Source organism: Dehalobacter sp. CP, from assembly GCF_047652685.1.
Lineage (GTDB): Bacteria > Bacillota > Desulfitobacteriia > Desulfitobacteriales > Syntrophobotulaceae > Dehalobacter.
Genome location: NZ_CP157399.1, coordinates 375,344 through 430,804, shown reverse-complemented (window position 1 = coordinate 430,804; position 55,461 = coordinate 375,344). Strand labels below are relative to the sequence as shown.

The window sequence follows — 55,461 nt, the reverse complement described above, 5'->3', positions numbered from 1 at the left end:
GACTGTCAAACGTCCTGTATTATTCCTTCCAGCCTTCTTGCGCAGGGGAGCGATAAGGGAACGTTCAGGCTCATTCCTGGTAATCTCATCGAAATTCAGTACAGTCATCTGTCTGCGTCCCGGAGATGTTGGTTTGTACGATCTAATTGGCATTTTTTTCTACCTCCTTTGCCTTAAAACTACAGACCTGCAAATCCTTCAATTTTGTCGCCGGCCTTCAGGGTTACGATAGCTTTCTTCCTTGTAGGTGTCATGCCCGAATAACGGCCCTGGCGTTTTTCTTTTCCTTTAACCTTCATGGTGCGAACGTCATCAACTTTAACTTTGAACATTTTCTCTACAGCTGATTTGATTTCAATCTTATTCGCTGCAGTGCTAACCCAGAAGGAGTATTTGTTTTCCTCTACCAATCCGACCGATTTTTCAGAAATGACCGGTCGAATCAATACGTCACGAGCATCACGCATTGCTCAGCACCTCCTCAGTCCTCATCACAGCCGCCTTGGTAAATACCACAAAATCATATTTTAAAAGATCTATAACATTTAAGGCATCCGCTCTTGAGGTAAGCACTCCCTGAATGTTGCGTGCAGAGACCAGAACGTTATTATCGTCATTGTTCTCGACAACGAGAAGCGCTTTTTTATCAATTTTCAGAGCTTCCAGAAGTTTAACCATTTCTTTAGTTTTTGGCTGCTCAAATCTGATTTGATCAACTACAATCAGATTGTTGTCAATCACTTTGCTGGAAAGTGCCGAGCACAGAGCCAGTCTCTTCACTTTCTTAGGAAGCTTTTTACTATAGTCTCTCGGTTTTGGTCCAAAGACGATGCCGCCGCCTCTCCAGAGCGGTGAACGGATTGTGCCGGCTCTGGCCCGACCTGTTCCTTTCTGTTTCCAAGGCTTGCGACCGCCGCCTCTAACTTCGCTCCGACCTAATGTAGAATGGGTGCCGACTCTGGCGTTGGCCAGCTGGGCTACAACAGCGGAATGCATAACATGAGTATTGGGCTTTATTCCAAATATCGTTTCATTTAATTCCATTTCTCCAACCGGAGATCCTTGCATATTTACAACCTGTACCTTAGGCATTGCTTTTTCCTCCTTTCTTACGGATTATTTCGCTTTAACCGATTTTTTCAGTATCAGCAGGCTTTTTTTAGCACCAGGTACGCATCCTCGAATAAGGATGTAGTTTTTATCAGTATCAACCCTTACAACTTCAAGGTTTTGAACCGTAACTCTTTCTCCGCCCATCCGTCCAGGTAAATTTCTTCCCTTGAAAACACGAGCCGGCCCTTTCGCGCCCATGGAACCTGTACGATGATGATATTTTGATCCATGACCCATGGGTCCGCGGCGGGATCCATGACGCTTATGCATACCAGCAAAGCCCTTACCCTTGGAAGTCCCAACTACATCAATTTTGTCCCCGACTGCAAAGACATCCGCTTTGATTTCCTGACCAACTTCATAGGAATCTGCTTCAGCAGTTCTGAATTCCTTGATAAAGCGCATGAATTTGACACCGGATTTCTTGAAATGACCTTTTTCAGGCTTGTTTGCCAGATTTTCTCTTTTTTCATCAAATCCAACCTGAATTGCGTTATAACCGTCTGAAGCTTCAGTTTTTTTCTGCAGGACATAACAAGGACCAGCCTGAACAACAGTTACCGGAATCACTTTTCCGTCTTCTGCAAAAATTTGGGTCATACCCACTTTTTTACCCAGAATTCCTCTAGACACGACGCCACCTCCTGTACACTTTGAAGTGCACCGTCTGAAACGGGGCACGAGAGTGTAATCAATTAATATATTATATGCGTTTAGCAACACTTACCCCCAAAGGTGTTCCACACCTCCGGGTGTTTCGTGTCACAAACATATCTATTTTACCACATATTCTAGAAAAACGCCAGACTTTAATTATAATTTAATTTCGATATCTACACCGGAAGGCAGATCCAGTCTCATCAGTGCATCCACTGTTTTCGAGGTAGGATCAATGATATCGATCAATCTCTTGTGCGTTCTCATTTCAAACTGTTCGCGAGAATCCTTGTTGACATGCGGAGAACGTAAAATAGTGTAAATACTCTTTTCTGTCGGAAGGGGTATTGGCCCATTAACGCTCGCACCGGTTCTTTTCGCGGTATCAACAATTCTTTCTGCCGACTGATCAAGCGTTTTGTGGTCAAAGGCCTTCAGCCGAATTCTAATCTTTTGGTTCATTTCTTTACCTCCTAAATAGTTCGCCTGTTATACAGGACTATTGGCGCAAAAATTCCCTGCCTTACGGCGGAGTCACCGAAGACAGCAACCTTTTGCGTAGAGAGCATCCTCGCTCCTTGGCATCCTTGGCACTCGACATCAGCTCATCCGTGAGCGTCAGGGAAGCTGCGCAGACAATCTCCGGCAGCTTCCCTTGATATCAACAGCTAATTATTCGACAACTTTGGCTACAACGCCGGATCCAACAGTACGTCCGCCTTCACGTATAGCGAAGCGGAGCCCCTCTTCCATAGCAATCGGGGTGATCAGTTCGCACTCGATGGATACGCGGTCACCAGGCATAATCATTTCTGTACCTTCTGGGAGTCTGATTACGCCGGTAACGTCAGTTGTTCTGAAGTAAAACTGAGGACGGTAATTATTAAAGAAAGGAGTATGACGTCCACCTTCTTCTTTACTCAGAATGTATACTTCACCGCTAAACTTCGTATGCGGTTTAATACTTCCTGGTTTAGCCAGAACCTGTCCGCGCTCAATGTCTTTACGCTCAACACCACGCAGCAGCGCGCCGATATTGTCGCCGGCCTGAGCCTGATCAAGCAGTTTACGGAACATTTCTACGCCTGTGCAAACACTCTTACGCGGTTTTTCAGAAAGACCAACGATTTCAATTTCATCGCCGACTTTAAGAATGCCACGCTCTACACGTCCGGTAGCAACCGTACCACGTCCTGTAATGGTGAAAACGTCTTCTACAGGCATCAAGAACGGTTTGTCGACAGCGCGCTCCGGCTGAGGAATATAGCTGTCAACAGCATCCATCAGATTCCAGATCTTTCCACACCATTCGCACTCTCTCTGGCCGCATCCGCACTCCAGAGCTTTGAGTCCGGAACCGGGAATAACAGGAATGTCATCACCAGGGAACTCATATTCACTTAACAGCTCACGAACTTCCATTTCAACCAGTTCGAGAAGTTCAGGATCATCAACCATATCAACCTTGTTCAGCCATACAACGATGTAAGGCACACCTACCTGACGGGCAAGTAGAATGTGTTCACGCGTCTGAGGCATCGGGCCGTCAGCAGCGGATACAACCAGGATGGCGCCGTCCATCTGAGCAGCACCGGTGATCATGTTTTTAACATAGTCGGCATGGCCTGGGCAGTCAACGTGCGCATAGTGACGGTTAGCCGTTTCATACTCAACGTGAGCAGTAGAAATCGTAATTCCGCGTTCACGCTCTTCAGGCGCTTTGTCGATCTGATCAAATGCAGTTGCTACAGCACCGCCGACCTTGGACAAAACGAATGTAATCGCAGCAGTCGTTGTTGTTTTACCATGGTCAACGTGGCCAATTGTGCCTACGTTAACGTGCGGTTTGGAACGGTCAAATTTTTGTTTACCCATTGAAGTTTCACTCCTTAAAAAAAATTTAAAATTGATATGATTTGCAGCTAATTTCTATATTAAGCCCCCTGCCTCTTGGCAATGATGCCTTCGGCAATATTCTTGGGCACTTCCTCATAGTGGTCAGTCTGCATGCTATATACACCCCTACCTTGGGTGCGGGAACGGAGTTCCGTTGAATAACCAAACATTTCCGAGAGAGGTACGAAACCGCGAATAATCTGGGCGCCCGAACGGGTTTCCATTCCTTCGATTCTTCCTCTTCTCGAGTTAAGGTCACCAATGACGTCTCCCATATATTCTTCAGGAACCGTTACTTCAACTCTCATCATAGGTTCAAGAATTGCCGGATCTGCCTTCATTGCCGCAGCTTTAAATGCCATAGAACCAGCTATTTTGAAAGCCATTTCCGAAGAGTCTACATCATGGTATGAGCCATCAACTACCGTAGCCTTAACATCCAAAACTGGATAACCCGCGAGAATTCCATTTTGTAATGCTTCCTCAATACCCGCTCCAATTGGACTGATGTATTCTTTAGGAATAGATCCTCCAACGATTTTGCTTTCGAAAACAAAACCTGAACCAGGTTCAAGAGGTTGGAATTCGACCCAGCAATGTCCATACTGTCCACGTCCGCCGGACTGTCTTACATATTTACCTTCAGCTTTGACAGTCTTACGGATCGTTTCTTTATAGGCAACCTGCGGACGACCGACATTACAATCGACTTTAAATTCTCTCATCAGTCTATCTACGATAATCTCCAGATGAAGTTCTCCCATCCCAGAAATAATTGTCTGTCCAGTCTCTTCGTCTGTGCGCATTTTGAAAGTAGGATCTTCTTCAGCGAGCTTCGCAAGCGAACCACCAAGTCTCTCCTGGTCAGCTTTCGTTTTCGGCTCAATCGAGATATGGATAACGGGTTCGGGGAATACCATCGCTTCAAGAATAATTGGATTTTTCTCATCACACAGGGAATCTCCGGTACTGACATCTTTAATTCCGACAGCTGCTGCAATATCTCCAGCGCGGACTTCATCAACATCCTCCCGGTGATTGGCGTGCATTCTCAGAATTCGGCCAATTCTTTCCTTCTTACCCTTCGTCGAGTTCGTGATATAAGAACCCGCGCTGAGCGTTCCGGAATAAACGCGGAAGAACGTCAATTTTCCGACATAAGGATCCGACATAATTTTAAATGCCAATGCTGAAAAAGGTGCGTTATCATCGGAATGACGCACGTCTTCCTCACCGGTATCCGGATCGACACCTTTAATAGCAGGCACATCGAGTGGTGACGGCATATAATCGACAACAGCGTCAAGCAAAGGTTGAACCCCTTTGTTCTTGAAAGATGATCCGCATAAAACCGGGATAAATTTCAATCCAATTGTACCTATGCGAATTGCGTTCTTAATTTCTTGTTCAGTAATATCTCCGCCCTCAAGATACTTTAACATCAATTCTTCATCGACATCGGAAACCGCTTCCAGTAATTTTTCACGGTACTCCATTGCCAGTGAAACCATGTCTTCAGGGATTTCGGATACATCACTTGCTGTCCCGAGGTCATCCGTGTACACTGTTGCTTTCATGGTAACCAAATCCACAATCCCGCTAAATTTGTCTTCAGTTCCAATCGGAAGCTGAATAGGAACAGGATTTGATCCCAGGCGGTCAACAATCATGGAAACTCCACGGAAAAAATCCGCACCGACTCTGTCCATCTTATTTATATAAGCGATACGAGGTACACCGTATTTGTCGGCCTGGCGCCAAACTGTTTCCGACTGAGGCTCAACACCGCCAACTGAACAGAACACCGCTACAGCGCCGTCCAGTACACGCAGAGAGCGCTCGACCTCAACGGTAAAATCAACGTGCCCGGGTGTGTCGATGATATTAACATTGTGCCCTTTCCATTGACAGGTGGTAGCTGCAGAAGTAATGGTAATCCCACGCTCCTGCTCCTGAACCATCCAATCCATCGTGGCAGCACCATCATGCACTTCACCGATTTTATGAACACGGCCAGTGTAAAATAAGATGCGCTCTGTGGTTGTGGTCTTTCCAGCATCAATATGCGCCATGATGCCGATATTCCGAGTTTTCTCCAAGGGAACTTGCCTTGCCACTTATTATCAGCCTTTCTATCCAGATAAATAAACTCTAAAGTACCCCCAAGCTAATCATTGTGATTACCAGCGATAATGGGCAAAAGCCTTGTTTGCTTCGGCCATTTTATGGGTATCTTCTTTTTTCTTATAAGAACCGCCAGTGTTGTTGGCAGCATCCATTAGCTCTCCGGCCAGTTTTTCCTGCATGGTTTTTTCTCCCCTTTTACGGGCATACTCAACCAGCCAGCGCAGGCCTAGGGTCAGACGACGATCCACACGTACTTCGATCGGCACCTGATAGTTGGCACCACCGACTCTGCGTGCTTTGACTTCTAATACAGGCATAACATTTTTTAATGCTGTCTCAAATACTTCGATCGGATCTTTACCGGTCTTATCTTGAATAATCTGAAAGGCATTATAGCAATTCGATTCAGCAACACCTTTTTTGCCGTCAAGCATAATCTGGTTGATAAATTTTGTGACGGTCTTATTCTTATAGATTGGATCCGGCAGGATCTCTCTTTTCGCAATATAACCTTTTCTGGGCAACTGTATTCCTCCTTTCTAAAAACACTGCAATAAAATAGAGTGCAACCAAAATATAACATATTTTAGGCTACGATACTTATACATTATTTTTTCTTAGGTCTCTTGGCCCCATACTTGGAACGAGCCTGACTACGGTTTTGAACACCGGTTGTATCCAATGCCCCACGAACGATATGATAACGTACGCCCGGAAGATCCTTAACACGGCCTCCACGAACCAGAACTACGGAGTGTTCCTGAAGGTTATGGCCGATTCCAGGAATATACGTGGTTATTTCAATGCCATTGGTCAGGCGGACACGGGCTACCTTTCTCAGAGCAGAATTCGGTTTTTTAGGTGTTGTGGTATACACTCTCGTACATACCCCTCTCTTTTGTGGAGAACCACCCGAAGGAAAATCCTTGCGTTTCAGCGAATTATGTCCCCATTGCAGAGCAGGAGCGGTCGATTTTGTAATAACCTTTTCTCTCCCTTTGCGGATAAGCTGATGAATTGTCGGCATAACTGCACCTCCTTCCTGTAATAATTATTCTACAAAAATCAGATGGTTTTTGGCAACCAAGAAAGCTGTTTATAGGAACCCTAGTCATTCAGAATGGCTGCGACTGCAGCACCCACTTTAATACCACAGGCTTTACCCAATTCAGTCATCGTAGGAACTTCCTTGATTTCAATTTGTCTGACAGCACACATCTCCAGGATCGGGCGAAGAAGCTTTTTATCTGCATCCTTGGCAAGATAAATACTGCCGACTTCGCCTTTCTCCAGCGCCCGGCTGGTTTGTTTAAGACCAACCACAACTCTTTGCGTTTTTTTTATAGATTCATCAAGCATTTTAAAATGCTCTCCTCCCCTATCCTAAAATCAGACTATATTATTTTAGCAGTCACCTATTACTGTGTCAAGAATACAATTAGCTTGGCTTCGCTGTTAAACTATTAAACTGCTTTGCTCGGGTTTGTTACCGTAATGGACGGCCGCTTTCGGTCATTGTGTCATCCTTGACACAAAATCCCGCGCTCCGCATCCATGCTCCGCTTGGTGCCGGCCATCCATTACGGTAACTTAATATGCAGCTTGCTTCTATGAAATCGTAGTGTTAAACTTCGGTTCTGGATCGAAGCGCACCGTCGTCTGTGATTTTCAGGGTCCGGTATTTTGACATCCCGGTACCGGCAGGGATTAGTTTTCCGATGATGACATTCTCTTTCAGGCCAATCAACGGATCGACTTTTCCTTTAATAGCAGCTTCCGTGAGTACTCTGGTTGTCTCCTGGAAGGATGCTGCCGAGAGGAAGGAATCGGTAGCGAGAGAAGCCTTGGTAATTCCGAGCAGAACCGGACGGCATTCAGCAGGTTCTCCGCCTTCCTGCAAGACTTTCGCGTTTTCCTCCTCAAACTCGAAGATATCGATCAGTCCGCCGGGTAGAAGGCTGGTGTCTCCGGCTTCTTCTATCTTAACTTTTCTGAGCATCTGCCGGACCATCACCTCGATATGCTTGTCATTGATATCAACGCCCTGCAGACGGTATACCCGCTGCACTTCTCCGAGCAGATAGACCTGTACACCGATGATTCCCTTGATCTTCAGCGTATCATGAGGATTAATGCTGCCTTCGGTCAATTCGTCACCAGGGGAGATGACCTGGCCATTCTTAACTTTGAGGCGGGAACCAAACGGTATGGTATAGATTCCTTGTTCCCCGGTTTCGCTCGTGACTTCCACTTCTCTGCGGCCTTTGACTTCTCTGATCGTAATTGTGCCACTGATTTCGGAGATAATCGCCTGGCCTTTGGGCTTGCGTGCTTCAAACAGTTCCTCTACCCTCGGCAGACCCTGAGTAATGTCGTCTCCAGCAACACCACCGGTGTGGAAAGTACGCATCGTAAGCTGAGTTCCAGGTTCACCGATAGATTGGGCAGCGATAATGCCGACTGCTTCGCCGATTTCAACCTGACGTCCGGTGGCAAGGTTTCTGCCGTAGCATTTCTTGCAAACGCCGTAACGGGTCTTACAGTTCAGCACGGACCTTATCTCAACTTTGTCATAAACATCAGCAATCGCTTTAGCTTGTTCTTCACTGATTTCGTAATCGGGAGAAGCCAGCAGTTCGCCTGTTTCAGGATGACGGATCTCTCTTACCAGGAAGCGTCCTACCAGACGTTCTTCCAGTTTTTCGATCATTTCACTGCCTTCCTTGATGTCTTCGACCATAATGCCTTTATCGGAGCCGCAATCATCCTCCCGGACAATGACATCCTGGGATACGTCGACGAGTCTGCGGGTCAGATACCCGGAGTCGGCAGTTCTGAGTGCGGTGTCAGCCAAACCTTTACGTGCACCGTGCGAAGAGATAAAGTACTCCAACACAGTCAGGCCTTCACGGAAGTTGGCTTTAATAGGCAGTTCAATCGTTCGGCCTGACGGGTCTGCCATCAGTCCGCGCATCCCTGCCAGCTGACGCAGCTGCTGAATATTACCACGCGCTCCGGAATTGGCCATCATATAAACCGGATTAAACTTATCCAGTGATTCCATCAAAGCTTTCGTTACGGAATCATTGGCTTTAGTCCAAATTTCGATAACAAGGATCTTGCGCTCTTCATCGGTAATGAGACCGCGTCGGTACTGCTGTTCGGTCTTGGCAACAGCAATATCCGCCTCGGCCAGAATCGTTCTCTTGACTTCGGGAACCTGGATATCGTCAATACCGACCGTGACTCCGGCTCGTGTCGAAAACTTAAAGCCTAGATTTTTTATTCCGTCCAGTAATAAGGCTGTCTTCTCGTAACCGCAAAAACGGTAAGTCTTGGCAACAATTTTATCTAAAGACTTCTTAGTGACCATTTCGTTTATATAACCGGCTTCTTCAGGAATAACGGTATTGAAAATGAGTCTTCCTGTCGTTGTCTCCAGAAGTTCTCCATCCTTACGCACCTTGATCAAGGCTTGAAGATGGACAGCTTTGGAATTGTACGCCAGAACCGCTTCATCCAGATCCTTGAAGATCTTGCCTTCACCAAGGGCTCCAGGTCTTTCCATTGTCAGATAGTAGCAGCCCAGAACCATATCTTTGGTTGGTGAAGCTACCGGGCGTCCGTCTTTCGGGTTCAGGATATTGTGCGCAGACAGCATCAGCAGCCGAGCTTCAGACTGGGCCTCAGCGGAAAGCGGCACGTGAACCGCCATCTGGTCCCCATCGAAGTCGGCATTGTAAGCCGTACAAACGAGCGGGTGAATCTGCAGAGCCTTACCTTCGACAAGGATAGGCTCAAAAGCCTGAATTCCAAGTCTGTGCAGCGTTGGAGCACGGTTCAGGAGCACTGGATGCTCAGCAATGACTTTTTCCAGGACATCCCATACTTCCGGTCTTACCCTTTCCACCATTCGCTTGGCACTTTTAATATTATGAGCATAACCCTCATTAACTAAGTTTTTCATCACGAAAGGCTTAAACAGCTCAATTGCCATCTCTTTCGGCAACCCGCACTGGGAAAGCTTCAGTGTCGGCCCTACAACGATAACAGAACGACCGGAATAGTCAACACGTTTTCCTAAAAGGTTCTGACGGAATCTTCCCTGCTTACCTTTTAGCATATCACTTAACGATTTTAGCGGCCTGTTGCCGGGTCCGGTAACCGGCCGTCCGCGACGGCCATTGTCAATCAGTGCGTCAACAGCTTCTTGAAGCATTCTTTTTTCGTTCCGGACAATAATATCCGGAGCGCCAAGGTCAAGAAGCTTTTTCAGCCTGTTATTTCTATTAATGACCCTGCGGTACAGATCATTCAGGTCGGAGGTTGCAAACCTTCCGCCGTCCAGCTGAACCATCGGCCGCAGTTCTGGTGGAATAACCGGGATCGCATCAAGAACCATCCATTCCGGACTGTTTCCGGACTGTTTAAATGCTTCGACAACCTCCAGACGTCTGATCGCCCTGATTTTTCGCTGACCGGACACTTCCTTAAGCTCGGTGCGAAGTTCTTCGTTCAGTTTATCTAGATCAATCTCGGCCAATAACGCCTTGATGGCCTCAGCACCCATCTCTGCCTTGAAGCCACTGCCGTATTTTTCCCTGGCCTCCCGGTATTCTGTCTCGGTAAGAAGCTGTTTTTTCATCAGGGAGGTATCCTTTGGATCAACAACGATATACGCGACAAAATATAGAACTTTTTCCAGGGAACGCGGTGACATGTCCAGCAGAAGCCCCATTCTGCTCGGAATCCCTTTGAAGTACCAGATATGGGAAACCGGCGCAGCCAGCTCAATATGTCCCATTCTCTCACGGCGGACTTTAGACCTCGTTACTTCAACACCGCATCGGTCACAAATAATGCCTTTATAACGGACTCTCTTATATTTACCGCAGTGGCACTCCCAGTCACGGGTAGGGCCAAATATTTTTTCACAGAAAAGACCTTCTCTTTCGGGCTTTAAGGTGCGGTAATTAATGGTCTCAGGTTTTTTTACTTCCCCATAGGACCATTTGCGGATCATCTCCGGAGAAGCCAACCCGATACGCATCCTCTCAAAATTATTCACATCAAGCACGGTATTCTCTCCTTTCGCCCATCAAGCTTTCTCGATCTAAACGCACACTTTACTTGTAATCCGGATCAAAATCGTCATCCATGTTGTCGCTGAAATCATTGTCCAGATCATTAACAAGATCATTACCAAGGTCAGACTCGGGAACACTCAGGACAGGGAAATCTTCAGTTTTGTCATTCAAATCGCCATCCAAATCTTCATCAAGAGTCTCATCTTCATTATCATAGCCAATGCCGCTTTCGTCATTGACATCAATCACGGAATACTGATCATCCATTCCCAGTTCATGGGCAGCTTCTGTGACATCATCATCCAAATCCTTAATTTCAATTTCCTGATCTTCTTCCGAAAGTACGGAAACATCAAGTCCAAGGCTCTGCAATTCCTTGATGAGTACCTTAAATGATTCTGGCACGCCCGGCTCAGGAATATTCTCACCTTTGACAATTGCTTCGTAGGTCTTGACCCTACCTACCACATCATCGGACTTAACGGTAAGTATCTCCTGCAGCGTAAACGATGCGCCATAAGCTTCAAGTGCCCAAACTTCCATCTCTCCGAAGCGTTGACCGCCGAACTGCGCTTTACCGCCGAGCGGCTGCTGGGTGACCAGCGAGTACGGACCTGTAGAACGGGCATGGATCTTGTCATCAACAAGATGGTGAAGTTTCAGCATATACATATAGCCAACAGTAACTTCATTATCAAAAGGCTCACCGGTACGGCCGTCATAAAGAACGGATTTTCCATGTCCGGGAAGTCCGGCCTTTCTCAAGGTATCAAAGACATCATCTTCTCTGGCTCCGTCAAAAACCGGTGTGGCAATATACATGCCCAGTGCTTTCGCCGCCCAACCAAGATGGGTTTCCAGAACCTGTCCGATATTCATACGAGATGGAACACCGAGCGGATTCAGAACGATTTCAATCGGCGTGCCGTCCGGCATAAAAGGCATATCCTCCTGGCGCATAATTCTGGAAATAACCCCTTTGTTTCCGTGTCTTCCAGCCATTTTATCGCCGACGGATATCTTACGTTTCTGGGCAATATAGACTCTTACGAGTTGGTTGACCCCAGGGGCCAGTTCATCGCCGTTCTCGCGCTTAAATACTTTAACATCAACAACTTTTCCGGCCTCGCCATGCGGAACACGTAAAGAAGTATCCCTGACTTCTCTGGCTTTCTCACCAAAGATTGCTCTTAGCAGGCGTTCTTCAGCCGTAAGCTCCGTTTCCCCTTTCGGAGTAACCTTGCCCACCAAGATATCTCCAGGGTGCACTTCGGCACCGATCCGGATAATACCACGTTCGTCAAGATCTTTCAAAACATCTTCTCCGACGTTTGGAATATCTCTGGTAATCTCTTCAGGCCCAAGTTTGGTATCCCGGGCATCTGCTTCGTATTCCTCAATATGAATGGACGTAAAATAATCTTCTTTCACCAGCTTCTCGCTGATCAGAATAGCATCCTCATAGTTGTATCCTTCCCAGGGCATAAACGCTACCAGAACGTTTCGCCCGAGGGCAAGTTCTCCGTTATCTGTTGACGGGCCGTCGGCAATTACCTGACCAGCATCGATTCTCTGGCCTTTGACAACAATCGGTTTCTGATTGATACAGGTTCCCTGGTTGCTGCGCGTGTATTTCAAAAGTCTATTCCGGGTTGTTGTGCCGTCATTGTTTTGAATGATGATCTCATCGGAAGTAACCCGTAAAGCAGTTCCTTCTTTTGGAGAAACCAGACAGACACCGGAATCAACAGCAGCCTTATACTCCATGCCGGTGCCAATATACGGCGCATCTGTTTTGAGTAGAGGCACAGCCTGACGCTGCATGTTGGAACCCATCAGAGCACGGTTAGCATCGTCATGCTCGAGGAATGGAATCAAGGCGGTCGCAATCGATACCATCTGCTTCGGCGAAACGTCCATATACTGAATGTTTACCGGCGGAACCAGGACGAAATCTTCGCCGTGGCGCGCTTCGATCTTTTCGCTTAAAAACTCCCCATTTTCACCAACAGCGGCATTGGCCTGGGCAATAATATATTTTTCCTCTTCATCAGCTGTTAAGTAATGGATCTCATCCGTCACTTTGCCATTTTCTACTTTGCGGTAAGGTGCCTCAATAAAGCCATACTCATTAATGCGTCCATATGTGCTTAGTGAACCAATCAAACCAATGTTCGGACCCTCAGGCGTTTCAATCGGGCACATCCGGCCATAGTGGGAATGATGCACGTCGCGCACTTCAAATCCGGCTCTCTCTCTGCTTAAACCACCAGGTCCCAGCGCGCTGAGACGGCGTTTATGCGTAAGCTCGGCCAGTGGATTGGTCTGGTCCATAAACTGTGATAACTGGCTGCTTCCAAAAAACTCTTTAATTGCGGCCACGACTGGACGTATATTGATCAGCACCTGAGGTGTAATCCCCTCAATGTCCTGAATCGTCATTCTCTCTCTTACCACTCTCTCCATACGGGAGAGACCAATTCTGAACTGATTCTGAAGAAGCTCGCCAACCGAACGCAAACGTCTGTTGCCAAGGTGATCAATATCATCAATATGTCCTTCACCATTAATTATTTTAAGCATCCGAGAAATCGATGCGATGATGTCCTCGGATGTTAAATGCCGTATGTTCTTGGGAATATCCAGACCCAGTTTGTTGTTCAGCTTATAACGGCCTACTTTTGCCAGATCATATCTTCTGGGATCAAAGAACAAGGATTCCAGAAGACTGCGGGCACTCTCCACCGTAGGCGGTTCTCCAGGACGAAGACGTTTATAAATCTCAACTAGCGCTTCTTCCGTTGATTCCGTATTGTCTCTTTCCAGCGTAATTTTAACGTTCTCATTGTCATCGAACGCTTCGAGGATCCGGCCATTGGTTGAATAGCCAAGGGCTCTGACCAGTACCGTAGCCGGTAGTTTACGGGTTCTGTCAACCCGGACAAAAATATTATCATTAATATCTGTCTCAAATTCCAGCCAGGCACCACGGTTCGGAATAATCGTTGCGCCGTAAAGCTTTTTACCGCTGGTGTCGATTGTTTCAGAATAATAAACGCCGGGCGATCTTACCAACTGACTGACAATAACACGTTCCGCACCATTAATAATGAAGGTGCCTTTATCGGTCATCAGGGGAAAGTCCCCCATGAACACTTCCTGCTCCTTAACCTCTCCTGTTTCCTTATTAATAAGGCGTACTTTGACTCTGAGAGGTGCTGCAAACGTAACGTCACGTTCTTTGCATTCCTCGACCTCATATTTTGGATCGCCGAGGCTGTAGTCTATGAATTCCAAAACCAGATTTCCGGTAAAATCCTGAATTGGGGAAATGTCGCGAAACATTTCGCGAAGCCCTTCCTTCAGAAACCACTCGTAGGAATTCTGTTGAATTTCGATTAAGTTGGGCATATCCAGAACTTCCCGAAGCCTCGCATAACTTGCCCGTTCTCTTGTTCCAACTTTGATAGGATTCACCATGCCGTTTCACCCTTCCAGTGTTTTTTCCTGATCGTTCCAACAGAAAACTAGATAATCAAGAAATAATTATAATTGTTTGCGAATACCTTAATACAAATATCCATTACTATCCAAACACCAAAAAGCAAAGAGCAGATAGGCATAAACAACCAAAAGCAAGGCTTTTTGGGAAAAAACCTCGCTTCAATGTTTATGGAGCTGCCTCACATGAGATGCAATACATCCACACTATTATCTCCCAACTTTATTGGTTTGTCTTAGCTTAAGATCACAGTGACAGTTATTAATCCTAACAAGTATACCGATATTTGTCAAGTATATTTTATTTACTAATCATCATTCCTGCAACATTTTTCTGGCATTATAGGTTAAATATCTATTATTATATATTATATTCCAAAAAGTTAAAGGCATTTAGATATTTTTTGCCTGTTTCTACTCAATATTCCATTAGCCTCGTTCAGAACACATTTGACATCCATGAGCACCCGGCGTCAAATAAAAACTGAACCGGCTTAAGCATGGCCGGTTCAGTCTGCGGTACATTTTTCGTTTCAGATTATTTTACGTCTACGCCGGCACCAGCTTCAACAAGTTTAGCTTTGATGGCTTCAGCTTCTTCTTTGGCAATTTTTTCTTTGACAGGTTTCGGTGCGCCGTCAACAAGATCTTTAGCTTCTTTTAAGCCCAGGCCAGTGATTTCACGAACAACTTTGATGACGTTGATCTTTGCAGCACCAGCGCTGGTCAGGATAACATCAAATTCTGTTTGCTCTTCAGCAACAGGAGCAGCAGCGCCAGCTGCCGGGGCAGCCATAACAGCTGCGGGAGCAGCAGCGCTTACACCAAACTCTTCTTCGAAAGCTTTAACGAGCTCAGCAAGCTCAAGAACGGTCATACCTTTTACGGCTTCTAAAATTTCAGCAGTTTTGGACATTAAAATATCCTCCTTAAAATAATTCACATATTTTTTATTTTTGTTTTGACTAGTCATTAGATCTGTTAACATCCGGTACCGTCCAAACCTTCGTGTCAGATGTTGGATAGTCCCAGAGTCTGCGCATGCATCGGGCCTCGGGCATCGAATCCCGTGCCTCGACTATGCCTGGGCTTCTTTAAGTTTACGAACTTCTTCCAAAGCATAACCAAATTTGCGGATAGGCCCTTGCAGAACATTGACCATTCCTTGAAGCGGGCCTTGCATTCCAGCAAGTACTTGGGAAAGAAGAACTTCTCTGGACGGAAGATTTGCGAGATCTTTTACTTTTTCAGCGTTAATGACCTTGCCGTCAAGAACCCCCGCCTTAATGGTCAGGCTCTTGTTTTTCTTGCTGAATTCACTGAGAATCTTCGCAGGAGCAACAGGATCTGCAGAAAAGGCTAAAGCAGTAGGACCTTCCAGAAATTCATCCAAACCGGTAATCCCGATTTCATCTGCAGCCCGGCGAACCATTGTATTTTTCAATACGCGGTATTCAATACCGGCCTGGCGCAGTTCTACTCTCAAATTGGTCACCTGCGATACCGTCAGACCTCTGTAGTCTGCCAGAATCACTCCGTTTGCACCTTCAAACTTCTGTTTGATATCTTCAACAACTTTTTGCTTCTCTTCAAAATTTGGCATACACACACCTCCTTCCGAACGCATACTGTCGTATGCGTTTCGTTGCCATCCATGGCTGTCAATAAACAAGCCTCTGCTGGGCGCAGAGGCAAGATTATTAATGTCTTTCATGTCTTCAAAAGACGACCTTGTCTCCACCTCGGCAGGATATTAAGCTTAATAAAGCGCCTGCTTTCTACAGCGGAAAATGTTATTAATTTTTTTCAGTCTAGTCGGTATATCTCAGCCCTTAAAAAGTCTTTAGACAATTTTCAAAGGATTGATTTTCACTCCTGGTCCCATGGTGGAAGATACCGTTACGCTACGGACATACTGTCCTTTGGCAGCTGCAGGTTTTGCTTTTGTGACAACTTCGGCAATGGTTTTGTAGTTGTCCATCAGCTTATCCTGATCAAAAGAAACCTTGCCGATCGGTACATGAATAATACCGGCTTTATCAGCCCTGTATTCCACTTTACCGGCTTTAATTTCTTTAACTGCTCTTTCGACATCGAACGATACAGTTCCGGTCTTCGGGTTCGGCATGAGGCCCTTAGGTCCCAAAAGCTTACCCAGCTTACCGACAGTACCCATCATATCCGGTGTCGCTACAGCAACGTCAAAACCAAACCAGCCCTGTTGGATTTTCTCAACCATTTCTTCAGCTCCGACAAAATCAGCGCCGGCAGCTTCGGCTTCTTTGGCTTTGTCTCCCTTGGCAAAAACAAGTACACTTAAAGTTTTGCCTGTTCCATGTGGAAGAACAACCGCTCCGCGGATTTGCTGATCAGCATGGCGGGTATCGATTCCCAATTTGAAAGCAACTTCAACTGTCTCATCAAATTTTGCTTTGGCATTGGTTTTTACAACACCAATTGCTTCGGCCGGCTCAAACACAGCCTGATTATCAAATGCTTTTAAAGCATCAAGGTATTTCTTACCTCTTTTTGGCATCTTTCTTTAACCTCCTTGTGGTCTTCGGGCCAAACCCTCCCACATTGTTCAACGGAATCAAACAATATCGATTCCCATACTGCGTGCAGTACCTTCGACCATACGCATTGCAGCTTCAATGCTTGCTGCATTTAAGTCTTTCATCTTTTGTTCAGCAATTTCCCTAACCTGATCTTTGGTCACTTTCGCAACCTTTTGCTTGTTCGGAACAGCGGAACCAGACGGAATGTTGGCTGCCTTCTTAAGCAATACGGATGCCGGCGGAGTCTTCAGAACAAAAGTAAAGGAACGGTCTTCATAAATCGTAATCTCTGCAGGAATGATCAGTCCAGCCTGATCCTTCGTTCTTTCATTGTATTCTTTGCAGAAGCCCATGATATTAACACCGTGCTGACCCAAAGCAGGACCAACTGGAGGTGCCGGATTTGCCTTACCTGCGGTGATTGCCAATTTTACCAGCCCAATAACTTTCTTTGCCATAATTACACCTCCTTGCTGTGGAATATCTATTTAGTCAAGCTTTTCCACTTGCCCAAACTCAAGTTCGACCGGCGTCTCTCTCCCAAACATGGAAACCGAGACTCTGACTTTTTGCTTTTCTTCGAGGACTTCTTTCACAACACCAATAAAGTCTTTGAACGGACCGGAAATGACCCGGACAGACTGCCCGACAACAACGTCAATCTTGGTGCGGATTTTCTCGAGTCCCATTTGGCGTAAAATAACAGCGACCTCATGATCCAGAAGCGGAATCGGTTTGCTGCCGCTTCCTACAAACCCGGTCACCCCAGGTGTATTGCGGACCACATACCAAGAGTCGTCAGTCATGTCCATCTCCACTAGAACGTAACCTGGAAACACCTTGCGTTTGGAGATTTTTTTCTTGCCGTTCTTTATTTCGATCTCGTCTTCCATAGGAACTAAAACGCGAAAAATTTTATCCTCCATATTCATGGATTCCACGCGTTTTTCCAGATTTGTTTTCACCTTGTTCTCATATCCGGAATAAGTGTGAATAACATACCAGTTCTTCGTCATTAACCGAAAGCCTCCTAAGAAAGATTCATCCAATTGTCAAATGAATTGTTAAATACCAAGCAGGTTGGTCATTGCGTACGTCAGACCACTGTCTACAATCCAAATCAACAAAGCAACAATTGCCACAGAAACAAGCACGACACCGGTATACGTCAGCAACGTCTGACGAGTCGGCCAATGTACTTTCTTCAGCTCAAGCCCAACCTCACGAAAAAAAGCAAACCGTTTTCCGGGGTTCTTAAACCTATTAAGAAAGCCGCCTTTTGCACCTGTGGTATCTGCTTTCTTTGCCACTGCCATATCTTCACATCCTTAACGGAATATTCTTCCGGTTCGTACTATTTTGTTTCCTTATGAACAGTATGAGCTTTGCAAGTTCTGCAATATTTTTTGATCTCTATACGATCTGGGTCATTTTTCTTATTCTTATTGGACTGATAATTTCTGTTTTTGCACTCAGTACAAGCCAATGTGATTGCAACACGCATTTGGAACACCCCCCCGGCAATGGCATTAAACTGCATATTTTACAAGTCGCACAGAATAATTTAACACAATAATAAAGTCTTTGTCAAGGAAGATTCCTTTGTATGCCGCAAATAAACTGTGAAATTCTCTTGCCAAAATAGGCAGAACGAATTAGGATTGTATTATTGTCGATATTTATTCATTATATCATAACTGTGCTTAGAAAATAAAAAAAGAATTAGAGGTCTGTCTTATGTCCAATCCAGATTATCCAAACATTTTTGATGCCCATGCCCATATTTTTCCGCAGAAAGTAGCTCCCAGGGCAGTCGATTCCATCTTGTCCTTCTACGACGAACTTATTCAAGATATGGAGCCTGGAAAAGGAACCGCCTCCGATCTGATCGCTTCCGGCGCAGGCGTCGGGATCAACCGCTTTTTGATTTCCTCGACCGCTACGAGAACAGAACAAGTCGAGTCAATCAACGATTTCATTGCCAGTGTTTGCACCGATTCGCGGTTCGTCGGCTTCGGCACCATGCATCCTGAATTTCCTAATCCTCAACTGGAAATCGAGCGGGTACTTTCACTCGGTTTAAAAGGTTTAAAGCTTCACCCGGATTTTCAGGAATATAACATTGACGATCCATCTTTATTTCCTATATACGAGGCAGCAGAAGGCAAATTGCCTATCCTTTTTCATGTCGGAGATACGCGCACGGATTACTCCAATCCGCACAGACTTGCCCACATTCTGAAAATGTTTCCCGATTTGGTGGTCATTGCAGCCCATCTGGGCGGCTGGAGTCTGTGGGATGATTTTGACCACAGCCTGTTTGAGCGAAATGTCTACATCGACACGTCCAGCTCTCTGATGTTAATAGAAAAAGAAACAGCTGTTGATATTATTCGCTCCCATGGCATTGATAAAGTACTGTTTGGCACGGATTACCCAATGTGGTCACCCGAAGCCGAACTTGAGCGTTTCCTATCACTTGGCCTGACGAAAGAGGAAAACCAGAAAATCCTCTGGGAAAACGGCAGAAAACTGTTTGGCCTGCAGCTGTAAACCCTACAATACTATGAAATCAAGCTGCATCTAGTCTTCTTCAGACACTCATTTCCGTCTCCAGATTCAGCAGCCGGGAGGATTCCTTCGCAAACCAGCGAATGCTGTAGGTGACAACAGACAATTCAATCAGCGCATGATAGTAAAAGCTTGTCGAGGGTGTATTCTCCTGCCATTCATTCAGAATAGCGTGCAGTTTGCTCCAGACACGCAATTCGGGAAACTGAGCTGCCTCTTCCCCCTTGACTTTTTTCTGAAGCTGCAGATTGTAGCTTGTCGCACTGAACATCACATTGTGCAGCATTTCAAAAACATGCTCAAATTCAGGACTAACCGCCGGATCATTGGCTTCCTCCCGGCGGGTTTTTCGTTCTGCGGCAAGAAAAAGCAAGTCCTGTGATCTTTGCCAGAGGCCCCGGCTGTAATTTAAATATTCCTTATATAATGGTTTACGGGCCTTGGGGTCTTTCTTGTTTTTACCGAACCACAAGACGTTCCACTCTTTGCGGTATAAATCATACAAATTCTCAGCTTCTTGAAACAAGCTGTTGAATTCCGCTTTATTTTTATGCATTTCTTCTTCCGAAGCCAGATTCAGGTACAGATACCGGTTCACTGCATCGACAAACATCCGGACAGCAAAATTATTTAGTTCAATCAATTTATCCTCAAGCACTTTTTGGTAACGCGGAGGTGCGATCGTCAAATTGATCACATTTGCAGTCACCATACCAATCAGGATAGCCAGTGACCGTGAAACCGCGTGGGACAAAAACTGCTCCTGCGGTGAAGCCAGGATAAAAATGGCCGAGATCACTGCAAGAACGATCTGATTCGGCACTTTGATCACTTTGGTGAAAATAATAATCAGGATAATCGTTGCAAGTGCCATACTCAGAAACTGCAGCGGTATGGCCAGTCCGATCGCCACAGCCACAATAATTGCAATGATGTTTACTATAATTTCTTCCAGCGCATTTCGAAAACTTCTGCCGAGAGATTGCTGCATACAGACCACTGCCGATGTCGCAGCAAACAAAGACGGCTCAATATCCAAAAGGATACAGATATAAACACTGACCGCCACAGCGAGACCTGTCTTTAACGTCCTGGCTCCGATATTCATTCCACAGCTCCTTAAGGTTTATTCTTTATGTTTATTGTCTTATGATAACACAACCCATCCCGAATAATAAACCCGCACTCCAAACACTTCTTTTTTCTCTGAAGCATACAGTATGAAAAAGGAAGTGTGTTTCTTGAAAATTCATGTTGTGAGCTCAGGACAGAGCATCTATTCGATTGCTCGCAAATACGGGGTCTCACCCCAGAAAATGATTGCAGATAATGAACTGACCAATCCAAACCAGCTAGTTGTCGGGCAGACGCTGGTCATTCTGGAAAGTAGTGGAACACATACGGTTGCCGCCGGTGAGTCTCTTTATCTGATTGCCCAAAAACACGGAGTAACTGTGAATGCTTTACTCGCCACCAATCCTCGGATAACAGATCCGAGCCGTATCTATGCCGGTCAGACTATTGCCATTCCGGCAGCGGCTGCCAGCTATGGAACGATAGAAGTGAACGGGTATGCCTTTCCGAATATTAACAGAGACATTCTCCGAAAAAGTCTTCGCCATCTTACATATCTTAGTATCTTCAGTTATCAGGTCAACGCGGATGGCACCCTGAATACGATTCCGGATGAACCGCTGATTCAGGCAGCGAGAGAAGCCCGGACAGCTCCACTAATGGTCATTACGAATATCCAGCAAGGTGGAAGCTTCAACAGTACGCTGGCCAGATCCATCCTGACAAATCAGACTGCTCAGAATACTTTAATCAGTCAGGTTATCAGAACGCTGAGAGAAAAAAACTATTACGGCCTCGATATTGATTTTGAATATATCTATCCATCCGACCGGGAAAACTATAACAACTTTCTCCGAAGGATCGTTAATACGCTCCGCCCTTTAGGCTATCCTGTGACGACAGCTCTCGCTCCTAAGCTGACTGCCGATCAAAAAGGTCTGCTATACGAAGCCCATGACTATCCTGTTCACGGGGCTCTGGCCAACCACGTCATCCTAATGACCTATGAATGGGGTTACACCTACAGCCCACCCAAAGCAGTCGCTCCTGTAAATGAAGTGCGCAAAGTATTGACCTATGCGGTGTCGGCTATTCCGAGACAAAAAATCTTTATGGGTATCCCCAATTATGGCTATGACTGGACCCTTCCATACGTTTCCGGTACTGCCGCCAGAACAGTCTCCAACAGCGGGGCGGTAGATCTGGCCAGAACTGAAAAGACAGCAATCCAGTATGATTCAACAGCGCAGTCTCCGTATTTCACCTACTACGACGATGCCGGCAAAAAGCACGAAGTATGGTTTGAAGATGCCCGAAGCATCTATGCCAAACTGACCCTGGCCAAAGAATTTCGGGTCGGGGGCATAAGCTACTGGACGATCGGAAGATATTTTCCCCAGAATTGGCTGGTTTTAAGGTCTTTATACAATATAAAAAAACTGCTTTAAAATTTTATGGTATAAGACTTGTTCACTCCTCAAACAATATACTTGCAACAATTTTTTTAAGTGCAGACCAAAGGAGGAACAGTATTTATGAAACACAATCCGGATGACCGCAGAGATAATGCCGACAGAATCCAAAAAAACATTAATCACACCATCCAGAATATGGAGCTTGCTGATGAAATGATTGCGAAAACTGATGATCCTAAAAGTAAGAAAGATCTGAAAGAAAAGAATGATCGAAGGCGTGATGCGCTAAACGGAATGAGGGTGGAAATCCGGGACGAAGCCTTGGATAAAAAAAGAGAGTATAAATGATGCAAACAAAGATAGCAGCCAGGTAACTAATAGCCTGGCTCAGGTTACTGACGAACCCCATGATAAAAAATCACGGGGTTCGTTTTTTTGCCACCAATAAAAAATCCTTATAATTAGAGATAGGTAGTCTTTGTCCCAAATCTCTAAATATAAGGAAATATCAAATGCAGGACAAGGATACTATGCAATTTACATTCCTGAAGACTCCAAACGCTGCCAATAGATATTGCTGATCTATTGCTTGCTGAACTTGTAAGCCTTATCGGGAGCAAAACTTCTATTGATGCGGTAAGACATTATTTGGGGGAATAGCTCCATAAAAAACTACTATTTCACAATCATATTATCAGTATCATGACCGGGGTTAACTTGATAAGTTTTGAACTTCACTGATTACAATCATGATGATGACAGCGGATATCAATAGGATAAATAATAAATCTCCCATACTTAATTTGCTTTTCATCCTTTGACCTCGATGTTTATTTCATTTGCAGAACCTACCTCTATTCCCGGAACCTTTTTTAGTTTTGCTTTCTCTAAAAATTTCATGATATATCTCCTGGAGCGTAATATGAGTTCATTGAGAATAAACCCCGGACAGAAGAATCTGCACCAGAATCTGCTGATAAAGAAGGAACTAAAAATAACGACTGGCAAGATAAGCCACTGGATACCGAACCCCTGCCGTCCAAACAAAGTAGCAAATGGCTCATACCCGGCAAAACTGGGTGACTTCGTCAGGAATGCCCCTATGAGTGCCAGGTAGATGAGGATATACCTTAATTTAGCCGCTTTGGCTTCGACTGCTTTATTGCCGCATTTGAATTTGCCGCCGCCTACTTTTGCCGTGATTTCCTGCAAAGCGCCAAACGGACAAAGCCAGAAACAGTAAACGTTCTTTCCTAATATAAAGGTAATAATAGGGATTCCAATTAAGAGGATATACCAAACGAGGTTCTCACGAATAGACGGAAAATTCCCCATGAAAAGTCCGGCAATATTGGCAAGCGAAATGGGTGTGTTGTATTGAAAACCAATGAAGACCAAACTGCCTATCAGGGCAATCCAACGTAGTTTTCTTTGTTTGAATGTAACGCCAATCACCATCAGGATAACCAACGCAATGACGGATATCTCCTTGGACCCGAACTTAAACGGTTCTTTCTCATCCTTCACATCCAGCCCAAACTGCTCTCTGGCTACTGCATGGCTTCCCTGGGAAATGGCCTTGGCAATCCCCCGGGAAGAAAAAGTAGCGCCCGATATTCGGTCGATATCTTTGTTAATGGACAAAGGGGCCGTGATGTCTTTGCCGATGAATTTCTCCAGGTATTTCTGGTCGATGACCTTATCAATAAAGGATGGCGTATCCTTATGCGCTGCAATGACCGCCCCGACAATTTTCCCTTTGAGGTCTATCCCGGTCACCATTTTAATCGGACCGCCATAAGCAACCGCTTGCTCGATTACGACATAGCCTATTTTTTCTTCCCTGCCGTTTTGATCTTTTGTTTGCCCTTCGTATATAACAGGGGAAGACGCAATCTTTTGAAAAGATTGCGCTTCCGGAAACACTTGATTCATAAACGGTATGATATCGTTATCTGTATGAGTCCAACTCAAACCTAACGTTAGGAAGAATATAACTGCTGCTGCAAACACAATGATTTTATTTGCTGTGTTTTTCATTCCTTACTCCTGTTAAAGGTCTGCCTTACCCTGATGTTATGCTGCTTCTACCTTATCAGCTTTCTTTTTTGAAGGCATCAAGGAGTCCAAGCGTACTATAAGGATAACTAAGACAAGAAGAATTGCTCCGAAGATTAACAGTCCCATGCCGGCAGCCTGCATCTCACCTTCAGCTATGCTGCTGAAGATCCAAGCCTGGGTAAATGCTCCCCAGAGTGCGGAGGTCACAATTAAAATCAAGCGTGTAACAGACATTTTTCCTGCAGCCTTGAACTTGATATATCCAAACCATATGGATGATGCCGTGAGTGCACCCAGAAGAATCCAGAAGATAGTCATATTATCTCTCCTCTTTTCATTACAATATTTTATTTTTCCCAGAAATTCTTTACTGCATCGGCCACTGTTACTTTTCCATATCCAAACAAATCATCAAAGAATCTTAAAATTGGCCGGGCTGGTGTCCTTGTCCCTAGTTTCGCCAAGTCATGGTGCCATTCATCCAGTTTGTTGTACGGGCATACTTTGATACAGATTCCACAGTCAGTTCCGGCAGCTGCCCATCCTTGTAAGCATTTTTCAGCATTGCACGCCCATTTTTTCACACCGCCATTTGTGGACTTCGTTGCAGCTTGAAAACTTGGTTCTTTATCATGGGATATCGCTTGCGGGGGACAAGCGTCAGCGCATTTCATACAGGTCGTGCAAAATTCCTTGACCCCAAAGGAAATTGGTTTATCGATAGCTAAAGGCAAATCGGTAAATATTTTGCATAACCGCACTCTCGGTCCAAATTCCGGAGTGATAAGAATTCCTATTCGGCTGAGTTCTCCCAGTCCGGCATGAATCGCCAAAGGAACACTTATAGCGGTATCATTGCCGCAAGGTAAGGTTTTATAACCTAAGTTCCTCAGAAAATGAGAAAGTTTATTTACTGTTACACTCATATTGGAATAAATATTGGTAGTTGCGGCACCTTCAAGCGCAGTCGGAGCAGCTTCCATACCTTGATAATCCATTTCCAGAGCCATAACAATAACATTTGTGGGTTTAAACGGAAGTTCATTGGGAACGCTATCCATTTTTTGCATATCAAAAACACGTGAAAATACCCATCGTTCGTCATATGGGGCTATTCCGACCAGACTTGCGCCATAGAATTTTGCAGCTCTTTTTACTGCTTTACTTGCGGCTTCAGGGCTCTCAAATTTATAAACGTCAGGATTCACTTTTCCACCAATTTGGCTTTCTTTCCAATCGTATAATCCCTGACTGGCAAAACCCGGTGCATGATAACCATTGACTCCATCTTCAATGGCCTTGGCGCCATTAAACATGGCTACTTCGATTCTGCTATAGCCCTCCCCGGTGGGCATCGGTCCACCATGTGCCTTCGCAAATGACTCTGCGACGGCCGGATCTCCCATCATAGCGCGAAAAATCACTTGATCTTTTTGATCATACCTTTTGAAATCTGCGTTCATTTCAACTGGAAAAGTATCTTGTTGTACCGCCTCCGCAGCATTGGCTATGCTGCCGTCATAACCTATTAAAGCTGCACCTGCTGCCCCAACCCCCATTCCTAATGAGGTCTTCAAAAAACCGCGCCTGCTAAGTTCTTTGGAGAAGGCCTTCTTCTCTTGGTTTTTTTCCTTTTTGTCATCATCTGGAATCATACTTTAACCCTCCTTAAATATTTGATCTGAAATTATCATAGAAAAAAAATAATATAATAAGAAGATTCCTATGTAACTGATGTGAACTATGCAACATTAATATAAAAAAAATACAAGGGCGTATTACCCCTGTACTTCAATCAACTTCTTAACTCCCAATATATTCATTACTCTTTTTATATTTGTTCGTTTTCTAAAGGGCATTTACATAAACTTAAACTAAGATAATATCTAAAAATGAATTAATTAAACCAGTTGGATCATCAAATCCTTTCTCAGAATCTAAATGTCCTCCATAACTAAGTTCAATAAGACCAACAATAAATGCAGATACCATTGCTGTTAATTGTTTCCGTGACATACGAATCGTGCATTTTTGTTCTTGAGCTTTTCCCACACATTTTTCCATGATTCCATATACTTCAGCAGCTGAATTGCATAGGTTGGGATGTTGCTTCTTATTCCATGGTTTGTGGAACATCAATTGATAATGCTCTTGATTCCTTATGCCATAATCATAAAAATTATAAAAAATTGCAAAAACAAGTTTTCTAGGATCGCTTATTTCTCCAATTAATTCGTAGAAATTACTTTTTAACGTCTCAAAATTTTCAGTCACAATGGCTGCAAGTAAATCATCCTTATTTTTAAAATGTCTATAAACTGCACTTCTAGATAATTTCGTTTCTTTTCCAAGGTCACGCATACTAACTGAATCAATACCATTCGTATTAACCATATGTCTTGTGACATTAATCAGCTTTTGTTTTGTCTCATTACTGCTTCCCATAATATCCTCTTCTATATGTATTTCTTATGATTTTACAGTATTATGTTGACACCGTCAACATTAAGAATTATACTTACGTTGCAGGATTAAGTTAGCATATGCTAATACCCAAGACAGGAATAGCTGATTCCGTATATGAGAATGCTAGATTAGCAGCCTATTGCCAAGCACACAGTTTTCTAGCGATTTTCCTCCTTTAATAAAATTTGTTTCTGACCACAGGAAGGTGTTACGTTAAGCCCAAAATACTCCAGTCCATATAAGAAGAAAAGATATTGGTCTAGTTCAATGCTAGATGGTTTTTGCGAACTTATATTGACATAACAGAAAAATCCTTTTGATAGGAGTATGATTTTTATGAAAGAATTTAGAATAGAAAATGTAACACAAATTCTTAAATTTGAGAATGCTTCCGAAAAATTATTAAATTTAGGAGAAAATTTTTTCTTAACCAAAAACAGCATACTGGTTTCTCCCGGTTATGTCCCCAATGGGCTTTATTATGTAAAAGATGGCCGGGTCAAAGCTAGTACATACTCTCCAAATGGCAATGAAAATATACGGGGCCTTCAAGAAAAGGGAAGTATCTTTTTGGAACATAACATACTTTTCAATATTCCTACTGATTGCTACTTTATGACCATAGAGGATTCCAATATACTTTTTATTAAGAAAGAAGACCTTTTGAATTTGTTGAAAGCTGACTTTGATGTAATGCTATTTATAACACAATCGATTACCTGTAAATTTATGGTGACTAATCATCTTTTAAATGAACTGCTAGTTTATGACTCAGAATGGAGAATATGTCGCCTCTTATTAACATTTGCCGATAGTTTTGGAATGGAAATCGAAAATAAAATAAAGCTGAATCTGAAAATAAGTCAGCAGTTCATTAGTGACATGCTGGGCGTCAATAGAGCAACGACCATCAGGGCGATCAAAAAATTAAAAGAAATGAATTTAATCGAGCAAACAAACGGCTATTATTTTATTAAAGATTTGCAACAGCTAAAAAAATATCAGACCGAATTGCGAGTTAAATAGTCATTGATTGTTATAATTTTTTGCGTCAACCAAAAAGAGGTTGTGCTGAAACTTAAATAGTTTCACACAGCTTCTTTGCTATTTTGAAATAATATTGACCATTTATGCCGCATTGCATTAACAGCAAAGCAGAAGAATAAAAAAAGGGGCATATTATGTGCTATGCAATGTAATCCCCATTCCAGTTTGACCTGAGATGCACATCAGCTTGATGACTTTTTACGTCGCGTTTCAATCAGTACTAAAGCCACCAACAAAAGTAGTATTCAATTAGAGAAGAATCCCGCTGTTTGGTCGTGACAACGGGATTCTTCACAATAGGATTTTTGTTTACAGTTCCGGAATATCCTTTGCCCACATCTCATCCCGCGCCCGCTGAATCAGAAACTCATAGACTTTATCCTTATAGGCAACGAAGGTGTCCGGGTCGCTTTGTTTGATCTTATCGAGCTGGAACCACAATTCTTTGATCACCCGGTCCAGTTCCCCGTAGAGAAAGGCGATATTGTTGGCGCGTACCTTGGTCGACGCACTGCTTAAGTTCTTGCGCAGGGAGTTCAGGGATTTATAAGCGGTTGTTTTTTTGATGGAGGTTACCTCGTTCTGCAGGTTTTCGGCTTTTCGTTCTAGCCGGCTCTTGGCCGTAAACAATTCCTGGGCGTTTTTATCTAATACGGCGTTCGCTTGGGCCAGCCGGGCGGACTTTTCCTTTTCCTCCTCTAGGGCTTGCTGCAGGACCGCTTTTTCCTGTTCGGCCTGTTCCTTCTTCCGCCGGGCCTGATTCCAGTCGTCAATCGCCTTTTGCAGCTCGCGGGTAGACGTTCTCGCGACATCCGTGTCCGTGATGAAAGCGGCTCTTTCCTTTTCCGGTACGCCTAAGAGGATGTAGGCCTGTGAAAAGCTCAGTTCGGGTATTTCCTGGTCCGGTTCGCCGTCGGTGAAGATAGAAAGCTGTTTGACGCCGTACTCCTGGTAGAGGCGCATCATTTTTTCGGCCGTATCCTGGGAGTAGCTGACCTCCTCTTTCAGCCAACGGCCCCATTCCCCATACTTGACCTGTTTCTTGATCTCCGTCAGCCGCCGCCCGATATCGATGGCGCTGCTGAGCACGATCCGATGGGTCTGTCTTTTGATCAGGTTAATTTCCGACGCGATTAACTGCGGCGTCCGTACGGTCATCGTCTCGTTCATGTCAATCACTTCGTTCATAAGCTCTTCCCGTTCCTCGCTTCCCTGTGTGTTTTTTGGCCCAATAGGATGTCCCAGTTTCCGATACTGTCGCGGAATCTGGAACAAGCACCGGCCTAAATCATTGGGTATTATTACAATATATGCCGGAAGGACAGGACCTGCACATCGGATTGCAAAAGGACAGGATTGTAACGATTTATTCAGACAAGGCATAAGCTATTATTGCGGAGGATCGTAAAGATAAGCAGAAACCCGGCCGGTTCAGGATGGAATCGTGTGCTGGGCTTCTGCTTTTTGGGACTCCGGATATTTTTAGGGACAACCTGTAACCCCCGGGACAAAATATTCATAAAGTAGTTAATGAGGACAGGCGAGACAAGTCCGCCTGTCAAAGAGAAAGGAGGTGCACAGCCATGCCTGTCACCATGATCCCGTTAAGTTCGGTTCTGGCCGGACGCTATCAGATCGGTACGACGCCGGCCGGCGGTCCGATCCTCAGGAAAAAAGGACTGAATTATGTTAAGCCTGACGCCACGGAGCAAGCCCTTTATGATGTTATTTCAGCCTTATACAGTTTGAGCCAACATGAACTGCAGGATATCCTGTTGCAGAAGAATTACCGGCTTGAGTTCGAAGAGGGATAAGGTTTCTGCCGGTTTGGGCGGGAAAGGAGGTGATCATATGGCAAATACCAGATATGTTCGTCTGACGTTTGCCACCACAGGTGGCAAAACTTTCGGCATTAACGTGCCGGATCCGATCGAAGGCCTGACGAAGGCTCAGTGCGAAGCCGTCATGGATACGGTTATCGAGCGGAATATTTTCCTCACTTCCAGTGGGGAGTTACAATTAATGCGGGACGTTAAGGTCTACGACAACAACGTGGAGGATCTCTATGATCCTCCCGAAGGATAAGCGTGCCTAGCGCTCTGGAGAGGCTGTGCTGAAACTTAAATAGTTTTACACAGCTTCTTTTAGAGTGAAGTTTGCTTAAATGTGAAATTTATCACGAATAATTAAATATTTCATGAAATGTATTTTTGATATTTTCAACTAAAAGATTAATGCGGTTATCACCTTTTCTATAGCAGAGATATATGTCTTGAAAAGCGTTTTTTATTAAGATATGCTTGCGGATTTCTCTGTAATTTGTAAAGTACGCTATATTAATTGAATCACAAAAAACTAAATAGGGCGTGGAAAAAAATATTTTATCAAGCATCTCCATTTTATATTTGTGCACATAGTTAATATTTACTTTTTCGTTGTCGCATACATTTTCAATGAACTCACTTGTCCAGGTATTTTTTATTGCACCGATAAATTCATATTTTAGCAATTCATTCAAACTAATTTCATTTTCTTGAGCAATTACATTATTAGGCAGAACAGATACATATAAATAATTTCTGAAAAGATTGATAAAATCTATATTTTTTGTTTCCAAGTTAAACTTATTAAGAGAGAAATTATCGGTAAAAATCACGTCTGATTTTTTATTTAACAACAAATTAAGCGCTCCCATAGGTGTATTTGGATTTTTTTCTATTGATATATTTGGATATTGCCGACTGAAATTGACTATAAGCAAATCAAGTTCATTTTTATTAAACCCGGAGATCTTAATAGGTATATCAACATTTTTACTTATAAAAAAATGCTCGTTGATCTTTTGATATTCGTTTAAAATGATATCAATTGATTCTAGAAATATTCTTCCATTTAAATTTAATTCTATATTTCTTCCTTTTCTTGTAAATAATTCACAATTCAAATATTTTTCAAATTTCTTTAGTAATTTGCTCAATACAGGTTGTGAAATATAGAGTTCTTCTGCAGCTTCAGTCATATTCTGATGTTTTGCCAGTATACTAAATTGTTTCATTTGCAAAAAATTCATAAAGTGTGCCTCCATTCTAGGTTCTATGTCCAGCTATGCAATGTTAAAAATCTGTTCAACATTGACAGGTTTATAGCGTAATGGTTATAGATTATGGACTGAATAAATATTGGAAATACTACGTAGGATTCTCTATATTTATACTAAGTGACACATCATAATTATTTGAGGAGTGAGAAAATAATGAAAGGCTTTACCGGGGATGAACAAGTCAAGGCTTTGCGAACTATTGCTCTCGAAGAACACTATATTACACCCGCAATCATGAAGGCTACCGGAAGTACAGACCCGCTCTTAAAAATTATTGCAGCTACAAACAGCAAACTAATCGAGCAATTACTGGATCTGGGTGAAGGAAGAATCGCAGATATGGATGCTTCAGGCACTGACGTGCAGGTGCTTTCAGTCACTAGTCCAGGCGTGGAGCAACTCGACGCGTCTGAGGCGGTGGAGCTTGCCCGCGACTCTAACGATTATCTTGCAAATGCCGTACGTCGCTACCCAGACCGTTTTATAGGATTAGCTACTTTACCTACAATAGTTCCAGACACGGCTGCCGATGAATTAGAGCGTATGGTAAGTGAACATGGCTTCAAGGGAGCGATAATCAACGGACATACTCGAGGGCGCTATTTGGATGACGAGTATTTCTGGCCAATTCTGGAACGAGCCGCCAAACTCCAGATTCCTATCTACATCCATCCGGCCGAGCCACCGAAACCGGTGATCGAGGCATCCTATTTAGGCAACTATCCGCCAGCGACTGCAGCCATTCTGGCAAGAGGAGGTTGGGGATGGCATATTGAGACCGGCCTCCATGTTCTGCGCGTCATTTTAAGCGGAGCATTCGACCGGTTCCCCGAATTGCAGATTATCATCGGCCACTTAGGTGAAGGCCTTCCATTTATGAAGGGCAGATTAGATTTCACTTTGCCGCCAAAAATTACAAAATTAGATCGCACAGTCGGTTCCTACCTCTGTGAGAATGTCTATTACAACTTCGCTAACTTCCTCTTTATACCAACATTTTTGGACTTGTTCTTACAAGTTGGTGCTGAGCGAATCATGTATTCAGTAGACTATCCCTATAGTTCGGGGATGGAAGCGCGTTCATTCCTTGAGCAACTCCCGGTGAGCCCCGACGACAAAAAGCGGATTGCACATGGTAACGCAGAACGCCTATTTCGTCTCTAAGTAGCCTTGTGTTTATGTACCCGTGGACGAGAGTTCCACGGGTTTTTTAGTTGATTCAGGCGATACTCTTTTGCAAAATGCCTTGTAAACTATCTGACGACTCTCTTTTGCAGAATGCTTTGCAGACTATCCGACGATTGCTGAATTTCTTTCATTGATTTAAAGATTGTATCGACCGTCCGGGTTTGCTCTTCGATCGAACCCAGGATTTCCTCGGTAGAAGCCGCATGTTCTTCGGAGACGCAGGCGATGTTTTCCGTTTCCTTTTTAATTAGATCAAATACGTTTTTAAAATTACCCGTCATCGAATACATATTATCTATATTCTCTTTGGTCTGATCGTAAGAATCTTCTATTTTCCTGAAGCTTCCCCCAACTTGTTCTACTATGGCTTCGCCGCTTTTTATGGCATTATGGCCGTCCTGGGCTTTAACAATAGCTGTTTTAGTTTTGTCTTGTATTTTGGCTATTACTTTGTTAATCATATCCACAGCACCGGCGCTTTGTTCCGCTAGTTTTCTGACCTCATCGGCTACAACGGCAAATCCCCTTCCGGATTCCCCCGCCCTTGCCGCTTCAATTGCAGCGTTTAATGATAATAGATTGGTTTGTTCGGCAATTCCTGTTATAGAAGATAAGGATTTATTCACTTCGCCCATACTGATCTCCAGATCGGACACCGTATTGCTAAATTCATCAATGGCTGAACGGATGATAATAATCTGCCCATCTAACTGTTTGATGTCGCTGCCGCATTCTGCCACAATCCGGAGAGAGTGTTGCGAGGAATCCGCCATATCACGGGACACATCGTAAGCTTCGTTTAATGTTTTATCAGCGTCAACGATCATCTTATTAATGTAGTTTATGCTTTCCGTCTGGACTCCGACTCCTTTAACGATCTCTTCCACGGCCTTAGTAAGCGCAAAATTAGTCTCATTAGCTGCCTCCAGATGCGAATTGCTGGTAACTATATCATTATTTAGGACAGCCGTATTCCCTTCTATCGTAACGAAGGATTTGTCAAGTTCATTATATAAACTGGTAATCGACTTTTCTTTGGCAGTAACCGATTCAAGCAGTTCCTGCCCCCATTTGGCTAGGAAAAAAAGAACTGCAATAACAATTTCAATCGGAAAAATTATATTAACAAAATCAATTAAAGGTAATAAAGGTTTAACAGCATATACTCCGAATATCAAGAGATTAACACCAATACCATACACGGCAATTGCTTCTTTTTTCATATATAATGCAAGCACGCAGGGAAAAATAACAAGATTAATTATTTCTCTAAGTTTTTCCGCATCGACAGTACATAAACCTATTAGCAATGCTGAAACTATCCCGACTGTTATATAACCAACCAGACGACTCGCTTTATTCCTGACAAATAAATATGTCACCACTAGATTTACTACAGAAAATACCGAACATCCGATTACTGTAACTTTGAGTTCCGCCCCAGATGCATATCCTTTAGCAAGTATCAGCACTACTAAAACCCATACTCCAATGACAACTATTTTATTTACTTTAGCAAGATAGGCCTTTAAAAACGTAGTTTCTTCCATAACCAATACTCCTCCTTTTAAGTTAACATTGATTATTAACCCATGCACATTCTGGTCGTTCCTTGCCGCAGTCCTGAATCATCCCATTTCATCAGTTAACTTTAAAGGAGCATATTCGATTAAAATGGTACAGGTAATCATATCAGATAAAGATTTGAGGTAGTATAGAATGAAACGGTTTATTGTTCATCCGATACTACCTGCACGTTATGTTATTTATTTGTTATCACAGTATATTTGTTTTTAAAGATGCATTGACTTTCTTGAAGCAGCGAGTTTTCCCTTTGTTCCCAACTCGGGTAAAAACATTGTTACAAGGCCAAAAATCACATAAATGATAGCAACAATCAGGATAAATTTAGTTCCATCTGTTCCTGCCAGCGGCGCAATCACGAACGCGGGTATGATAAAGCCGCCTATCATTTGGACGGTACTCATAATGCCGCCTGCACTCCCTGCATACGTAGGCCCGACTTCAGGAAGCATTATTGGCAGAGTCATAATCAGCGGAATAGTCGAACCTAGCAGAAGACCGGTTATTATGAGCATTACCGCAGTAATCGATCCAAACGGAACTACCCAACTAAGGTAAGCACATACTCCGGCCAGAATGGGACCTAAAACTATGAAAGGTTTGGTTAATCCAACTCTGGAAGAAATCGTCGGCCCAAGTATTCCTCCAATAATAGAAGCGAATGTCAAAGTAGAGGCAATCAAACCGGCTTGAGCCGGTACGGCATGTTTCATCTGGATAAATGCATTCGTTAAGAATCCGTTTTGAGCAGTAAACGTTCCCATGCCAACAGCCATCGCTATTGCACCAATCCAAATAAATTTGCTTTTAGCTGCCACACCCAAATATTTTATGACCGGTTGTGAAGGGTAATCAGGTGCCCCTGCGGGCTTGTCTTTGATCAACAGTATCCATAATACTGCGCAAACTGTGACGGCAATTGCTGAAAAGAGAAACGCACTTTGGACGGAGGGGAAAAGCGGTGAAGTCGCTATAGCGATAGTCATGCCCAAGGACATGGACGCGACACTTAATCCCATGGCCATACCTATTTCCTTTGCAGGAAACCAAGCACCATACAATTTAGAAAGATTTGATTTTACAAAGGCAACAGGAAAGCCCATTAAAAACATCCAAATAAAGGCAATAGCGAAACTATTGGCGCTCATACGCCCATAGGTGCCCAGTAGGCTGAATATCAACGAAGCGATTACCACATTTTTTACTCCAAACCGGTCTGCTAAAGCACCGGAAGGAATACTCACGATAGCACTGCATAACATGAATGCTGTTAATAACATAGCAAGTTGACTAGTCGTAATGTGTAATGCAGGTATCAGCCGATTGGCCAATCCGGCTATTTGGAAAATTCCTAATTCTAGAACCATCAGATTTAAAACAGTTACAGTAAGTATGATCCAACGGTATGAGCTGGGTTTTAGATTAGCAGTTTCATTCATATCCATATGTTCCTCTTTGTTAAATTAGGTATTTACAAATGATTGATAAATTGCTCTGTTGTTCCAATATGCAATAGCGCGGGGATAGACTCTTGGGGATCCTTAATCACAAAAAATTGGAAACCCCCAAAAATGGTATTCAAAAAATTGGGACAATTCAAATGATGCCAGTTTTTTGGGGGTTTTCTATGACCAGTATTTTGTCTATTACACAACAATTATCACTTGCAGCAGCTATTCTTTGATGAAATGCGGCTTAAATGAAAGAACACGTAAAAGTAAGATATTGCATCAGAAAACCTTTTCTGACTTCATAATTATCCGGCAAAAAATTGAGCTGACTCAGCATTTTCTCGAATCCTTCCGGGTAAGAGAAATCGACCATCCTTTACACCTCCTTATTTATATTCTTGGACAAACTTAATAACAGCTTCTAAATTCTCCCGTTTAGCGTCTTTTCTAAACTGACCCTGTTTGTTGGTCCCAAAGATATACCCGCCGTCATAGCCTAATTCATCGACCAATTTCTTGGCATAATCGACACATTGTTCGGGGGTACCATTTCCCAGTAACTCCAAAGGCATGCCTCCCATGAGGGTTACGTTCGGAAGCGCTTTTTTCATTTCAAAAATATCATCCATTTCACAATAAAGCGCAATTCTTCCTTTAGGTATCTCGCGGAAGAAATCCCACAATCTCTTCGTGCCGGCTTCGGAAAAGATATAAACGAGTTTGTCCATTTCCACCGCAACATCAATGAGCCTCTTAAAGCTAGGCCAGTACACCATTTCAAACTGTTTCGGGTTCAGAACGCTATAGGATAACATACCCGTTTTGATATCAAAGTAACAATTTTCGTCAGTTCCTTTACTGGCAGTTGCTTTATACTGTTGAAGCATCGGTTCAAGAATGACTTCCTGATATCTGTCGCAAGCCGCTTTTACCTTGACCGGATCCTTTCTCATGTCGGTGGAAACACCCTTGATGCCGCGCAATCCGTGCATCAATACTTCATGTAATGGCCAATAGCCCCCTAATCCCATCGCAGCAGGAGAAGAATTCATCGGTACGCCGTGCTTCTCGATCAAGTTTCTCTCAACGTTTTGGTTATATTGAAAGAAGTTTTGAAAATCGTGAAGGGATTTCATAAAGATTTGTTGTCCGTCTTGGCTTTCAAGGATTGGAAATTTTCTCTTAGCATATTTACTCCAAAAAAACTTAGCCGGATCTTCTATGAGGACATCGTAGTCTTCAAAGTCCATATAATCGACATCAATCCTGTTATAGCTTTCACTTTTGTCGTTAATAATGTAGTTGTTAACACCCAGGGTTTTTTGTAAAGGCTGTGAGTTGGGGATTACCGGAAAAGTATAACCATCGAAATTATATCTCGCCTGAGCTTGATCTGAAATTTTTTCCAGAACGGAAAAATCATCCGAATATGCTTCACTGAGTTTATAGCCCTGATCAAAAATAAACCAGCTTACCATGGTACCAAATACTAATACTCTGGAAGGCCTTTTCTCTTTTCGAATAGTTTCCTTACCAATTTTGACTCTTTCTCTAAACAGTTCAGCACTATTCATTTTATTTTACCCACCCTTTACAAATATTTACCCCTACAGCAGCATTATCGGTAAAGGCGTCTGCTCCAATCATTTTGCAGGAAGATTCTGATACCGGATTTCCTCCGATGATTATTTTTACTTGGTCCCTTAACCCTGCCGCTTTTAATCCATCCACAGTATCTTTCATGGAAGTCAAGGCTGGCGTCAGTACTCCGCTCATACCCACAATATCTGGTTTTACTTCTCTTACCTTTTCAACAAAGGCGCTTACGGGCTGATCAATGCCAAGATCATACACTTCGAAACCGGCGGCTTCAGCCATACTCCTAAAAATATTTTTGCCTATATCGTGCAAATCTCCAAATACTGTTCCAAGTACAATTTTACCCGTCTTCTCCGAAGAACCTGAATCAAGTACAGTCTTCAAACGATCCATGGTTGCCGTCAATAATTCACCTGCAAATATTAGATCGCCTACAAAATACTCTCCCTTTTCAAATAAATCTCCAACGGTACCCATTCCCGCCTGGCAAGCGGCCACAGCAATCTTGGCTTCCTCCTCTGTAGGATTCGCTGCGAGAAACTCATTTAAGAGGTCATCCACCTTTTGTTCATCTAATTCACCTAGTGCTTTTGTGAGGTTACTCCACTCCAAACGAAACAACTCCTTTCACTTATTCGTATATTGTTTGCATGCAGTTATATACTAGCAAAAGAAAAAAGGCTAAAGAAGCCGCATGTGCAACAGCACTCTGTCTTAAAATTGTTATTAATAAACCCATTTGTGATAGCAATCCCAAAAATTACTTGCTATAATTTAGAGTGCATACTGACTAGTACCTTGGTACTGGCATTGAATGGGGGTAAGTCCGAAAAAGTGGGTGCAATAAAAGTAATGGTCGTTGACGACTCTCTTTTTTCAAGAACATTCATTGTGGAAATACTTCGCGACAGCGGCTTGGAAGTCGTCGGTGAAGCCGATTCCTACGACAGCTTAATCGAAATATATGACCGGTGCAAACCCGATATCGTAACTATGGATATTGTTATGCCGGATATGGACGGATTTGAGTGCAGCCGTGCCCTTTTTGTAAAAGACCCCAATCCCGCTTGATTCTCTCCTGGCATAACAAATACCGGGGGATTAATTGATAAATCCTGAATAAAATCCTTGCACTTTCCAACTTGTCTTATAAATTTTATCTACTGGAATTTCGGAAAGAAAAAAGGCTTATAAAGCCTTTACCTTATTGTCTATGATTTTAATTTTTAAGCTGTTGTTGGTTAGTTCTTCCCTCAGTTCCTGGACGGCCTGCCAGGTCATGTCTTGCTTTTCCGCAATCTTTTCAACTTTGTCACTTAAGGTGCCGACCTGGTCACTTAGTGTCTTGTTTTCGGCACGTAAGGCTTTTTCCATCAAATTGAGCTTGTCTAATATCTGATCGAGTTTGTCCATTTTTACCAGCTCCCTGTTTTATATACTAGCATACCAATAGATAGAATGAAAGACCGGCTTTTTATAATTTGTGACACGATATTCAAGTTCTCCTATCAAATTGACTGTGCAGAGAAAATGAGAGAGACGATTTCGCCTTCCGGCTGGCGCCAGCTGCGCTTGGCGCGCCAGCCGGACGCAGTTAGACCGAGCCTTCCTTCATATTTCAAGAACGTTGTACTAGTTATCGATATGTGTGTCAACGCCGAAAATCATGTGTGTCAGACAAATAAAAAAACTTTAAGCTTTTGGCTTAAAGTCTCATATTCTTTGGTTGCGGGGGTACGCAATATGTCTTGTTTACGATACCATTCTATTATGTCAAAGGTGTTCGTAAATTACTTGTTGCTTAATCAATCTTTATACTGTTCAATAGATTTTATTTCAAATGGGTTAGTTAAGTCATATCCATCATGTTTCTTAAGAAATTCAAGTAAAGCAAAATGTGTCACTTTTAATGAACCAAGCTTTAAAGCTGGCAATAGTCCTGCTTTAATGAGTTCATAAACATAAGAAGTATTACATTTTATCAATTTAGCGACCTCTGAAACTGTATAAAGGATATTAGTTGATTCAGCATTATAAATTATGGTGACATCTTGATTTTTTCCAAAAATATCATGCCTTTTTAAATCAGCGATAATTTCTTCCGCAATTTTTTTTTCGTCCAGTTTGATTTCAATATTCATGTGTGACCTTTCCTTATTTTTATCATATATCCAATCCGAAACCGCCTTCATATTTGCCCTGTAAGGCTTCAAAATTAGGGTTTAGGGAATTTGTACCACTATATATTTCTAAAGCACCTGCGTTCTCCGCAAGTGCTTTTATCATATTGAAAGTAAATACAGGTAATTCAATTAAATCACTTTCCCATGGAATATTTATCCCATCTTTTTCAGCTTCATCATGGATTTTAACAACTTCAGAAATGGTTTCATCTGAATAACCAAGTTCTTTTGCCTTATTTATGAATTCATCTTTGGTCATTACATTTTCTCCTATGACTACTAATAATCTCATAATATTTTGAAAATTATTTTTCAAGTTCTTCATATTCACATTTTTTCTGATTATCAACAATTTCTTCAGGAATTCCTTCAGGATATTGGTCACAAGAAAATTGTTCATAATCATTGGAATGATACTTTATACACTTTAAACAATTTGGTGCTGTACCAATCATATTATTCACCTTCAAAATTTTTAAAAATTAACTTCCAAAAAGCATAATATGTCTTATAATCACCTTACTTATTATACCTCATATCTATCCTTATCAGATAATTTTTGCATACAATACTGAGCGGATAACAGAAGTAAAGTCTAAATAATTTACCCTGCTTCCACTGTACGTTCTACTCGAATTTGATTATATATTTCTTGAATAATATCTTGAAACTCTTCTAATATTATTTTTTGCCCATCAACAAACATTGGATGCTTATATGGACGACCATCCTCTATTTCATATGTTGCAACCATAACGATTTCAAGCAACAAGTCATCTGAATTAAATGTAATATCAACTAAAATTTTTTGAGCTTCCCTTCTATGTTCAAACATTATAGTGGCTTTTGGAAAAAAATATCCTCTATCAACTGCTTGTATAACAATCGGATTGCTACGAAGCCCTGTTCCAGAAAGCAATGCTGATTTTATTCCATTTAGAATACTTCCTTCTAATTCCTCATCTTCTCCTTCATCTAGGATTTCCTCAGTATCACTTATCTTTATATTTTGAATTGAATCAATTCTCCAATCTTGAAAAGTGTACGTGAAAAATCTATCAAACAATTCAACTCGTTCAGGTACAGCTAGTCCTTTTAAGGATATTTGGGTAGGTGTTCCAAAATTATCGGATGTAGCTATTGCAGTGTTTATGATTTTCTTTGCAATAGCTATATCCCCTCGGTCATTAAAAATAAAATCAATATCAATTTCTGTATCTAAAGCCTTTTTTGCCTGAAAGCTAAACTTTTGCGTTGTTTCTGATAGTAACTCAACTTTACCGGGCTTCCTTTTTTTATATGATATCTCACCAATTAATGTTTTTTCATCTCCATTTAAAACTATATTAAAGCTCTCAAATCTGATATTTTCAAGGGAAGCCATTGTATTTCTATAAGTTGACAACTTAGAATAGAACTCATCAAAAGCATCTATTTCTGTATTTTCTTCGGTATCCGCTTCTATATTGGAAGAATCAAATAATAACTTTAAGCGAAAAGATTTTTTATAATTTTTTTCATCTTCCATATAATTTGAAATACAATTTATATCATTAAATCCCCAATAAAACAAGTGAGCATCACGTATAACAATATCTTTATCAGATGATAAAATAAATACTCCATTATTCTTGCATATTGTTTTTAATGCGGTTATTGATAGGCTAGATGAAAGAACTTCTTTAAGTGATGCTTTCTCTGGATAATTGGTTATCATTGTCATACCTCCCCAAAATGAATAATTCCATCTGGAACATTATTTAATCCATCAAACATGTCCAAATATTTAACTTCAATTGTAGAAGGATTTTTTATATCACCTTTAATTTGTGTATTTATTCGTGTCTTAAAATCAGCTACTATTTGCCGTATACTGGTTTCTTTTTCGTTTAAATATATTTCATATACTGGATAAGATTGGAAATTTAATCTTCTGATTAAGTCATATAGAAAATCTAACGATAAGCTTGATACCGGTTCATAACAAAATACCACAAGTTTATCAATCACATCGTTACCACCATGATAGTTTCCTACTTCTTGCTTAACTTCCGCAAAAATATATTTTGAATATAAATGTGTTAACGTTAGATGTTCTGCTTTAATTAGGCTTGTCCCTAAAGTAGGAACATTAGGGTATATAAAATTAAAAGCTTTGGCATCCCTTTTTATGCTGTTAACTGAGTTGATTAAAGAACACCATCTTAATATCTCGTAATTTGATGCAACAAATATATTACATGGATATTTCTTGCTTCCTATTCCTACTTTGTTTAAACGCTCTATAAATGTGCTATGGGCATACTCATCATTCGCCCAGCACATCAAAACTGCATTTTGTATCGGTGCTTGTGATAAATCTTGAATAGTTGGAGAAACTTGCATACATTCCATGCAATCAGTAATTTGTTGAATCCATTTTTTTATGTTTGCTGTCGTAATACTATTAAATTGCCAATTCTTTGATTCAACAAGAACCCCTTGTTCTGTTTGATAGTAAGGGTCATAATATTGAAAAAAAGAATCTACACCATGTTTATGCCCTTTACGTTCTTTCACATGATGAGTACATTCAACATCAAAATTGGTGGAACCTTTTTGTGTCCAACCTAATTGTTTCAGAATAGAAACGCTTTCCTTAGTCCAATGCTCACCATTTGCATTTTGATCTTCTGGCATTATTTTCCCCTCTTTCTATATTCCTTGCTTTATCAAACGCAAAAAATCGATATCAATACTTTCAATATCTTTGTATATAGAAATAGAACCGCTTTTATAGAAAGTTACAAAATAACTCTCATCTGTTGTAATGCTGATGGAAACATTAACAATTTGTTTTTCAAATTTCTTTAATACATCTAATGTTTTTGGATAATCAGAAAGATTTAGCACACAGTCACCAATAATATTATCGAAGAAAGTGTAATCTGCAATTTTAACCTTTGACACAACGAAAACAATGTTATTGGTTCTACAACATTCTACCAACTTCAAAAGATTAATCTGTGTATCGGAAATTGCTATCTTGTATTTTGTTACCTTCCCTAAAAATTCAATTACCTTTGTCGCTTTTTGCTTATTTCCAATAATGTCTAATGTGTCGTGCTCAAGATCAATGAAAAAAGGAACAAGCTCAATCCTCTTATATTCTATTTTTTCAAATCCATCAATTTCAAAATTGTATGTATCTTGGCTATATATTTTTTCTATTAGATAATGACAATTTATGTATTCAGTATTTTGAGAGACAACACGAATACCCTCACCAGTCTCTGGAGAAAATTCAAAATTTCCAATTTGGCTAGATAAAAGGTCTTTGGTTTCGCTTGAGAAATGAAGTTTTTTTACAATAATACTTTGCATAAAAATTCTTCCTCCTTTTCTTATTTACTTTATAATTATTGCATACTCCGGTATTACACCATTTTACTTTCTATTTCTTTGGAAAAAATGCCCTGAATACAAGTATAAGCCTAAAAACTTTAAAAAATCAACATTATTTTCCATTGATTAAAACGTTAATAAGAAGTCCACTGAGTATTCACGCAAGTGTAAAACTCAGTGGACTTCTTATTAGAACTTATTGGAATTAGATTCCTTAACCTACTTTAAATGATATACGGCATTACTCATGCACCCCTTCCGCTGCCACTTGCATTGTTTCATAAAGCCTATCTTCGATATAAGTCACAACACCATCCAAATCCATTTCCGAACTGACGTTGTTTACAACCCCACCAAGATTCACACTGATTTCAGCAGTTGTGAAGCGGTTTACCACTTCTTGTTCTGCCAGGTCACGAAGATATTTTAGTTCTTCTTCACTGAATTCCATAGAATCAGCCATTTTTGCTGTATTTCCAGCAGTATTTGCAACATTGCCTAATAAACTATCAAAATCAAATAAACCATTATCCGCTTTACTAGCTGCTGCCTGTACTTTTACTGCATTTATTTCAGCTTGTCTTGCTGTTTTGGCTGCTTGGTTTTCAATCTGTGCATTTGTTCCAAAGGTAACAGTTTGAATTGTACTAATGTGTACCCCTGGTATCTTATTTAATAGATTGATGAATTCATTGATGTTGCCTATGGCAGTATTTATCATGCTTTGAAGTAAGTTCAAAACACCAACTTTCAAATCACCCACAATGTTCAAAATTGTGTTTTTGGCAATCACCCAAGCATTTGAAATTCCACCAACTGCTTGAACCCATTTATAAATTGCCCCAATCACAACCCCAATCAATAAAGCAATCCACAAGAAAGGATTAGCAAGCATTTCTGCAATCAATGTCCTGTTGGCAGCAACAGCAAGCCAGGTTGCAGCCGTTTGAACCCCTGTCATGGCAGCATAAGCACCAACCGCAGCAGCTAACCCCCAAAAGATTGGTTCAAGGGTTGACCAATTATCATATATCCACTGTGCCCCTTGACCGATGCCTTGAATAACTGGTTCAAAAGTTTGAAGCAAGGTGTTTCCAATGACTGTTCCAACCTGGGCAAAGGTCATTGGTATTTTAGCAAACTTGGCATTGGTTTCATCCGCTGCTGAAAACATTGCATTCTTAATTATGTTAGCAGTAATTTCACCATCCGCAGACATTTGTCGCAAATCACCCATTGATTTACCTGTGTATTTTGCAATTGCCTGTGCCAATAATGGGGCATTTTCCATGATGCTTCTGAATTCATCCCCCTGTAATTTACCAGCAGCCATTGCCTGTGTAAGCTGATACATTGCAGAAGTTTGTTCCTGGATGCTTGAACCGCCAATCACGAAGTTCTTATTCATCAGTTCAGTAAAAGCAATCATTTCATCATTGCTAGAAAAGGCATCTTTGGCAAGAATTCCAAGTTTTGAAACAGCAGCAGCCGTATCCATATACACTGACCTTGACCGTTGCGCTGCTTTAAATATTTCATCTTGAAGTTCTGCTGTGGTCTGAAGTCCATCATTCATCAAATTAAGTCTTGCTGTTGTGGAAGTCATTGAATCTGATAGGTCAATAATTTTATTCAGTCCAAATGCAAGCCCAACTGTTGCTGCTAGACCTTTTAATTTACTTAATAACCCACCTGATGCACCTTGACCACTCCGCATATCATTATTAAACTGCTGCTGTGCCTGGTCAGCTTGCCTTATTTCCTGTTCCATTTGGTTCAAGGATATTTCTGCCCTGTTCAATTCTGCCCTGGCAGCTTGAATGCTGTTGGTATCAATTGCATTATGTGAAGCACTCTGAATTGCTTCAAAGCTTGATATTGTGGTATTCATTACTCTGGTTATGCTTCTTAAAACTGGTGACATGCCATCACATAATTGAAGTGTAGTTCTTATTGTAGCCACAAAGTTTCACCTTCCTTTCTTTTTCCCTCCGTTCAGCTTCAACTTGAATCATGCCATGATATAAATTATCCCAATGTGTTTTGTTTTTGATATGTTTCGCATTGGTTAATTCCTTTTTAAGTTGTTTATCCTTTTTTATCATTATTCGAGGAAAATAATCTTTTAAAATTTCAAACCCTGGACAATCTTTATTCAAAAGCAGTATTCCATCATTGACTATATGTGCAGGTTCTTCATAGACCATCTTTGAATCAGGTTTATAATCAATTTCAGATATGAACTGAAGGAAACTGAACTTTACAGCCCATAAGCGGTTGTTGATTACTTCAATGTTTTTATTCACGTTGTTCACCTCTTTATCCAATTAGTTCAATGAAAGTTTCATCAGGGAAAAGGTATACTTTCAAACTATTTATCAATCGTTTTTTATTATTGCGGATTGTTTTAACATCAACATCAAAATATTCAGCAATATATTCCATAGTCTTATCTTCAAAATACTTCAATTCAATCAGTTCAAAATATTCATCCATGCTGATTTTTTCAAGTGCTTTGTCTATGAAATATATATAACTTTCAATTTTTTCAATTGAAGATTCTATTTTTTCAATTATTACTTCTGCTCTTTCAATATTGGTTGATGTTTCAGAGTTATGGTTACCAGAGAAAATGACAATGCTTTTACTTCTTTCTGGCAATCCTTCATCTCTTATGTCTTGAATCTGTTCCTGTTTCACTTCAATAGCTTTCTTGAATTGGTTATACTGGTAAAGTAGTTTTTCCACTTTTTGAAAAGCACTATCTTTGATTGGTTTCAAAAGTCCATGCTGTTTCAAAAGTATCATCAAATCTGTAGCAGCTTCCCTTTTTATATAAGCCAACATTTCTGCATCAATAAGACATCATCCCCCTTGAAAAAGGCTGCTGCCCAGATAAGCACCAGGGAAGCAGCCTTGAATTGCATATTATATATTCTTGGCAATGCTATCAATCAAATATTTAACAGACTTATTATTTTGAGCATCTTCTAGGTGATAAAGAAATATTCTCATATCTTGTTCTGAGGAATTAAGCAATTTATTTCTATATTCGGTTGTATCATTCATTTGTTCAATATATGTGCAAAGAGAATCCACAAATTCAATGTATTTTGCCCTTATAACACTTTCATCTTCTTCAACAACATAACCCCTTGACTTAAACCAATCAATCAAATGGGGGTTGGAACATTCAGCAACCCCATTTGAAAACTGAATACCACCAGAAGCTCCATTATATTGTTTATTTGGTGCAAATATCTTTGTCATTAAAATTCACCATTCCTTTCTTTTATGCTTCAACAATCACAATATCAAAGGTATCAGAACCTTCATCGACTGTGACTGTCAATGTTTGTGATGACGATGATGCAGAACTATCAAAACCAGTCACATTTTCGGGAGTAACTTCAATATTTTCTGTTGTTCCACCACTAAAAGAAGCATTTACAACAATTCCTGTAAGGTCAAGAGATTCACCAACTGTATACTGAAGCTTTGTTGGTTCAGTTGTTATTTCAATTGCAAGTACCAATGGAGTTGGGTTAGTCCCTTTACTATCCTGAAGAACTGTTCCAATATGCTCTGTTGCTCTTATATCGTCATAGCCATCATTTGTTGGGTCTGCTGCATCCTGCATGGGTGAACCTATTCTAACCCCAACATAAGTACCATTCACTGTATTTTGACTTTCATCATCCCGATATTTCATAATTTTACACATCCTTTCTCTTTTTTAAGCTGCTTCAAATCTATTTACAAGCTTTTCGATTTCACTGACACTGCCCATAAATAGATTGATTTTAATACCAGCCTGAAAGCTACTATCAGTGAAATTGAACAGATTCTTTGCTGCTTTTTCAGCAAGTTCAAAACTGTTTATAAGTACCATGAAATCGTTTGTCTTTTCAAAGGTCTTATTGAAAGTACCATAAACACCGTTACCTTCTGTAAGTCCAGTAACAACTGCATGGAACAAAGCCATTGTTTCATAATCACCTTGGAAAGGCTTCATAATACTATAAGCCTGGTCATCAGTCAGCTTGTTACCAGCAAGTTCAAGCAACTTCAAAGCATTGCTGATTCTAACTTGATAATCAGCAGGTGTTTCTTTTGGTTCATCAATGATTGTTTTCTTTTCTTCAGTGATAATATCTGCCAGCTTTTTATTGAATACTGAATCATACTGTGCAGCTTCATTCTGAAGTTCTTTAATTCTTTCATTCTTGTGTTCAACAGAATAAACAGTGTCCTTTTGCCAGTTAGTAATTTGGGTGATGACATCCTTCTTTACTTCATTGTAAGAATTCATTAGGCTTTGAACTTTGCTTTTAATTTCTGTTTTTTTCATGATTGTACCAACCTTTCATATTTATAATTTTTGAATAATAACTTTCAATTCTTCAGTGGAAAGCCCCTCAAAAGGATTATTTATATTAGCTGTAATTTCAACCTTATCTTTGAATATTCCCAAGTGCCTTCCAAGCAGTTCTAATGCCTTCAGCTTGTCATAAAGCTTAATTGATACACCAGTTGGGTTTTGTTTTATTTCAGCAATGGCTGAGACTGCATCAGCGGGTATGCTGGCAGTATCAAACACTTCAACCTGGTTATTTTGAACCTTCAAATAATCACTTATATTTGAAAAAGCAACCTTTGCTAGTTCAATAACAACCCTATCCTGATTGATTCCTGTTCTTTTTGACCGTTCAGCCATTGTTTTTGCAATTTGATTCTGAATACTAAGTTTTGCTAAGTTTTGACTGCCTTGTTCATTTGCAGTTTGAACTGAATAACCCGCCCGAATTGCAGCCTGTGTTGCATTCAGGTCAATCAGATATTCTTCAACAAACTTTTGCTGCTTCTTTGTTAACTTTGCCATAAATTCAACACCTGCCTTTCATCTATATAATTTTTGATGTCAGGTTTTGTAAGGTTTTCCCCTTTTTAGGGCATCGCATATGCCACTATTTGCCACTATCCAATTTCAGCAAGCACCATGTTCAACAAAGTTTTCAGTTCTTCATTACCTTTGAAATCATTCATATCAAGGGTGACCGTCTTACCATGATGAATTTCATCATCAAGACTTTTCCATTTAGGCAATGAAACCTGAAGCTTCTTAGCTTCTTTGTAATACTTGAATTCTCCAAACTCTGTGACCACTGATTCTGGAATTTCAACTTCATAATATCTTGCCATTCTTTTTTATTTCCTTTCTTTTATTCAATTTCATCAAACCAGCTATCAAAGCACATATTGCTTGTATCCATCTGACAATTATCCCAATTGAATTGAGGGAAGCCAGCCTTTATAAATGCTTGATTGATTTTATTGATGATATTTCCTGGGAGATTCGAACCTATTATTAAGTAATCTTCAATGAATCCAGCATCATCTTCAGATAAGACATTTAGCATCTGACCAAATGCAATTTGATTATTTGCAGGAAGCTTTTCAATGAAATCAACTAATGCTGGCATCATCACACCCCCACACAGGAAAGCTGTAACTTGTTTAACCAGTACCGTTCTTGATATTCCTTAACTTTTTCAGGATGTTCAGAACGCCATTCACGTTGGTATTTGTTAAGCTTTTCTTTGTTTTCTTCACGATAATTCTTGAAATAATCTTTTCGATCATTCGTCTTTGCATCCATTGATTTCACCCCCTTGAAAACATACTTTGCCTTATGTTAATTTTACCAATTTGTGACGTTCTTTTCATCAATATAACACTACATTTAGTATGTTTCTAAAAAATAAGACACTATATTTAGTGTCTTATCGGTTTTCTATGATTTTGTAAATTGTAGCTTTGCTCAATGAATACTTCTCCATCAAGTCAGGTATTTCCATTCCAGCAATATAATCTGCCCTTATATACTTGTTCCGTTTCTTCCTGTCATGGTATTCTTCATTGAAGTTCTTTGGAATATATACATTTGTTCCTGGAAGCTGTTTAACCAATTCATCAAAGGCAACTTCACCAACAACTTCTTTCAACTTTTTAATAGGAACAACATTTGACATCATTCACCCCATCCTTCCAGGTCAATCAAATATCCAAATTGCTTTACCTTTTCAATATGAACACCGTTGCTTCTCTTAGAATGTTTTACAATGATTCTGCTTGGTTTAAAGCCACCCTTTGAGCATTTTGACATAATCATATTACCTTTAATAATTTCAGCTTCAGAAGCGGTTTCAAACCTTCCACAATGCGGACAACAAATATAATAAATATCATTCTCTTTACCAATGGGTTTGACAATTGGAATATATCCATCAAATCTTGTCCTGCTGTCAAAATAAAATGTTAAATGAAACCTTCTTTCACTCCATTCATACCCAAAGATATGATTGAAGTTAACCTGTTCAACTGCTTCAACTTGTTTTAAAGACAAGCTTCCCATCGTTCACACCATCTTTCTAAAAATATGCTTGTCCGAAGTATTATTTAGTGACTTTCCTTATGACCTGCATACTTCAACATCAAAGAAATATGTTTGAATTTCTTCAGGTTGAATGTTCAACAGTTCAGCAGCCTTTTCAATTTCCGATTGTGTGAATTCTGTTGCACTTTTCAACCTGGAATTGATTCTTTGTTTGCTCATTCCCATAAATTTTCCGAAGGCTTCTATGTTATCGAACATTGCATTGATTCTTTCTTCCAACTTTTCATGATTAAAAATAATAAACATCTTACATTCCTCCATTTAATTATCATTATGATTTAAACTATCTTAATCTTGAACCGCTGCAAACCCACATATTTGCTGGATTTCTTAACTTTTCAGGTTCAAGATGCGGTTCAAGATGAATTTTATCTTGAACCGATTCAAAGCGTTGATGTGCCTGGGTTTCAGCCTATCGGTTCAAGATGGTTCAAGGTATTTCTTCTTATATTCTTATTTTTAAAGAATATATAAAAATTTTGTTATTATTTTTTTAGTATATAGAAAGAACTTTGTTTTTATCTTGAACCATCTTGAACCTCCTTGATATCACTGCATTTCATCTTGAACCTTAATCTTGAACCCATCTTGAACTTTTACCCTTCATCTTGAACTTTTTTAAATACACGATGTTTTTTACCTTTCCTTTTAAGGTCAACAACTTCATAAGTGAACCATTTACATATAAATTTCGAAAATTCTTCCTTTGGAAATACATTTTGCACATTATTCTGCTGACAAAGATGGTAATACGCTTCATAAATGACTTTAGTTGAATGTCCATGAAAATCAAGACTATCTAGCATACTTACAATGATATAAATTGATTTTTTCTTAGCAGACAGTTTTTCCAAAATCGATTCTTCATACCGATCAGTCAAATGGACATATTGTTGTAACAAAATTGAAGCTGTCTTTTCTTCAATAGATTCTTTGTCTTCTTTGTTCAATTTTATTGAACCCCCTTTGAACTTTTTAAAAAGCAAGGATGAAAGAACATCAGCACCCTTCAGCAGTTTGTTCCTCTTGTAATTCCTTAATAATTTTCTTTGCAAAATCTGTTAAAGAAAGTCCATATACTCCCAATGCAAATTGACTTGCAAGCTGTGTTGGTGTTTTTGGTGGATTCTCGACTGTGACTGTCATATTCATCATTCTGCATCACCCACATCAATTAAATCTTCGACTTTGATATTTAATGCTTTTGCTATTTTTCCAATAGTCTTTGGTCTTGGTTGCATTTGACAATTTTTGATTCGCCGAATTGATGTTTCGGTAACTCCTGATTTTACAGCTAATTCCCCCATACTCATACAAGAATTAGCCATTGCTAACTGCATCTTAGGAATACTTAATTTCATATTTCCTTTTCTCACTCCCCCCAATTTATTTTAGTTCATTCGCACCATCCAAATACAATTATACGCACTAATTAGTGCGTTGTATATATATTTTTGTAATATTTTAGGGCATTTGCAAAATTTTTATTGCAAATGCCCTATTTTAAAGTTAATCTATATATGAGGTGATTACTATGGCAATCGGTAATAATTTAAAAAGAATACTATCTGAAAACAAAATGTCAATTAAAGAATTATCAATAAAAAGTGGTATTCCGCTTAATTCGCTCTATTCTATTACAAAGAGAGATTCTCAAAACGTAAGCCCAAATATTTTAACAGCTATATCAAAAACTTTAGGAATTTCTATTTTTGATTTAACTCTGGATGTAGATAGAATGTCAGAAGAAGTTCACACTATTGAATGTTTTAATGATTTTCTTGCTTCATTAGGTTTCTTGGTTAAACCAATAATAACAGCTTCACTCTCATTTAATCCAGAAGAAGCTGAAATATTAGCAAAAGAAGCAGCAAATAATGAAACCCTTCCATATTGTGAAATCACAAAGGAAGGTCAGGAAGCCATTATACTTACAGTTAAGGAGTTTGAAGATTTTCAAAAATCAGTTCAATATGCTGTTCAATATGAATTGAACAAGTTCAAAAAGTAATAGGTGATACAATGAACGTAAGCGTCAAAGACACCATCACATAGAATTGTAGCCTTGAAGATAGTACAATCACAATAAATATGGTTGAAAAAGTTGAAAAAGTTTGCACACTTTTTCAACCAAAGCGGAGTGGTTGTATGAATATACAAAAAGTCACAACAGAGTACCGACTATCACAGTGGATGCAGGTGATACAGGACCGGCAATGCAGCGGACAGAGCATTAAGGATTTCTGCCAGGAGAAAGGAATAAGTAAGCATGCATACTTTTATTGGCAGCGACAGTTACGAAAGGTTGCATGTATGGAACTTTCAAAACGGAAAGAAGAAACCATCGTAAGCTGTGTCCCGGAAGGGTGGATGCAACTTTCCCAAGGTCAAGAAATAAAATCAACGCTGGATATTGAAGTCGGTGGCTGTCACGTCACCGTGGATGCGGAGACGGATCCTGAACTTCTGAAAAAAGTCTGCCGCATATTGAGGGTGCTGTAATGAGATGGAGTGACAAACCCGTGTACCTATGCTGCGGGCATACCGATATGAGGAAATCAATCAACGGACTCATGGCGCTGGTTAAAGACAACTTTTCCATCGATCCGTTTTCAGAAGCATTGTTTGTATTCTGCAACCGGCATCGGAACAGAATAAAAATCCTGGAATGGGACGGCGACGGATTCTGGTTGTATTTCAAACGTCTGGAGCGCGGACATTTTCGCTGGCCGGCAAAGGGAGACACTGCCACCATGGTTCTTGAAACCAAAGAATTATCTTATCTTATTGAAGGTGCGAAACTGGAGAAAAAGCTGAAACGAGAAGAAGTTTTCGAGCGGCAAATCTCTTGAAATATTTATCTCGAAACAGCGTTTAGAACCGCATGAAATCTAGCTTTTTTGCGGTTTTTATGGTATAATTTTCTTATGAAAACGCAAGAAACTTCAGCAGAACAACTGCTTGGAATAATTGAAGAAAAGGACCGCAAAATTGCTGAATTAGAGCAACAAGTACAGTGGTTTATGTCACAGATCCGCCTTGCTAAGCATAAACAATTTGGCGCATCAAGTGAAAAGACAGACGGTATTCAGATGCTCATATTCAACGAGGCCGAATCAAGCGCCGATATAAGCAAGCCGGAACCGAAGCTTGCCGAGGTAAAAGCGCATTATCGTAAACGGACACGCCTTACAACTGACAAATTGCCGAAGGATTTACCTGTTGAGGTAATTGAACACGAGCTTCCGGCAGAAGAGTGTATTTGTCCGAATTGCAGCAGTCAGTTACATACAATGGGCAGGGAAACTCGCGAAGAACTCAAAGTCATTCCTGCCAAAGCAATCATTGTACGGCACGTACGGCATATTTACGCCTGCCGTAATTGTGAAGGAACTGCCGAGCATGTTCCTATCATAAAAGCAGATATGCCGGAACCTGTCATCAAAGGCGGATTTGCTTCCCCCGAGACAATTGCCCATATAGCGGTACAGAAATTCATGATGGCATCCCCACTATACCGACAGGAGCAGGAGTGGAAACAAAACGGCATCCTGCTTTCCCGGCAGACGATGTCAAACTGGATGATCAAAGCCAGTGAGGACTGGCTGGAACCGATATATGAAGAGATGAAGCTTAGATTATGTGAGCATGAAGTGCTCCACGCAGATGAAACCACGCTGCAGGTGTTGAAAGAACCGGGAAAGACGGCGCAGTCAAAGAGTTACATGTGGCTGTACCGCACCAGCGGAGATACAAAACACCAGATTGTAATTTATGACTATCAAGTTGACAGAAAACATACCCATCCTGGAAAATTCTTAAAAGATTTTACAGGTTACCTTCATACAGATGGATACGAAGGTTATCATAAGCTTCCTGAAAACATAATCGTTGTGGGCTGCCTGGCACATCTTAGGCGGAAGTTTTTCGATGCCTTTAAAACCCTGCCCAAGGAGAAACAACCGGAATCCAGTGCGGCAAAAGGGGTTACCTATTGTGACAAGCTGTTCCACCTTGAAAAACAGTTTGCTTCCCTTACCCCGTATAAACGCCTTCAAGAGCGCAAACGCTTGTCAAAGCCTGTATTTGATGACTTTTACAATTGGATCAATGGGCTTGCTGCTTTGCCTAACACACTTCTTGGTAAGGCGGTACATTATGCCAAGTCCCAACAAAAATATCTTAAGAGATACCTGCTGGACGGACGTCTTGAAATTTCAAACAACCGTGCGGAACGTAGTATTAAACCTTTTGTAATCGGTCGAAAGAACTGGATCTTTACTAACACACCAAACGGCGCCAGGGCCAGTGCGATTTATTACAGCCTAATTGTGAGTGCGAGAGAAAATGGCTTGAATCCATTTGAATATTTAACATGGATTTTTACAAATGCCCCTAACTTAGGAAGAGCGGGTTACATATCTGAAATTAAAGACTTTTTACCTGGTAGTGCAGCCTTGCCGGAGAAAGTATTCACCCCGCAGCCCGGTAACGGAAGTCCGGAAAAATATGCGTGGGAGGAAGACTGATGAAGGTTGGAAAACATACGGCGTTTATGATAGATTTTATCTCTGATTTTGCTGACGGAAAGATATCAAGATATCTCTTCGAAATGGATTATTCAGGCTATGTTATTGAGCATTTTCCGAAGATGAAAAGGGAGAATGCTCGTTTAGCACAAAAATTCGTCAGCACTGTCGATGATGTCTTCGAATATGCTCAAGCTAACAACATATCTGATGATGATTTTAGGATAATGGTTAACAATGCTCTTTGCGATCTTCTTGGAGTGGATGAGCCTGATTTAATGTAGCTCACGTCTGAATCTGTTTGACGCTTACCAATGAACGCAGCAGCTTATGCACGATATTCAACCGATAAACAAAACGAAAATTCCATTGAATCACAACTTGATGCTATCATTAAATATTGTCAAGTTAACAATCACACCATTACCGCCACATTCATTGATGAAGCCACAACAGGGACAAACATTAACCGACCAGGATTTATAAATTTATTGGAAGGTGCAAAGAAACATCAATTTGAATGTGTTGTAATATATGATATTTCAAGAGGTTCAAGGGATGTTGGTGACTGGTTCAACTTCAGGAAAGAAATGCAGCAGCTTAACATCAAGGTTATATCTGCAACTGAAAAGCTGGGTGATATGTCCAACCCCAATGATTTTCTTGTTGAACTAATCAATGTTGGATTGGGGCAGCACATGGTTCTTCAGACCCGTCAAAAATCAATGGCAGGTGTCGCACAAAGGGCAAAGCAAGGTGTGTTCCTTGGTGGTATTGCTCCCCTTGGTTATGATATTGTGAACGGAAGCTATGTTGTTAATCAATGGGAAGCAGGTTCTGTGAAGCTTATATTTGCCCTGTATGGCATCGGGAAATCTTATAATCATATTATCCAAGAACTTGCTAAGAAAGGCTACAAAGGCAAGCGTGGACAACCCTTAGGGAAGAATTCGTTGAATGCCATTCTCCAAAACGAAAGATACATTGGTGTTTATACCTGGAACAAGCATAAAAACAAGTATATGGGAAAATGGATAGGGGGAACCTTGAACCCCGATATGGTTAAACTTGAAAACTCTATCACTCCGATAATTGATAAGGAAACATGGGAAAGGGTGCAACAAAGAATGAATAATAACAGAAGGAACGCTTCCAATTCTGCTAAAAACACATATTTGCTTTCTGGTTTGATTGAATGCGGTGAATGTGGTGGAACTTATACTGGAAAAACCAACACCAACAGCAAAGGTTATGCAACCAGGTATTATGTTTGTGGAAATAAATACCGCAATCATTCCTGCAATGCGAAAAACATCAATGCTGATGAAATTGAAACTGCCGTTGTGGCACAATTAAAAAATTATCTACAAACAACTGACTTTGGAATTATTGCTGATGAAACACTGAAAGCCTATGAAAGCACGAAAAGCAACCATTCTGAAGAACGCAAGGAATTAGATAAGCTTCAGAAGGAACTTCAGAACTGCACCAATGCCATTAAAAATGGATTGATATACCCTGAATTAAAAAGTGAAATTGAATCTATTCAGACACGCATTGGAGCATTGAAGAAAGCTATTTCCACATCTAGCGATATAGTTATTACTCGTGAAATGATTATTGATAAATTGAAAAAAGACGTGGAAAACATCACTGCTGATGATATTCCACGTCTTGTAAAAACCTATGTTACAAAAATTAAAGCCCACAATAATGAAATTATCATTACTGGGGGCGTAAACATGCTTGGTTGCGGGGGCCGGATTTGAACCGACGACCTTCGGGTTATGAGCCCGACGAGCTACCACTGCTCCACCCCGCGATGTTAAATAAACGTTCCAGCTCGATATCTCCAATTATAGAATGGTGGGCAGGGATGGATTCGAACCACCGTACCTTTCGGAACAGATTTACAGTCTGCCGCCTTTAACCACTCGGCCACCTACCCATTTCAATTGGAGCCGACGATGGGACTCGAACCCGCAACCTGCTGATTACAAATCAGCTGCTCTACCAATTGAGCTACATCGGCATTGGACACCAACGTATTGTATCAAAGATTACGGCCACTTGTCAACAATAAAAGTCATTTTTTTTCTGGAAGAATTTACAAAACAGAGTGTCTAATTTTATTCATATTGTATGGAATTTTAGGCCCCTCTGTGCTCCAGATACCTTTCCAACTTTCGCTTGACCCGCTGCAGTGCATTGTCAATGGATTTGACATGCCTGTCGAGATCTACGGCAATCTCCTGATAAGATTTGCCTTCAAGATAGGACATCAGCACTTCCCATTCGAGCGAACTTAAAATTTCGCCCATCTTTTCTTCAATATCGTCAAATTCTTCCCTGCTGATGATCAGTTCCTCGGGATCCGTGATCTTATTTCCAGAAATAACATCCAAGAGCGTCC

The 55,461-nt window shown here is 41.2% G+C and carries 70 protein-coding genes, 3 tRNA genes and 1 other annotated feature (2 of these 74 only partly in view); of the genes, 15 read left to right on the top strand and 58 right to left on the bottom strand.

The window, feature by feature from the left end:
• From rplB to rpmG, 19 genes are all read right to left on the bottom strand, one after another.
• On the bottom strand, positions 1–153 hold the beginning of the coding sequence (gene rplB, locus AAH944_RS02170) for a 50S ribosomal protein L2 (RefSeq protein WP_015043939.1). The gene continues 678 nt to the left of window position 1, outside the view; the window shows 153 of its 831 coding nt (coding positions 1–153); it begins with the start codon at positions 151–153; the stop codon falls past the left edge of the window.
• A gap of 26 nt (positions 154–179) precedes the next feature.
• Positions 180–467 carry a 50S ribosomal protein L23 gene (gene rplW / locus AAH944_RS02165; RefSeq protein ID WP_015043940.1) on the bottom strand — a complete coding sequence of 96 codons (288 nt, stop codon included), beginning with the start codon at positions 465–467 and terminating at the stop codon, positions 180–182.
• Entirely contained in the window at positions 460–1,092 is a 633-nt protein-coding gene (gene rplD, locus AAH944_RS02160) for a 50S ribosomal protein L4 (RefSeq protein ID WP_415536113.1), read from the bottom strand. Before rplD ends, rplW begins: the two co-directional genes overlap by 8 nt.
• 24 nt (positions 1,093–1,116) lie before the next feature.
• Entirely contained in the window at positions 1,117–1,746 is a 630-nt protein-coding gene (gene rplC / locus AAH944_RS02155) for a 50S ribosomal protein L3 (RefSeq protein ID WP_415536111.1), read from the bottom strand.
• 180 nt (positions 1,747–1,926) lie between these two features.
• Entirely contained in the window at positions 1,927–2,232 is a 306-nt protein-coding gene (gene rpsJ / locus AAH944_RS02150; protein ID WP_015043943.1) for a 30S ribosomal protein S10, read from the bottom strand.
• Positions 2,233–2,442: 210 nt separating this feature from the next.
• A complete protein-coding gene (gene tuf / locus AAH944_RS02145; RefSeq protein ID WP_415536109.1) occupies positions 2,443–3,645 on the bottom strand; it encodes an elongation factor Tu in 1,203 nt (400 codons plus the stop codon).
• 59 nt (positions 3,646–3,704) lie between these two features.
• Entirely contained in the window at positions 3,705–5,783 is a 2,079-nt protein-coding gene (gene fusA / locus AAH944_RS02140) for an elongation factor G (protein WP_415536107.1), read from the bottom strand.
• A 63-nt stretch (positions 5,784–5,846) separates the two neighbouring features.
• Positions 5,847–6,317 carry a 30S ribosomal protein S7 gene (gene rpsG / locus AAH944_RS02135; RefSeq protein WP_015043946.1) on the bottom strand — a complete coding sequence of 157 codons (471 nt, stop codon included), beginning with the start codon at positions 6,315–6,317 and terminating at the stop codon, positions 5,847–5,849.
• A gap of 83 nt (positions 6,318–6,400) precedes the next feature.
• Positions 6,401–6,820: a 30S ribosomal protein S12 gene (gene rpsL, locus AAH944_RS02130; protein ID WP_020491312.1), complete on the bottom strand. Its 420-nt coding sequence runs from the start codon at positions 6,818–6,820 to the stop codon at positions 6,401–6,403.
• 80 nt (positions 6,821–6,900) lie between these two features.
• Complete coding sequence (locus AAH944_RS02125) at positions 6,901–7,152, bottom strand: L7Ae/L30e/S12e/Gadd45 family ribosomal protein (protein WP_415536104.1); 252 nt, start codon at positions 7,150–7,152, stop codon at positions 6,901–6,903.
• Between the two features lie 265 nt (positions 7,153–7,417).
• Positions 7,418–10,870 carry a DNA-directed RNA polymerase subunit beta' gene (rpoC, locus tag AAH944_RS02120; RefSeq protein ID WP_415536102.1) on the bottom strand — a complete coding sequence of 1,151 codons (3,453 nt, stop codon included), beginning with the start codon at positions 10,868–10,870 and terminating at the stop codon, positions 7,418–7,420.
• A 49-nt stretch (positions 10,871–10,919) separates the two neighbouring features.
• Positions 10,920–14,360 carry a DNA-directed RNA polymerase subunit beta gene (gene rpoB, locus AAH944_RS02115; RefSeq protein ID WP_415536100.1) on the bottom strand — a complete coding sequence of 1,147 codons (3,441 nt, stop codon included), beginning with the start codon at positions 14,358–14,360 and terminating at the stop codon, positions 10,920–10,922.
• Between the two features lie 559 nt (positions 14,361–14,919).
• Positions 14,920–15,297 carry a 50S ribosomal protein L7/L12 gene (rplL, locus tag AAH944_RS02110; RefSeq protein WP_019225206.1) on the bottom strand — a complete coding sequence of 126 codons (378 nt, stop codon included), beginning with the start codon at positions 15,295–15,297 and terminating at the stop codon, positions 14,920–14,922.
• A 162-nt stretch (positions 15,298–15,459) separates the two neighbouring features.
• Positions 15,460–15,984, bottom strand: a complete 525-nt coding sequence (gene rplJ, locus AAH944_RS02105; protein WP_068883195.1) for a 50S ribosomal protein L10 — start codon at positions 15,982–15,984, stop codon at positions 15,460–15,462.
• A 54-nt stretch (positions 15,985–16,038) separates the two neighbouring features.
• Positions 16,039–16,183, bottom strand: a sequence feature (ribosomal protein L10 leader region).
• A 41-nt stretch (positions 16,184–16,224) separates the two neighbouring features.
• Positions 16,225–16,917 carry a 50S ribosomal protein L1 gene (gene rplA, locus AAH944_RS02100; RefSeq protein ID WP_015043953.1) on the bottom strand — a complete coding sequence of 231 codons (693 nt, stop codon included), beginning with the start codon at positions 16,915–16,917 and terminating at the stop codon, positions 16,225–16,227.
• A gap of 57 nt (positions 16,918–16,974) precedes the next feature.
• Entirely contained in the window at positions 16,975–17,397 is a 423-nt protein-coding gene (gene rplK / locus AAH944_RS02095) for a 50S ribosomal protein L11 (RefSeq protein WP_015043954.1), read from the bottom strand.
• Positions 17,398–17,427: 30 nt separating this feature from the next.
• A complete protein-coding gene (gene nusG, locus AAH944_RS02090) occupies positions 17,428–17,955 on the bottom strand; it encodes a transcription termination/antitermination protein NusG (protein ID WP_415536096.1) in 528 nt (175 codons plus the stop codon).
• Positions 17,956–18,003: 48 nt separating this feature from the next.
• On the bottom strand, positions 18,004–18,255 hold the full coding sequence (gene secE, locus AAH944_RS02085; RefSeq protein WP_015043956.1) for a preprotein translocase subunit SecE: 252 nt from the start codon (positions 18,253–18,255) through the stop codon (positions 18,004–18,006).
• A 38-nt stretch (positions 18,256–18,293) separates the two neighbouring features.
• A complete protein-coding gene (gene rpmG / locus AAH944_RS02080) occupies positions 18,294–18,443 on the bottom strand; it encodes a 50S ribosomal protein L33 (RefSeq protein ID WP_015043957.1) in 150 nt (49 codons plus the stop codon).
• Positions 18,444–18,676: 233 nt separating this feature from the next.
• On the opposite strand from rpmG, the gene AAH944_RS02075 reads away from it, so the two are divergent.
• Positions 18,677–19,492: an amidohydrolase family protein gene (locus AAH944_RS02075; RefSeq protein WP_415536094.1), complete on the top strand. Its 816-nt coding sequence runs from the start codon at positions 18,677–18,679 to the stop codon at positions 19,490–19,492.
• Between the two features lie 40 nt (positions 19,493–19,532).
• On the opposite strand, the gene AAH944_RS02070 is transcribed toward AAH944_RS02075, so the two are convergent.
• A complete protein-coding gene (locus AAH944_RS02070; protein WP_415536092.1) occupies positions 19,533–20,618 on the bottom strand; it encodes an FUSC family protein in 1,086 nt (361 codons plus the stop codon).
• A gap of 133 nt (positions 20,619–20,751) precedes the next feature.
• Between AAH944_RS02070 and AAH944_RS02065 the strand changes: the two genes are divergently transcribed.
• The gene (locus tag AAH944_RS02065; protein ID WP_415536090.1) at positions 20,752–22,032 is read left to right on the top strand and encodes a LysM peptidoglycan-binding domain-containing protein; all 1,281 of its coding nucleotides are present in this window, start codon (positions 20,752–20,754) and stop codon (positions 22,030–22,032) included.
• 87 nt (positions 22,033–22,119) lie between these two features.
• Entirely contained in the window at positions 22,120–22,347 is a 228-nt protein-coding gene (gene tlp / locus AAH944_RS02060; protein WP_415536088.1) for a small acid-soluble spore protein Tlp, read from the top strand.
• Positions 22,348–22,809: 462 nt separating this feature from the next.
• Here tlp and AAH944_RS02055 read toward each other — a convergent pair whose 3' ends face one another.
• The 4 genes from AAH944_RS02055 to AAH944_RS02040 form a co-directional block, all read right to left on the bottom strand.
• Positions 22,810–24,039, bottom strand: a complete 1,230-nt coding sequence (locus AAH944_RS02055) for a 4Fe-4S binding protein (RefSeq protein WP_415536086.1) — start codon at positions 24,037–24,039, stop codon at positions 22,810–22,812.
• A gap of 36 nt (positions 24,040–24,075) precedes the next feature.
• A complete protein-coding gene (locus AAH944_RS02050; protein ID WP_415536084.1) occupies positions 24,076–24,378 on the bottom strand; it encodes a dehalogenase in 303 nt (100 codons plus the stop codon).
• A 29-nt stretch (positions 24,379–24,407) separates the two neighbouring features.
• Positions 24,408–25,715 carry a reductive dehalogenase gene (locus AAH944_RS02045; RefSeq protein WP_415536082.1) on the bottom strand — a complete coding sequence of 436 codons (1,308 nt, stop codon included), beginning with the start codon at positions 25,713–25,715 and terminating at the stop codon, positions 24,408–24,410.
• Positions 25,716–25,929: 214 nt separating this feature from the next.
• Positions 25,930–26,505, bottom strand: a complete 576-nt coding sequence (locus AAH944_RS02040) for a TetR/AcrR family transcriptional regulator (protein WP_415536080.1) — start codon at positions 26,503–26,505, stop codon at positions 25,930–25,932.
• A 357-nt stretch (positions 26,506–26,862) separates the two neighbouring features.
• Here AAH944_RS02040 and AAH944_RS02035 point away from each other — a divergent pair, with 357 nt between their 5' ends.
• On the top strand, positions 26,863–27,552 hold the full coding sequence (locus AAH944_RS02035) for a Crp/Fnr family transcriptional regulator (protein WP_415536079.1): 690 nt from the start codon (positions 26,863–26,865) through the stop codon (positions 27,550–27,552).
• A gap of 330 nt (positions 27,553–27,882) precedes the next feature.
• Here AAH944_RS02035 and AAH944_RS02030 read toward each other — a convergent pair whose 3' ends face one another.
• The gene (locus AAH944_RS02030; protein ID WP_415536077.1) at positions 27,883–28,761 is read right to left on the bottom strand and encodes a DUF3102 domain-containing protein; all 879 of its coding nucleotides are present in this window, start codon (positions 28,759–28,761) and stop codon (positions 27,883–27,885) included.
• Positions 28,762–29,156: 395 nt separating this feature from the next.
• Between AAH944_RS02030 and AAH944_RS02025 the strand changes: the two genes are divergently transcribed.
• Both AAH944_RS02025 and AAH944_RS02020 read left to right on the top strand, forming a co-directional pair.
• A complete protein-coding gene (locus AAH944_RS02025) occupies positions 29,157–29,387 on the top strand; it encodes a DUF1659 domain-containing protein (RefSeq protein ID WP_025204952.1) in 231 nt (76 codons plus the stop codon).
• Positions 29,388–29,424: 37 nt separating this feature from the next.
• Entirely contained in the window at positions 29,425–29,658 is a 234-nt protein-coding gene (locus AAH944_RS02020) for a DUF2922 domain-containing protein (protein ID WP_025204953.1), read from the top strand.
• A 91-nt stretch (positions 29,659–29,749) separates the two neighbouring features.
• Here AAH944_RS02020 and AAH944_RS02015 read toward each other — a convergent pair whose 3' ends face one another.
• Positions 29,750–30,643 carry a LysR family transcriptional regulator gene (locus AAH944_RS02015; protein WP_415536074.1) on the bottom strand — a complete coding sequence of 298 codons (894 nt, stop codon included), beginning with the start codon at positions 30,641–30,643 and terminating at the stop codon, positions 29,750–29,752.
• Positions 30,644–30,826: 183 nt separating this feature from the next.
• Here AAH944_RS02015 and AAH944_RS02010 point away from each other — a divergent pair, with 183 nt between their 5' ends.
• Positions 30,827–31,837, top strand: a complete 1,011-nt coding sequence (locus AAH944_RS02010; protein WP_415536072.1) for an amidohydrolase family protein — start codon at positions 30,827–30,829, stop codon at positions 31,835–31,837.
• Between the two features lie 89 nt (positions 31,838–31,926).
• Here AAH944_RS02010 and AAH944_RS02005 read toward each other — a convergent pair whose 3' ends face one another.
• The gene (locus AAH944_RS02005; RefSeq protein ID WP_415537743.1) at positions 31,927–33,411 is read right to left on the bottom strand and encodes a methyl-accepting chemotaxis protein; all 1,485 of its coding nucleotides are present in this window, start codon (positions 33,409–33,411) and stop codon (positions 31,927–31,929) included.
• Between the two features lie 243 nt (positions 33,412–33,654).
• Positions 33,655–34,890, bottom strand: coding sequence for an MFS transporter (locus tag AAH944_RS02000; protein ID WP_415536070.1), 1,236 nt, complete (start codon positions 34,888–34,890; stop codon positions 33,655–33,657).
• Between the two features lie 110 nt (positions 34,891–35,000).
• On the opposite strand from AAH944_RS02000, the gene AAH944_RS01995 reads away from it, so the two are divergent.
• The gene (locus AAH944_RS01995) at positions 35,001–35,129 is read left to right on the top strand and encodes a hypothetical protein (protein WP_415536068.1); all 129 of its coding nucleotides are present in this window, start codon (positions 35,001–35,003) and stop codon (positions 35,127–35,129) included.
• 11 nt (positions 35,130–35,140) lie between these two features.
• Here the strand turns inward: AAH944_RS01995 and AAH944_RS01990 are convergent, their stop codons facing one another.
• The 3 genes from AAH944_RS01990 to AAH944_RS01980 are packed head-to-tail and all read right to left on the bottom strand — an operon-like array spanning position 35,141 to position 37,107.
• Positions 35,141–35,269 carry a hypothetical protein gene (locus AAH944_RS01990; protein WP_415536066.1) on the bottom strand — a complete coding sequence of 43 codons (129 nt, stop codon included), beginning with the start codon at positions 35,267–35,269 and terminating at the stop codon, positions 35,141–35,143.
• A gap of 13 nt (positions 35,270–35,282) precedes the next feature.
• Positions 35,283–36,470: a uroporphyrinogen decarboxylase family protein gene (locus tag AAH944_RS01985; protein WP_415536064.1), complete on the bottom strand. Its 1,188-nt coding sequence runs from the start codon at positions 36,468–36,470 to the stop codon at positions 35,283–35,285.
• A gap of 1 nt (position 36,471) precedes the next feature.
• Positions 36,472–37,107, bottom strand: a complete 636-nt coding sequence (locus AAH944_RS01980; RefSeq protein ID WP_415536062.1) for a B12-binding domain-containing protein — start codon at positions 37,105–37,107, stop codon at positions 36,472–36,474.
• Between the two features lie 222 nt (positions 37,108–37,329).
• Between AAH944_RS01980 and AAH944_RS01975 the strand changes: the two genes are divergently transcribed.
• The gene (locus AAH944_RS01975; protein ID WP_415536061.1) at positions 37,330–37,566 is read left to right on the top strand and encodes a response regulator; all 237 of its coding nucleotides are present in this window, start codon (positions 37,330–37,332) and stop codon (positions 37,564–37,566) included.
• Between the two features lie 117 nt (positions 37,567–37,683).
• Here AAH944_RS01975 and AAH944_RS01970 read toward each other — a convergent pair whose 3' ends face one another.
• The 23 genes from AAH944_RS01970 to AAH944_RS01860 form a co-directional block, all read right to left on the bottom strand.
• Complete coding sequence (locus AAH944_RS01970) at positions 37,684–37,908, bottom strand: hypothetical protein (protein ID WP_415536059.1); 225 nt, start codon at positions 37,906–37,908, stop codon at positions 37,684–37,686.
• A gap of 392 nt (positions 37,909–38,300) precedes the next feature.
• The gene (locus AAH944_RS01965; RefSeq protein WP_415536057.1) at positions 38,301–38,636 is read right to left on the bottom strand and encodes a helix-turn-helix domain-containing protein; all 336 of its coding nucleotides are present in this window, start codon (positions 38,634–38,636) and stop codon (positions 38,301–38,303) included.
• A gap of 22 nt (positions 38,637–38,658) precedes the next feature.
• The gene (locus AAH944_RS01960) at positions 38,659–39,003 is read right to left on the bottom strand and encodes a hypothetical protein (RefSeq protein WP_415536055.1); all 345 of its coding nucleotides are present in this window, start codon (positions 39,001–39,003) and stop codon (positions 38,659–38,661) included.
• Complete coding sequence (locus tag AAH944_RS01955; RefSeq protein WP_415536053.1) at positions 38,984–39,148, bottom strand: hypothetical protein; 165 nt, start codon at positions 39,146–39,148, stop codon at positions 38,984–38,986. Before AAH944_RS01955 ends, AAH944_RS01960 begins: the two co-directional genes overlap by 20 nt.
• Before the next feature lie 134 nt (positions 39,149–39,282).
• Entirely contained in the window at positions 39,283–40,395 is a 1,113-nt protein-coding gene (locus AAH944_RS01950; protein ID WP_415536052.1) for a hypothetical protein, read from the bottom strand.
• A 2-nt stretch (positions 40,396–40,397) separates the two neighbouring features.
• Entirely contained in the window at positions 40,398–41,357 is a 960-nt protein-coding gene (locus AAH944_RS01945; RefSeq protein WP_415536050.1) for a hypothetical protein, read from the bottom strand.
• Between the two features lie 15 nt (positions 41,358–41,372).
• Positions 41,373–42,041, bottom strand: a complete 669-nt coding sequence (locus AAH944_RS01940) for a hypothetical protein (RefSeq protein ID WP_415536048.1) — start codon at positions 42,039–42,041, stop codon at positions 41,373–41,375.
• Positions 42,042–42,303: 262 nt separating this feature from the next.
• Positions 42,304–44,025: a tape measure protein gene (locus tag AAH944_RS01935; RefSeq protein ID WP_415536046.1), complete on the bottom strand. Its 1,722-nt coding sequence runs from the start codon at positions 44,023–44,025 to the stop codon at positions 42,304–42,306.
• Positions 43,991–44,368: a hypothetical protein gene (locus AAH944_RS01930; RefSeq protein ID WP_415536044.1), complete on the bottom strand. Its 378-nt coding sequence runs from the start codon at positions 44,366–44,368 to the stop codon at positions 43,991–43,993. Before AAH944_RS01930 ends, AAH944_RS01935 begins: the two co-directional genes overlap by 35 nt.
• A gap of 13 nt (positions 44,369–44,381) precedes the next feature.
• Positions 44,382–44,906 (bottom strand): hypothetical protein, encoded by a 525-nt coding sequence (locus tag AAH944_RS01925; RefSeq protein WP_415536042.1) that lies wholly within the window; start codon positions 44,904–44,906, stop codon positions 44,382–44,384.
• An 84-nt stretch (positions 44,907–44,990) separates the two neighbouring features.
• A complete protein-coding gene (locus AAH944_RS01920; protein WP_415536041.1) occupies positions 44,991–45,332 on the bottom strand; it encodes a hypothetical protein in 342 nt (113 codons plus the stop codon).
• Between the two features lie 22 nt (positions 45,333–45,354).
• Complete coding sequence (locus AAH944_RS01915; RefSeq protein ID WP_415536039.1) at positions 45,355–45,774, bottom strand: bacterial Ig-like domain-containing protein; 420 nt, start codon at positions 45,772–45,774, stop codon at positions 45,355–45,357.
• Between the two features lie 24 nt (positions 45,775–45,798).
• Entirely contained in the window at positions 45,799–46,413 is a 615-nt protein-coding gene (locus tag AAH944_RS01910) for a hypothetical protein (protein WP_415536037.1), read from the bottom strand.
• A gap of 21 nt (positions 46,414–46,434) precedes the next feature.
• Positions 46,435–46,944 (bottom strand): terminase small subunit, encoded by a 510-nt coding sequence (locus AAH944_RS01905; RefSeq protein WP_415536035.1) that lies wholly within the window; start codon positions 46,942–46,944, stop codon positions 46,435–46,437.
• A 95-nt stretch (positions 46,945–47,039) separates the two neighbouring features.
• Positions 47,040–47,264, bottom strand: coding sequence for a hypothetical protein (locus AAH944_RS01900; RefSeq protein WP_415536034.1), 225 nt, complete (start codon positions 47,262–47,264; stop codon positions 47,040–47,042).
• A 20-nt stretch (positions 47,265–47,284) separates the two neighbouring features.
• A complete protein-coding gene (locus tag AAH944_RS01895; RefSeq protein WP_415536032.1) occupies positions 47,285–47,545 on the bottom strand; it encodes a hypothetical protein in 261 nt (86 codons plus the stop codon).
• A 2-nt stretch (positions 47,546–47,547) separates the two neighbouring features.
• On the bottom strand, positions 47,548–47,721 hold the full coding sequence (locus tag AAH944_RS01890; RefSeq protein WP_415536030.1) for a hypothetical protein: 174 nt from the start codon (positions 47,719–47,721) through the stop codon (positions 47,548–47,550).
• Positions 47,722–47,845: 124 nt separating this feature from the next.
• Positions 47,846–48,094, bottom strand: coding sequence for a Mor transcription activator family protein (locus AAH944_RS01885; protein ID WP_415536028.1), 249 nt, complete (start codon positions 48,092–48,094; stop codon positions 47,846–47,848).
• The gene (locus AAH944_RS01880; protein ID WP_415536026.1) at positions 48,094–48,477 is read right to left on the bottom strand and encodes a hypothetical protein; all 384 of its coding nucleotides are present in this window, start codon (positions 48,475–48,477) and stop codon (positions 48,094–48,096) included. Before AAH944_RS01880 ends, AAH944_RS01885 begins: the two co-directional genes overlap by 1 nt.
• Before the next feature lie 57 nt (positions 48,478–48,534).
• Positions 48,535–48,765, bottom strand: coding sequence for a DUF739 family protein (locus tag AAH944_RS01875; RefSeq protein WP_415536024.1), 231 nt, complete (start codon positions 48,763–48,765; stop codon positions 48,535–48,537).
• A 350-nt stretch (positions 48,766–49,115) separates the two neighbouring features.
• Positions 49,116–49,469 carry a hypothetical protein gene (locus AAH944_RS01870; RefSeq protein ID WP_415536022.1) on the bottom strand — a complete coding sequence of 118 codons (354 nt, stop codon included), beginning with the start codon at positions 49,467–49,469 and terminating at the stop codon, positions 49,116–49,118.
• A gap of 49 nt (positions 49,470–49,518) precedes the next feature.
• Positions 49,519–49,674: a hypothetical protein gene (locus AAH944_RS01865; protein ID WP_415536021.1), complete on the bottom strand. Its 156-nt coding sequence runs from the start codon at positions 49,672–49,674 to the stop codon at positions 49,519–49,521.
• A complete protein-coding gene (locus AAH944_RS01860) occupies positions 49,671–49,895 on the bottom strand; it encodes a helix-turn-helix domain-containing protein (protein ID WP_415536019.1) in 225 nt (74 codons plus the stop codon). The genes AAH944_RS01865 and AAH944_RS01860 overlap by 4 nt, the downstream gene beginning before the upstream one ends.
• A gap of 158 nt (positions 49,896–50,053) precedes the next feature.
• Here AAH944_RS01860 and AAH944_RS01855 point away from each other — a divergent pair, with 158 nt between their 5' ends.
• The 6 genes from AAH944_RS01855 (at position 50,054) to AAH944_RS01830 (ending at position 54,817) form a co-directional block, all read left to right on the top strand.
• On the top strand, positions 50,054–50,530 hold the full coding sequence (locus tag AAH944_RS01855) for a helix-turn-helix domain-containing protein (RefSeq protein ID WP_415536017.1): 477 nt from the start codon (positions 50,054–50,056) through the stop codon (positions 50,528–50,530).
• A 137-nt stretch (positions 50,531–50,667) separates the two neighbouring features.
• Complete coding sequence (gene tnpA / locus AAH944_RS01850; RefSeq protein ID WP_415535038.1) at positions 50,668–51,021, top strand: IS66 family insertion sequence element accessory protein TnpA; 354 nt, start codon at positions 50,668–50,670, stop codon at positions 51,019–51,021.
• Positions 51,021–51,371, top strand: a complete 351-nt coding sequence (gene tnpB, locus AAH944_RS01845; protein ID WP_415535039.1) for an IS66 family insertion sequence element accessory protein TnpB — start codon at positions 51,021–51,023, stop codon at positions 51,369–51,371. Before tnpA ends, tnpB begins: the two co-directional genes overlap by 1 nt.
• 75 nt (positions 51,372–51,446) lie before the next feature.
• Positions 51,447–53,048, top strand: coding sequence for an IS66 family transposase (gene tnpC / locus AAH944_RS01840; RefSeq protein WP_353852839.1), 1,602 nt, complete (start codon positions 51,447–51,449; stop codon positions 53,046–53,048).
• Positions 53,048–53,332, top strand: coding sequence for a hypothetical protein (locus tag AAH944_RS01835; protein ID WP_068884324.1), 285 nt, complete (start codon positions 53,048–53,050; stop codon positions 53,330–53,332). The genes tnpC and AAH944_RS01835 overlap by 1 nt, the downstream gene beginning before the upstream one ends.
• A 30-nt stretch (positions 53,333–53,362) precedes the next feature.
• Positions 53,363–54,817, top strand: a complete 1,455-nt coding sequence (locus tag AAH944_RS01830) for a recombinase family protein (RefSeq protein WP_415536015.1) — start codon at positions 53,363–53,365, stop codon at positions 54,815–54,817.
• Here the strand turns inward: AAH944_RS01830 and AAH944_RS01825 are convergent.
• The 4 genes from AAH944_RS01825 to sigH form a co-directional block, all read right to left on the bottom strand.
• Positions 54,796–54,870: transfer RNA gene (locus tag AAH944_RS01825), tRNA-Met, on the bottom strand. The genes AAH944_RS01830 and AAH944_RS01825 overlap by 22 nt on opposite strands.
• A gap of 42 nt (positions 54,871–54,912) precedes the next feature.
• Positions 54,913–54,996, bottom strand: a tRNA-Tyr gene (locus AAH944_RS01820).
• An 8-nt stretch (positions 54,997–55,004) separates the two neighbouring features.
• A tRNA-Thr gene (locus AAH944_RS01815) sits at positions 55,005–55,080 on the bottom strand.
• Positions 55,081–55,198: 118 nt separating this feature from the next.
• Positions 55,199–55,461: the end of an RNA polymerase sporulation sigma factor SigH gene (gene sigH, locus AAH944_RS01810; RefSeq protein WP_020491328.1), read on the bottom strand. Its footprint extends 397 nt past the window's final position; the window shows 263 of its 660 coding nt (coding positions 398–660); its start codon lies beyond the right edge, outside the window; the stop codon is at positions 55,199–55,201.

Excerpts from the sequence above, each read along its gene's own strand:
- tnpB (WP_415535039.1), top strand. The coding sequence starts at position 51,021 with ATGAGATGGAGTGACAAACCCGTGTACCTATGCTGCGGGCATACCGAT.
- rplW (WP_015043940.1), bottom strand. The coding sequence starts at position 467 with ATGCGTGATGCTCGTGACGTATTGATTCGACCGGTCATTTCTGAAAAA.
- AAH944_RS02075 (WP_415536094.1), top strand. The coding sequence starts at position 18,677 with ATGTCCAATCCAGATTATCCAAACATTTTTGATGCCCATGCCCATATT.
- AAH944_RS01900 (WP_415536034.1), bottom strand. The coding sequence starts at position 47,264 with ATGGCAAGATATTATGAAGTTGAAATTCCAGAATCAGTGGTCACAGAG.
- AAH944_RS01950 (WP_415536052.1), bottom strand. The coding sequence starts at position 40,395 with ATGATAACCAATTATCCAGAGAAAGCATCACTTAAAGAAGTTCTTTCA.
- AAH944_RS02020 (WP_025204953.1), top strand. The coding sequence starts at position 29,425 with ATGGCAAATACCAGATATGTTCGTCTGACGTTTGCCACCACAGGTGGC.
- AAH944_RS01945 (WP_415536050.1), bottom strand. The coding sequence starts at position 41,357 with ATGCCAGAAGATCAAAATGCAAATGGTGAGCATTGGACTAAGGAAAGC.
- AAH944_RS01885 (WP_415536028.1), bottom strand. The coding sequence starts at position 48,094 with ATGTCAAATGTTGTTCCTATTAAAAAGTTGAAAGAAGTTGTTGGTGAA.
- tnpC (WP_353852839.1), top strand. The coding sequence starts at position 51,447 with ATGAAAACGCAAGAAACTTCAGCAGAACAACTGCTTGGAATAATTGAA.
- rpsL (WP_020491312.1), bottom strand. The coding sequence starts at position 6,820 with ATGCCGACAATTCATCAGCTTATCCGCAAAGGGAGAGAAAAGGTTATT.
- AAH944_RS02030 (WP_415536077.1), bottom strand. The coding sequence starts at position 28,761 with ATGAACGAAGTGATTGACATGAACGAGACGATGACCGTACGGACGCCG.
- AAH944_RS01890 (WP_415536030.1), bottom strand. The coding sequence starts at position 47,721 with ATGGATGCAAAGACGAATGATCGAAAAGATTATTTCAAGAATTATCGT.
- rpsJ (WP_015043943.1), bottom strand. The coding sequence starts at position 2,232 with ATGAACCAAAAGATTAGAATTCGGCTGAAGGCCTTTGACCACAAAACG.
- AAH944_RS02000 (WP_415536070.1), bottom strand. The coding sequence starts at position 34,890 with ATGGATATGAATGAAACTGCTAATCTAAAACCCAGCTCATACCGTTGG.
- AAH944_RS02050 (WP_415536084.1), bottom strand. The coding sequence starts at position 24,378 with ATGACTATCTTCTGGATTCTTCTGGGTGCACTCACGGCATCATCCATA.
- AAH944_RS02055 (WP_415536086.1), bottom strand. The coding sequence starts at position 24,039 with ATGAAAAACACAGCAAATAAAATCATTGTGTTTGCAGCAGCAGTTATA.
- AAH944_RS02125 (WP_415536104.1), bottom strand. The coding sequence starts at position 7,152 with ATGCTTGATGAATCTATAAAAAAAACGCAAAGAGTTGTGGTTGGTCTT.
- AAH944_RS01970 (WP_415536059.1), bottom strand. The coding sequence starts at position 37,908 with ATGGACAAACTCGATCAGATATTAGACAAGCTCAATTTGATGGAAAAA.
- AAH944_RS01855 (WP_415536017.1), top strand. The coding sequence starts at position 50,054 with ATGGCAATCGGTAATAATTTAAAAAGAATACTATCTGAAAACAAAATG.
- AAH944_RS01985 (WP_415536064.1), bottom strand. The coding sequence starts at position 36,470 with ATGAATAGTGCTGAACTGTTTAGAGAAAGAGTCAAAATTGGTAAGGAA.
- AAH944_RS01875 (WP_415536024.1), bottom strand. The coding sequence starts at position 48,765 with ATGTTTATTATTTTTAATCATGAAAAGTTGGAAGAAAGAATCAATGCA.
- rplJ (WP_068883195.1), bottom strand. The coding sequence starts at position 15,984 with ATGCCAAATTTTGAAGAGAAGCAAAAAGTTGTTGAAGATATCAAACAG.
- rplL (WP_019225206.1), bottom strand. The coding sequence starts at position 15,297 with ATGTCCAAAACTGCTGAAATTTTAGAAGCCGTAAAAGGTATGACCGTT.
- AAH944_RS02045 (WP_415536082.1), bottom strand. The coding sequence starts at position 25,715 with ATGATTCCAGATGATGACAAAAAGGAAAAAAACCAAGAGAAGAAGGCC.
- AAH944_RS01940 (WP_415536048.1), bottom strand. The coding sequence starts at position 42,041 with ATGCAAAGTATTATTGTAAAAAAACTTCATTTCTCAAGCGAAACCAAA.
- AAH944_RS01895 (WP_415536032.1), bottom strand. The coding sequence starts at position 47,545 with ATGCCAGCATTAGTTGATTTCATTGAAAAGCTTCCTGCAAATAATCAA.
- AAH944_RS01880 (WP_415536026.1), bottom strand. The coding sequence starts at position 48,477 with ATGGGAAGCTTGTCTTTAAAACAAGTTGAAGCAGTTGAACAGGTTAAC.
- AAH944_RS01905 (WP_415536035.1), bottom strand. The coding sequence starts at position 46,944 with ATGGCAAAGTTAACAAAGAAGCAGCAAAAGTTTGTTGAAGAATATCTG.
- tlp (WP_415536088.1), top strand. The coding sequence starts at position 22,120 with ATGAAACACAATCCGGATGACCGCAGAGATAATGCCGACAGAATCCAA.
- AAH944_RS02025 (WP_025204952.1), top strand. The coding sequence starts at position 29,157 with ATGCCTGTCACCATGATCCCGTTAAGTTCGGTTCTGGCCGGACGCTAT.
- rpoB (WP_415536100.1), bottom strand. The coding sequence starts at position 14,360 with ATGGTGAATCCTATCAAAGTTGGAACAAGAGAACGGGCAAGTTATGCG.
- AAH944_RS01865 (WP_415536021.1), bottom strand. The coding sequence starts at position 49,674 with ATGATGAATATGACAGTCACAGTCGAGAATCCACCAAAAACACCAACA.
- rplA (WP_015043953.1), bottom strand. The coding sequence starts at position 16,917 with ATGCCAAAAAGAGGTAAGAAATACCTTGATGCTTTAAAAGCATTTGAT.
- AAH944_RS01915 (WP_415536039.1), bottom strand. The coding sequence starts at position 45,774 with ATGAAATATCGGGATGATGAAAGTCAAAATACAGTGAATGGTACTTAT.
- AAH944_RS01910 (WP_415536037.1), bottom strand. The coding sequence starts at position 46,413 with ATGAAAAAAACAGAAATTAAAAGCAAAGTTCAAAGCCTAATGAATTCT.
- AAH944_RS02015 (WP_415536074.1), bottom strand. The coding sequence starts at position 30,643 with ATGAATTTTTTGCAAATGAAACAATTTAGTATACTGGCAAAACATCAG.
- AAH944_RS01960 (WP_415536055.1), bottom strand. The coding sequence starts at position 39,003 with ATGAAGAACTTGAAAAATAATTTTCAAAATATTATGAGATTATTAGTA.
- AAH944_RS02070 (WP_415536092.1), bottom strand. The coding sequence starts at position 20,618 with ATGAATATCGGAGCCAGGACGTTAAAGACAGGTCTCGCTGTGGCGGTC.
- AAH944_RS01965 (WP_415536057.1), bottom strand. The coding sequence starts at position 38,636 with ATGAATATTGAAATCAAACTGGACGAAAAAAAAATTGCGGAAGAAATT.
- AAH944_RS01835 (WP_068884324.1), top strand. The coding sequence starts at position 53,048 with ATGAAGGTTGGAAAACATACGGCGTTTATGATAGATTTTATCTCTGAT.
- AAH944_RS01990 (WP_415536066.1), bottom strand. The coding sequence starts at position 35,269 with ATGGTCGATTTCTCTTACCCGGAAGGATTCGAGAAAATGCTGAGTCAG.
- AAH944_RS02035 (WP_415536079.1), top strand. The coding sequence starts at position 26,863 with ATGAAAGAATTTAGAATAGAAAATGTAACACAAATTCTTAAATTTGAG.
- rpmG (WP_015043957.1), bottom strand. The coding sequence starts at position 18,443 with ATGCGTGTTGCAATCACATTGGCTTGTACTGAGTGCAAAAACAGAAAT.
- rplD (WP_415536113.1), bottom strand. The coding sequence starts at position 1,092 with ATGCCTAAGGTACAGGTTGTAAATATGCAAGGATCTCCGGTTGGAGAA.
- AAH944_RS02010 (WP_415536072.1), top strand. The coding sequence starts at position 30,827 with ATGAAAGGCTTTACCGGGGATGAACAAGTCAAGGCTTTGCGAACTATT.
- tnpA (WP_415535038.1), top strand. The coding sequence starts at position 50,668 with ATGAATATACAAAAAGTCACAACAGAGTACCGACTATCACAGTGGATG.
- AAH944_RS01920 (WP_415536041.1), bottom strand. The coding sequence starts at position 45,332 with ATGACAAAGATATTTGCACCAAATAAACAATATAATGGAGCTTCTGGT.
- rplK (WP_015043954.1), bottom strand. The coding sequence starts at position 17,397 with ATGGCAAAGAAAGTTATTGGGCTGGTAAAATTGGCAATCACCGCAGGT.
- nusG (WP_415536096.1), bottom strand. The coding sequence starts at position 17,955 with ATGACGAAGAACTGGTATGTTATTCACACTTATTCCGGATATGAGAAC.
- AAH944_RS02005 (WP_415537743.1), bottom strand. The coding sequence starts at position 33,411 with ATGGAAGAAACTACGTTTTTAAAGGCCTATCTTGCTAAAGTAAATAAA.
- AAH944_RS01830 (WP_415536015.1), top strand. The coding sequence starts at position 53,363 with ATGAACGCAGCAGCTTATGCACGATATTCAACCGATAAACAAAACGAA.
- AAH944_RS02040 (WP_415536080.1), bottom strand. The coding sequence starts at position 26,505 with ATGGGAAGCAGTAATGAGACAAAACAAAAGCTGATTAATGTCACAAGA.
- tuf (WP_415536109.1), bottom strand. The coding sequence starts at position 3,645 with ATGGGTAAACAAAAATTTGACCGTTCCAAACCGCACGTTAACGTAGGC.
- secE (WP_015043956.1), bottom strand. The coding sequence starts at position 18,255 with ATGGCAGTGGCAAAGAAAGCAGATACCACAGGTGCAAAAGGCGGCTTT.